This window comes from Sphingomonas sp. PSPC2-2, assembly GCF_049897725.1.
In the GTDB taxonomy this organism is placed as follows: domain Bacteria; phylum Pseudomonadota; class Alphaproteobacteria; order Sphingomonadales; family Sphingomonadaceae; genus Sphingomonas.
Genome location: NZ_JAFCWU010000007.1, coordinates 111492 through 166869, shown reverse-complemented (window position 1 = coordinate 166869; position 55378 = coordinate 111492). Strand labels below are relative to the sequence as shown.

At 65.4% G+C, this 55378-nt stretch carries 58 protein-coding genes and 1 tRNA gene (2 of these 59 only partly in view); 30 read left to right on the top strand and 29 right to left on the bottom strand.

Annotated elements, in window-relative coordinates:
- From gyrB to ACP7BY_RS14080, 5 genes are all read left to right on the top strand, one after another.
- A protein-coding gene (gyrB, locus tag ACP7BY_RS14100; RefSeq protein ID WP_033967304.1) for a DNA topoisomerase (ATP-hydrolyzing) subunit B crosses the window boundary here: on the top strand, positions 1-1026 show its end. It extends 1482 nt beyond the left edge of the window; 1026 of the gene's 2508 nt are visible here — the last part of the coding sequence; its start codon lies off the left edge, out of view; its stop codon occupies positions 1024-1026.
- A 66-nt stretch (positions 1027-1092) separates the two neighbouring features.
- Positions 1093-2754: an MFS transporter gene (locus tag ACP7BY_RS14095; protein ID WP_171010457.1), complete on the top strand. Its 1662-nt coding sequence runs from the start codon at positions 1093-1095 to the stop codon at positions 2752-2754.
- A 4-nt stretch (positions 2755-2758) separates the two neighbouring features.
- Complete coding sequence (locus tag ACP7BY_RS14090) at positions 2759-3880, top strand: HlyD family secretion protein (protein ID WP_137902462.1); 1122 nt, start codon at positions 2759-2761, stop codon at positions 3878-3880.
- The gene (locus ACP7BY_RS14085) at positions 3877-5265 is read left to right on the top strand and encodes an efflux transporter outer membrane subunit (RefSeq protein WP_137902461.1); all 1389 of its coding nucleotides are present in this window, start codon (positions 3877-3879) and stop codon (positions 5263-5265) included. Before ACP7BY_RS14090 ends, ACP7BY_RS14085 begins: the two co-directional genes overlap by 4 nt.
- A 75-nt stretch (positions 5266-5340) precedes the next feature.
- Positions 5341-6105, top strand: a complete 765-nt coding sequence (locus ACP7BY_RS14080) for a class I SAM-dependent methyltransferase (RefSeq protein WP_033966452.1) — start codon at positions 5341-5343, stop codon at positions 6103-6105.
- A gap of 6 nt (positions 6106-6111) precedes the next feature.
- Here the strand turns inward: ACP7BY_RS14080 and ACP7BY_RS14075 are convergent, their stop codons facing one another.
- From ACP7BY_RS14075 to ACP7BY_RS14045, 7 genes are all read right to left on the bottom strand, one after another.
- Positions 6112-7155: a sensor histidine kinase gene (locus ACP7BY_RS14075; RefSeq protein WP_126845939.1), complete on the bottom strand. Its 1044-nt coding sequence runs from the start codon at positions 7153-7155 to the stop codon at positions 6112-6114.
- Positions 7152-7595 (bottom strand): response regulator, encoded by a 444-nt coding sequence (locus ACP7BY_RS14070; protein ID WP_033966453.1) that lies wholly within the window; start codon positions 7593-7595, stop codon positions 7152-7154. The genes ACP7BY_RS14075 and ACP7BY_RS14070 overlap by 4 nt, the downstream gene beginning before the upstream one ends.
- Before the next feature lie 2 nt (positions 7596-7597).
- Positions 7598-9118 (bottom strand): sensor histidine kinase, encoded by a 1521-nt coding sequence (locus ACP7BY_RS14065; RefSeq protein ID WP_033966454.1) that lies wholly within the window; start codon positions 9116-9118, stop codon positions 7598-7600.
- Positions 9119-9184: 66 nt separating this feature from the next.
- Positions 9185-9907 carry a 3'-5' exonuclease gene (locus ACP7BY_RS14060; RefSeq protein ID WP_033966455.1) on the bottom strand — a complete coding sequence of 241 codons (723 nt, stop codon included), beginning with the start codon at positions 9905-9907 and terminating at the stop codon, positions 9185-9187.
- Between the two features lie 245 nt (positions 9908-10152).
- A complete protein-coding gene (pgmG, locus tag ACP7BY_RS14055; protein ID WP_033966456.1) occupies positions 10153-11550 on the bottom strand; it encodes a phosphoglucomutase/phosphomannomutase PgmG in 1398 nt (465 codons plus the stop codon).
- Positions 11551-11608: 58 nt separating this feature from the next.
- Complete coding sequence (locus tag ACP7BY_RS14050; RefSeq protein WP_033966457.1) at positions 11609-11860, bottom strand: molecular chaperone DnaJ; 252 nt, start codon at positions 11858-11860, stop codon at positions 11609-11611.
- Complete coding sequence (locus ACP7BY_RS14045; protein ID WP_033966458.1) at positions 11860-12654, bottom strand: division plane positioning ATPase MipZ; 795 nt, start codon at positions 12652-12654, stop codon at positions 11860-11862. Before ACP7BY_RS14045 ends, ACP7BY_RS14050 begins: the two co-directional genes overlap by 1 nt.
- 78 nt (positions 12655-12732) lie before the next feature.
- Here ACP7BY_RS14045 and panC point away from each other — a divergent pair, with 78 nt between their 5' ends.
- The gene (gene panC / locus ACP7BY_RS14040) at positions 12733-13584 is read left to right on the top strand and encodes a pantoate--beta-alanine ligase (RefSeq protein ID WP_137902460.1); all 852 of its coding nucleotides are present in this window, start codon (positions 12733-12735) and stop codon (positions 13582-13584) included.
- A 73-nt stretch (positions 13585-13657) separates the two neighbouring features.
- Positions 13658-13954, top strand: a complete 297-nt coding sequence (locus tag ACP7BY_RS14035) for an SEL1-like repeat protein (RefSeq protein ID WP_010406124.1) — start codon at positions 13658-13660, stop codon at positions 13952-13954.
- 4 nt (positions 13955-13958) lie between these two features.
- Here the strand turns inward: ACP7BY_RS14035 and topA are convergent, their stop codons facing one another.
- Positions 13959-16535 carry a type I DNA topoisomerase gene (gene topA / locus ACP7BY_RS14030; protein WP_033964691.1) on the bottom strand — a complete coding sequence of 859 codons (2577 nt, stop codon included), beginning with the start codon at positions 16533-16535 and terminating at the stop codon, positions 13959-13961.
- Positions 16536-16622: 87 nt separating this feature from the next.
- Positions 16623-16880: a SemiSWEET family transporter gene (locus ACP7BY_RS14025; protein WP_126845953.1), complete on the bottom strand. Its 258-nt coding sequence runs from the start codon at positions 16878-16880 to the stop codon at positions 16623-16625.
- Positions 16881-17038: 158 nt separating this feature from the next.
- Here ACP7BY_RS14025 and ACP7BY_RS14020 point away from each other — a divergent pair, with 158 nt between their 5' ends.
- Positions 17039-17566 (top strand): hypothetical protein, encoded by a 528-nt coding sequence (locus ACP7BY_RS14020; protein WP_052192314.1) that lies wholly within the window; start codon positions 17039-17041, stop codon positions 17564-17566.
- A gap of 2 nt (positions 17567-17568) precedes the next feature.
- Here the strand turns inward: ACP7BY_RS14020 and dprA are convergent, their stop codons facing one another.
- A complete protein-coding gene (dprA, locus tag ACP7BY_RS14015; RefSeq protein WP_137902538.1) occupies positions 17569-18654 on the bottom strand; it encodes a DNA-processing protein DprA in 1086 nt (361 codons plus the stop codon).
- Between the two features lie 4 nt (positions 18655-18658).
- Positions 18659-19264 (bottom strand): glycerol-3-phosphate 1-O-acyltransferase PlsY, encoded by a 606-nt coding sequence (plsY, locus tag ACP7BY_RS14010; protein ID WP_137902459.1) that lies wholly within the window; start codon positions 19262-19264, stop codon positions 18659-18661.
- A 106-nt stretch (positions 19265-19370) separates the two neighbouring features.
- On the opposite strand from plsY, the gene murI reads away from it, so the two are divergent.
- Complete coding sequence (gene murI / locus ACP7BY_RS14005) at positions 19371-20165, top strand: glutamate racemase (RefSeq protein WP_033964423.1); 795 nt, start codon at positions 19371-19373, stop codon at positions 20163-20165.
- Between the two features lie 71 nt (positions 20166-20236).
- A complete protein-coding gene (gene hemA / locus ACP7BY_RS14000; protein ID WP_033964424.1) occupies positions 20237-21478 on the top strand; it encodes a 5-aminolevulinate synthase in 1242 nt (413 codons plus the stop codon).
- Between the two features lie 151 nt (positions 21479-21629).
- Here the strand turns inward: hemA and ACP7BY_RS13995 are convergent, their stop codons facing one another.
- The 5 genes from ACP7BY_RS13995 to ACP7BY_RS13975 form a co-directional block, all read right to left on the bottom strand.
- Positions 21630-22301 (bottom strand): class I SAM-dependent methyltransferase, encoded by a 672-nt coding sequence (locus tag ACP7BY_RS13995; protein WP_033964425.1) that lies wholly within the window; start codon positions 22299-22301, stop codon positions 21630-21632.
- A complete protein-coding gene (locus tag ACP7BY_RS13990) occupies positions 22298-23551 on the bottom strand; it encodes a DUF3419 family protein (RefSeq protein ID WP_033964426.1) in 1254 nt (417 codons plus the stop codon). The genes ACP7BY_RS13995 and ACP7BY_RS13990 overlap by 4 nt, the downstream gene beginning before the upstream one ends.
- A gap of 262 nt (positions 23552-23813) precedes the next feature.
- Positions 23814-24368 carry a fasciclin domain-containing protein gene (locus ACP7BY_RS13985; RefSeq protein WP_126845968.1) on the bottom strand — a complete coding sequence of 185 codons (555 nt, stop codon included), beginning with the start codon at positions 24366-24368 and terminating at the stop codon, positions 23814-23816.
- A 72-nt stretch (positions 24369-24440) separates the two neighbouring features.
- Positions 24441-25208, bottom strand: a complete 768-nt coding sequence (locus ACP7BY_RS13980) for an anti-sigma factor (RefSeq protein WP_126845970.1) — start codon at positions 25206-25208, stop codon at positions 24441-24443.
- Positions 25205-25804 (bottom strand): sigma-70 family RNA polymerase sigma factor, encoded by a 600-nt coding sequence (locus ACP7BY_RS13975; protein ID WP_033964427.1) that lies wholly within the window; start codon positions 25802-25804, stop codon positions 25205-25207. Before ACP7BY_RS13975 ends, ACP7BY_RS13980 begins: the two co-directional genes overlap by 4 nt.
- 145 nt (positions 25805-25949) lie before the next feature.
- Here ACP7BY_RS13975 and rpiB point away from each other — a divergent pair, with 145 nt between their 5' ends.
- Genes rpiB through ACP7BY_RS13955 form a run of 4 tightly spaced genes read left to right on the top strand, consistent with a single transcriptional unit; the run spans position 25950 to position 28939 of the window.
- Positions 25950-26414, top strand: a complete 465-nt coding sequence (gene rpiB, locus ACP7BY_RS13970; protein ID WP_033964428.1) for a ribose 5-phosphate isomerase B — start codon at positions 25950-25952, stop codon at positions 26412-26414.
- Positions 26411-27727 (top strand): serine hydroxymethyltransferase, encoded by a 1317-nt coding sequence (gene glyA / locus ACP7BY_RS13965; RefSeq protein ID WP_033964430.1) that lies wholly within the window; start codon positions 26411-26413, stop codon positions 27725-27727. Before rpiB ends, glyA begins: the two co-directional genes overlap by 4 nt.
- 1 nt (position 27728) lies before the next feature.
- Positions 27729-28205 carry a transcriptional regulator NrdR gene (nrdR, locus tag ACP7BY_RS13960; RefSeq protein WP_033964431.1) on the top strand — a complete coding sequence of 159 codons (477 nt, stop codon included), beginning with the start codon at positions 27729-27731 and terminating at the stop codon, positions 28203-28205.
- Entirely contained in the window at positions 28202-28939 is a 738-nt protein-coding gene (locus tag ACP7BY_RS13955; protein ID WP_033964432.1) for an RNA methyltransferase, read from the top strand. The genes nrdR and ACP7BY_RS13955 overlap by 4 nt, the downstream gene beginning before the upstream one ends.
- A gap of 46 nt (positions 28940-28985) precedes the next feature.
- On the opposite strand, the gene ACP7BY_RS13950 is transcribed toward ACP7BY_RS13955, so the two are convergent.
- The gene (locus ACP7BY_RS13950) at positions 28986-29204 is read right to left on the bottom strand and encodes a hypothetical protein (protein WP_033964433.1); all 219 of its coding nucleotides are present in this window, start codon (positions 29202-29204) and stop codon (positions 28986-28988) included.
- 217 nt (positions 29205-29421) lie between these two features.
- On the opposite strand from ACP7BY_RS13950, the gene ACP7BY_RS13945 reads away from it, so the two are divergent.
- On the top strand, positions 29422-29673 hold the full coding sequence (locus tag ACP7BY_RS13945; RefSeq protein ID WP_033964434.1) for a hypothetical protein: 252 nt from the start codon (positions 29422-29424) through the stop codon (positions 29671-29673).
- Positions 29674-29690: 17 nt separating this feature from the next.
- Here the strand turns inward: ACP7BY_RS13945 and ACP7BY_RS13940 are convergent, their stop codons facing one another.
- Positions 29691-29996 carry a chorismate mutase gene (locus ACP7BY_RS13940; protein WP_033964435.1) on the bottom strand — a complete coding sequence of 102 codons (306 nt, stop codon included), beginning with the start codon at positions 29994-29996 and terminating at the stop codon, positions 29691-29693.
- A 210-nt stretch (positions 29997-30206) separates the two neighbouring features.
- Here ACP7BY_RS13940 and rpsD point away from each other — a divergent pair, with 210 nt between their 5' ends.
- Positions 30207-30821, top strand: a complete 615-nt coding sequence (gene rpsD / locus ACP7BY_RS13935) for a 30S ribosomal protein S4 (protein WP_010406153.1) — start codon at positions 30207-30209, stop codon at positions 30819-30821.
- A gap of 56 nt (positions 30822-30877) precedes the next feature.
- Here the strand turns inward: rpsD and ACP7BY_RS13930 are convergent, their stop codons facing one another.
- A complete protein-coding gene (locus tag ACP7BY_RS13930) occupies positions 30878-32890 on the bottom strand; it encodes an alpha/beta hydrolase family protein (protein ID WP_137902458.1) in 2013 nt (670 codons plus the stop codon).
- A 124-nt stretch (positions 32891-33014) separates the two neighbouring features.
- On the opposite strand from ACP7BY_RS13930, the gene ACP7BY_RS13925 reads away from it, so the two are divergent.
- Positions 33015-34673 carry a M28 family metallopeptidase gene (locus ACP7BY_RS13925; protein WP_033964436.1) on the top strand — a complete coding sequence of 553 codons (1659 nt, stop codon included), beginning with the start codon at positions 33015-33017 and terminating at the stop codon, positions 34671-34673.
- Between the two features lie 3 nt (positions 34674-34676).
- Positions 34677-35651, top strand: coding sequence for an agmatine deiminase family protein (locus ACP7BY_RS13920; protein WP_137902457.1), 975 nt, complete (start codon positions 34677-34679; stop codon positions 35649-35651).
- Positions 35652-35791: 140 nt separating this feature from the next.
- On the opposite strand, the gene ACP7BY_RS13915 is transcribed toward ACP7BY_RS13920, so the two are convergent.
- Positions 35792-37021 (bottom strand): NRAMP family divalent metal transporter, encoded by a 1230-nt coding sequence (locus ACP7BY_RS13915; RefSeq protein ID WP_310065973.1) that lies wholly within the window; start codon positions 37019-37021, stop codon positions 35792-35794.
- 143 nt (positions 37022-37164) lie between these two features.
- Between ACP7BY_RS13915 and aguB the strand changes: the two genes are divergently transcribed.
- Positions 37165-38016, top strand: coding sequence for an N-carbamoylputrescine amidase (gene aguB / locus ACP7BY_RS13910; protein ID WP_033966798.1), 852 nt, complete (start codon positions 37165-37167; stop codon positions 38014-38016).
- Positions 38017-38046: 30 nt separating this feature from the next.
- Positions 38047-38613 (top strand): DUF4337 domain-containing protein, encoded by a 567-nt coding sequence (locus ACP7BY_RS13905; protein ID WP_033966796.1) that lies wholly within the window; start codon positions 38047-38049, stop codon positions 38611-38613.
- A 6-nt stretch (positions 38614-38619) separates the two neighbouring features.
- On the opposite strand, the gene ACP7BY_RS13900 is transcribed toward ACP7BY_RS13905, so the two are convergent.
- Both ACP7BY_RS13900 and ACP7BY_RS13895 read right to left on the bottom strand, forming a co-directional pair.
- Positions 38620-38871 carry a hypothetical protein gene (locus ACP7BY_RS13900; RefSeq protein WP_137902456.1) on the bottom strand — a complete coding sequence of 84 codons (252 nt, stop codon included), beginning with the start codon at positions 38869-38871 and terminating at the stop codon, positions 38620-38622.
- Between the two features lie 45 nt (positions 38872-38916).
- Positions 38917-39579, bottom strand: coding sequence for a uracil-DNA glycosylase (locus ACP7BY_RS13895; protein ID WP_033966803.1), 663 nt, complete (start codon positions 39577-39579; stop codon positions 38917-38919).
- A 23-nt stretch (positions 39580-39602) separates the two neighbouring features.
- Here ACP7BY_RS13895 and folK point away from each other — a divergent pair, with 23 nt between their 5' ends.
- Together folK and ACP7BY_RS13885 are read left to right on the top strand one after the other, a co-directional pair.
- Positions 39603-40079, top strand: a complete 477-nt coding sequence (gene folK / locus ACP7BY_RS13890; protein WP_137902455.1) for a 2-amino-4-hydroxy-6-hydroxymethyldihydropteridine diphosphokinase — start codon at positions 39603-39605, stop codon at positions 40077-40079.
- 36 nt (positions 40080-40115) lie between these two features.
- Positions 40116-40191: transfer RNA gene (locus tag ACP7BY_RS13885), tRNA-Lys, on the top strand.
- Between the two features lie 78 nt (positions 40192-40269).
- Here the strand turns inward: ACP7BY_RS13885 and ACP7BY_RS13880 are convergent.
- Positions 40270-41055: an SDR family NAD(P)-dependent oxidoreductase gene (locus ACP7BY_RS13880; RefSeq protein WP_033966802.1), complete on the bottom strand. Its 786-nt coding sequence runs from the start codon at positions 41053-41055 to the stop codon at positions 40270-40272.
- A 107-nt stretch (positions 41056-41162) separates the two neighbouring features.
- On the opposite strand from ACP7BY_RS13880, the gene ACP7BY_RS13875 reads away from it, so the two are divergent.
- The 3 genes from ACP7BY_RS13875 to ACP7BY_RS13865 all read left to right on the top strand — a co-directional run bounded on the left by ACP7BY_RS13875 (position 41163) and on the right by ACP7BY_RS13865 (position 44964).
- Positions 41163-42059, top strand: coding sequence for a LysR substrate-binding domain-containing protein (locus ACP7BY_RS13875; protein WP_033966793.1), 897 nt, complete (start codon positions 41163-41165; stop codon positions 42057-42059).
- Between the two features lie 92 nt (positions 42060-42151).
- The gene (locus ACP7BY_RS13870; protein ID WP_033966791.1) at positions 42152-42649 is read left to right on the top strand and encodes a phosphatase PAP2 family protein; all 498 of its coding nucleotides are present in this window, start codon (positions 42152-42154) and stop codon (positions 42647-42649) included.
- 152 nt (positions 42650-42801) lie between these two features.
- Positions 42802-44964: a TonB-dependent receptor gene (locus ACP7BY_RS13865; RefSeq protein WP_137902454.1), complete on the top strand. Its 2163-nt coding sequence runs from the start codon at positions 42802-42804 to the stop codon at positions 44962-44964.
- Between the two features lie 41 nt (positions 44965-45005).
- On the opposite strand, the gene ACP7BY_RS13860 is transcribed toward ACP7BY_RS13865, so the two are convergent.
- On the bottom strand, positions 45006-45773 hold the full coding sequence (locus ACP7BY_RS13860; RefSeq protein WP_137902453.1) for a helix-turn-helix domain-containing protein: 768 nt from the start codon (positions 45771-45773) through the stop codon (positions 45006-45008).
- Between the two features lie 71 nt (positions 45774-45844).
- A complete protein-coding gene (galE, locus tag ACP7BY_RS13855) occupies positions 45845-46837 on the bottom strand; it encodes a UDP-glucose 4-epimerase GalE (protein ID WP_033966790.1) in 993 nt (330 codons plus the stop codon).
- A 66-nt stretch (positions 46838-46903) separates the two neighbouring features.
- Between galE and msrA the strand changes: the two genes are divergently transcribed.
- A complete protein-coding gene (gene msrA, locus ACP7BY_RS13850) occupies positions 46904-47449 on the top strand; it encodes a peptide-methionine (S)-S-oxide reductase MsrA (RefSeq protein WP_033966801.1) in 546 nt (181 codons plus the stop codon).
- Positions 47450-47520: 71 nt separating this feature from the next.
- Here msrA and ACP7BY_RS13845 read toward each other — a convergent pair whose 3' ends face one another.
- Complete coding sequence (locus tag ACP7BY_RS13845; RefSeq protein WP_171010456.1) at positions 47521-48579, bottom strand: L-threonylcarbamoyladenylate synthase; 1059 nt, start codon at positions 48577-48579, stop codon at positions 47521-47523.
- A gap of 48 nt (positions 48580-48627) precedes the next feature.
- Between ACP7BY_RS13845 and ACP7BY_RS13840 the strand changes: the two genes are divergently transcribed.
- Positions 48628-50349, top strand: coding sequence for an acyl-CoA dehydrogenase (locus ACP7BY_RS13840; RefSeq protein ID WP_137902451.1), 1722 nt, complete (start codon positions 48628-48630; stop codon positions 50347-50349).
- A complete protein-coding gene (locus tag ACP7BY_RS13835; RefSeq protein ID WP_137902450.1) occupies positions 50346-51182 on the top strand; it encodes an arylamine N-acetyltransferase family protein in 837 nt (278 codons plus the stop codon). Before ACP7BY_RS13840 ends, ACP7BY_RS13835 begins: the two co-directional genes overlap by 4 nt.
- A gap of 175 nt (positions 51183-51357) precedes the next feature.
- Here ACP7BY_RS13835 and ACP7BY_RS13830 read toward each other — a convergent pair whose 3' ends face one another.
- Positions 51358-51714 (bottom strand): GntR family transcriptional regulator, encoded by a 357-nt coding sequence (locus ACP7BY_RS13830; RefSeq protein WP_010406195.1) that lies wholly within the window; start codon positions 51712-51714, stop codon positions 51358-51360.
- A 39-nt stretch (positions 51715-51753) separates the two neighbouring features.
- A complete protein-coding gene (locus tag ACP7BY_RS13825; RefSeq protein ID WP_137902449.1) occupies positions 51754-52332 on the bottom strand; it encodes a nitroreductase family protein in 579 nt (192 codons plus the stop codon).
- Between the two features lie 116 nt (positions 52333-52448).
- On the opposite strand from ACP7BY_RS13825, the gene ACP7BY_RS13820 reads away from it, so the two are divergent.
- Together ACP7BY_RS13820 and ACP7BY_RS13815 are read left to right on the top strand one after the other, a co-directional pair.
- Positions 52449-54242, top strand: coding sequence for a peptide MFS transporter (locus ACP7BY_RS13820; protein WP_033966113.1), 1794 nt, complete (start codon positions 52449-52451; stop codon positions 54240-54242).
- 10 nt (positions 54243-54252) lie between these two features.
- Positions 54253-54948, top strand: coding sequence for an NnrU family protein (locus tag ACP7BY_RS13815; RefSeq protein ID WP_033966112.1), 696 nt, complete (start codon positions 54253-54255; stop codon positions 54946-54948).
- Here ACP7BY_RS13815 and ACP7BY_RS13810 read toward each other — a convergent pair.
- Positions 54945-55378, bottom strand: partial view of an aldo/keto reductase gene (locus ACP7BY_RS13810; protein ID WP_033966111.1) — the 3' portion only. The gene runs 562 nt beyond the window's last position; 434 of the gene's 996 nt are visible here — the last part of the coding sequence; its start codon lies beyond the right edge, outside the window; its stop codon occupies positions 54945-54947. The two genes, ACP7BY_RS13815 and ACP7BY_RS13810, sit on opposite strands and share 4 nt — an antisense overlap.

The window sequence follows — 55378 nt, the reverse complement described above, 5'->3', positions numbered from 1 at the left end:
AACGTCGAGAAATTGCGCTACCACAAGATCGTCATCATGACCGACGCAGACGTCGACGGCGCGCATATCCGCACGCTGTTGCTGACGTTCTTCTATCGGCAGATGCCCGACATCATCACCAACGGGCACCTCTATATCGCGCAGCCGCCGCTGTATAAGGCGACGCGCGGGCGCTCCGAGGTCTACCTCAAGGACGATAACGCGCTCGACGACTATCTGGTCGAGAATGGCGTGGCGAGCACGGTGCTGGAAGGTGCTGGCGGATCGCGCTCGGGTGCCGATCTGCGTTCGCTCGTCGACCATGCGCGGCGGATGCGCACGCTGATGCGCTATGTGCCGCGGCGCTATGAGCCGACGATCGTCGAGGCGCTGGCCATGGGCGGTGCGCTCGATCCGGCGCTCGACCCCGAGGCGCGGCGTGCGGTGGTGGTGCAAGTGGTGCGCGGGCTCGATGCCGGTGATCCCGAGGCGCGCTGGTCGGCGCGGCTGGCCGACGATAGCGGTTTCCATGTCGAACGCGTGTGGCGCGGCGTGACCGATCGTCACACGATCGAGGGCGCGTTCCTGGGCTCGGCCGAGGCGCGCAAGCTCCATGCGCTCGCGGTCGAGCAGCAAGAGGCCTATGTCCAGACGGCGCGGATCGTGTCGAGCAAGGCCGCAGCGGCGGTGCAGGCCGAAGCCGATGCGGCGGCCGATGCCGCCGATGAAGAACCCGCAGCGCCGGCAGCGGTCGCCCCGTCCAAGGGCAGCACGATGGTCGCGCGGCCCTCGCAATTGCTCGAGGCGATTCTGGCGGCGGGGCGCAAGGGTCTCGCGATCCAGCGCTATAAGGGCCTGGGCGAAATGAATGCCGAGCAATTGTGGGAAACCACGCTCGACCCGCAAAACCGCTCGATGCTGCGCGTCGAGATCGAACAGGCCGATGTCGCCGACGAGATCTTCACGCGGTTGATGGGCGATGTGGTCGAGCCGCGACGCGAGTTCATCCAGGAGAACGCGCTGAGCGTCGCCAATCTGGACGTTTGATAGGCGAATTCCACCCCATGCGGCGGGGTGTTTGGGCGAGCGGTCGGGCAGGGAGCAGTTAGAGACGTGGCGGAATACGTCTTCAAACCGAATGAGCGCCCGACGCTGCCCGGCTCGCCCGCCAATCCGGAACATCCGCTGTCGCGGCATATCGGCTATTTCGCGGTGGGATGCCTGGTGGGGATCACCGGCGCGCTCGGCAATGCGCTGGTGCAGGTGAACCTCAATTTCGCGCAAGGCACGCTCGGGCTCAACACCAATGAGAGCGCGTGGCTGACCGCCGCTTATTACATGACGAATGTCACCGCGAATTTGCTGCTGGTGAAATACCGTCAACAATTCGGGTTGCAGTCGTTCATCCGCTACATGTTGCTTGCTTATGCGGCGACGACGCTGATGCATCTCTTCGTCCACGGTTTCTGGACCTCGGTGGCGGTGCGCGCGATGAGCGGAATCGCGGCGAGCGGCCTGTCGACGCTGACGCTGCTCTATCTGATGCAGTCGATGCCTGCGCCGAAGCGGCTGATCGGGGTGATGATGGGTATCAGCATCCCGCAACTGGCGACGCCGCTGGCGCGTGCTTTGTCGCCGCGGTTGCTCGAGTCGGGTGATTGGCATCATCTCTATTGGTTTGAACTGGCGCTGGCACTGGCCACACTCGCAGCGGTGATGGCGCTGCCCTTGCCGCCGAGCGAGCGCAGCAAGGCGTTCGAACCGCTCGACTTCCTCACCTTTGCGCTGCTCGCTCCGGGGTTGTGGCTGCTGATCGCTGTGCTGTCCGAAGGACGGATCGAATGGTGGACCGAGCGCGCCTGGATGGGATGGGCACTGGCGGGCAGCGTCGCGCTGGTCGCGGCGGCGCTGATCGTGGAGCATCACCGCGCCAGCCCGTTGATCAACACGCGCTGGCTCGGCACGCGCGAAATGCTGCGGCTGATGGCGATTGCCGCGTCGGTGCGCATTTTGCTGTCGGAACAGGCATTTGGCTCGATCGGCCTGTTGAATGCGGTCGGTCTGATCAACGACCAAATGGTCACGCTCAACCTGATCGTCGTGGCGGCCTCGATTGCGGGGCTGGTGGTGGCGATCTTCACGTTCGATCCACACAACGTAACGCGGCCGATCACAATCGCGATCATCCTGGTCGCCATCGCCGCGTTCATGGATTCAGATGCGACCAACCTGACACGCCCGAGCAACCTGTATTTGAGCCAGGCGATGATCGGCTTTGCGTCGCTGCTGTTCCTTGGCCAGGCGATGGTGATCGGCATCGCGCGCACGCTGCTGGCGGGCGGGCGCAATTTCGTGAGCTTCGTCGTGCTGTTCAGCCTCAGCCAGAGCGTTGGCGGGCTGGTCGGTACGGCGTTGCTGTCGACCTTTCAGGTGGTGCGCGAGAAATTTCATTCGAACATGTTGGTGCAGCATATCGTGGCGACGGATCCGTTGGTGGCGGCGCGGTTGCGCGCCGGGGCGGGGCGGGTTGCCGGGGTCGTCGGCGACCCGGCGTTGCGCAGTGCGGAAGGGGCCGCGCTGCTGGCGCAACAGGTGGCGCGCGAAGCCAATATCCTGGCGTTTAACGACGTCTTCCTGCTGGTCGGCGTGCTGGCTGCGCTGACGGCTGTGTGGGGCTATGCGATCCGCTGGTCGATCCGGCGGCGCGGCGAGATATCGCCGATTCTGCTCTTGCAACAAAAACAAACCCAGGCAGCCCAGGGTCACCAGGGATAATGAAATGAGCGACGCTTCCCCATCGACACCGACGGCCACCGCCCCCGATCCGCAGGTTGCGGCCCCGCGCGGCTGGGCCCCGCCCGTCAAATCGCGTCCGGCGACGATCACCATCGTCGCGCTGGCGGTCGTTGCGATCGTCATCATCCTCTATGCATGGCAATTGCCGCCGTTCGCGGGCTGGGCCGAGGAAACCGACAACGCGTATGTGCGCGGCCGCGTGACGATCATCAGCCCGCAAGTCAGCGGCTATGTCACCAGCGTGCCGGTGCAGGATTTCGCCGAGGTGAAGACGGGTCAGGTACTGGCCACGATCGACGACCGCATCTATCGCGCGCGGGTGGCGCAAGCGCAGGCCAATGTCGCGGCGCAGGAGGCGGCGCTGGCCAATTCCGCCCAGGCGCGACGTTCGCGCGAAGTCGCGATCCTGAGTCAGGAGGCCGGGATCGAGAATGCCAAGGCGCAATTGACGCGCGCCGAAGCCGACATGAAGCGCGCGCAGGCGCTGGTCGCCGACGGATCGATCTCGACGCGCGAATTCGACCAGACTCGTGCGACCCTGCTGGCAGCGCGTGCGGCGGTGCAGCAGGCGCAGGCCAGCCGCGCGATCGGTACGCAGGACGTGCGCACGGTCGCGGTCGGGCGCGGCGGGCTGGAAGCAGCGGTCGATGCCGCCAAGGCGCAATTGCGCCTCGCGCAGATCGATCTCGACAACACCATCATCCGTGCACCGACCGACGGACAAGTGTCGGAAATCGGCGTCCGACAGGGTGCCTATGTGACGGCGGGCACGCAATTGCTGTTCCTCGTACCCCACACCGTGTGGGTGGTGGCCAATTTCAAGGAAGCGCAGACGCATCGCATGGCCCCTGGGCAAAGCGCCCGATTCCGCGTCGATGCGCTGGGCAATGCCAGCTTGACCGGCCATGTGCAGAGCCTGTCGCCCGCTGCAGGATCGGAATTTTCGGTGTTGAAGCCCGACAATGCCACCGGCAATTTCGTCAAGGTGGCGCAGCGTATTGCGGTGCGCGTGGCGATCGATCCGGGGCAGGCGCTGGCGGCGCGGCTGCGACCGGGCATGTCGGTGGTGGTCAGCATCGATACCGACGGAAACCCCCGCCGATGAGCCGCCGCGCGACTGTGCTGCTGGCCATGGCGGTCTCCGCCTGTGCCGGGCCGACGGTGAAGACGGCGACGGTGGCACCGCTTGCTCCGGCACCGGCGTGGCGCACCGATCCCGGTCCGGTTGCCCCACTAGACCGGACATGGTGGCAGGGCTTTGGCGATCCGGTCCTCACCGAGCTGGTCGAGCGGGCGCTGGCCAACAATACCGATATCGGCGTCGCGGTCGCGCGGGTTCGCGAGGCGCGCGCCAATGTTGCAGTGGCGCGGTCGCAATTGCTGCCGACGCTTGACGCCAGTCTCAGCGGCGCGCGCTCGCGCGAAGTCGACGCGTTCGGTCAGCCGGAGAAGCAGACCGCAGGTGAACCGAAGCTGCAAGTCGCCTATGAGGTCGATCTGTTCGGGCGTCTGGCCGATCAGCGCTCGGCGGCGCGCGACGCCTATCTGGCGAGCGCGGCGGCGCGCGATGCGGTGCGGTTGTCGGTCGCGGGCGCAACGGCCAGCGGATACCTCACGCTGCGCGGGCTCGACGCGCGCCTTGAGGTCGCGCGATCGACGCTGGCGGCGCGCGCTGAATCGCTGCGGATCGCGCGCTCGCGGGTGGAGCACGGCTATTCGCCCAAGCTCGAGCTCGAACAGGCGCAGGCCGAATATGAAGCGACCGCGCAGATCGTGCCGCAAATCGCGCTTGCGATCGCGCGCGCCGAGGATGCGCTCAGCGTGCTGACCGGCGCGCTTCCGGTCGCGACGGCGCGCGGCACGACGCTGGATCGACTGGTCGCCCCACCGGTGCCGGAGGGCCTTCCCTCGGAGTTACTGCGCCGCCGCCCCGATGTCGCACAAGCCGAATATCAACTGGCTGCGAGCGACAGTTCGCTGGCCGCGGCGCGCAAGCGCTTCCTACCGCAATTGCGGCTCGGCGCGGCGGGGGGCGCGGCGTTTTCGACGCTGCTCACCAATCCGATCACGGTATGGTCGCTCGGTGGGAGTGTGCTCGCCCCATTGTTCCAGGGCGGCCGGTTGACCGCGCAAGCCGATGCCGCGGGCGCACAACGCGACCAGGCGGCGTTCGCTTATCGCCGCGTCGCTTTGGGTGCCTTTCGCGATGTCGAGGATGGGCTGGCGGCAGTGCACCGATTGGACGAGCAAGTCGCCTCGGGGGAACGGCAGCGTGCTGCGCTCGCCGAAGGGTTGCGATTGGCGACCAACCGTTATCGCGAAGGCTATTCCCCCTATCTCGAGCAACTGGATGCGCAGCGCGGCTTGCTCGGCGCACAATTGGCGCTGATCCAGACGCGGAGCGATGCGTTGGCCGCGCGCGTGCAATTGTATCAGGCGATGGGGGGTGGTTGGTCCGGTGTCGTCACCGACCGGGACGGTCCGGAGTAAGCGCGTGGCCTCTCTTTCGCGTGACTCGGGGCGGCCTGTTGGCGTAGATTTGCGCAAACGGTGAGGGGAAACAGCATGCGCGGTGTTTTGACGGGGTTGGCGGTGACGGCGCTGGTCGCAACGGCGGCAGTGGCAGCGGTTGAGCCCGCCTCCAAACATTCGCCGAAGGAAACGCAACGTGCCGTTGCCGCCGGGCTGGCCAATCCGGCGCGGGCCGATCAAGCGGGCGATGACGCGCGGCGCAAGGCGGCAGAGGTGCTGGCCTTTTCTGGTGTGGGGCCCGGTGACGAGGTGCTCGATTGGATCCCGGGCGGTGGCTATTGGACGCGGATCTTCTCGGGCACGGTCGGCAAGGCGGGGCACGTTTATGCGATCTGGCCGGCCGCTTCGGCCCAATCCGCCGCCAAGGGCGAAGCCGCGCTCGACGCGCTGCATTTGTACAATGTGACCACCAAGGTGCTGGGCTCGGGCATCGTGGCGGCATCTGAACCGGTCGATCTGGTGTGGACCGTCCAGAATTATCACGACGTCGCCAATAACGGGGGCGAAGCCGCGCTCGATCAGTTGAATGCCGAAGTGCTGAGGGCGCTGAAGCCCGGTGGTAGCTATGTCGTGATCGACCATGCCGACGCCGCGGGCACCGGCCTTAGCGGCACCTCGACCAAGCACCGGATCGATCCGGCGGCGGTCAAGGCGGAGGTGGTGAAAGCGGGGTTCGAGTTCGTCGGCGAAAGCGATGTCCTGCGCAATCCGGCGGACGACCACAGTGCCAACGTCTTCGACCCCTCCATTCGGGGGCACACCGACCAGTTCGTCTACAAATTCCGCAAGCCGCGCTGAGCGGACTTAGTCGAGCGCCGCGCGCAGCGTCGCGCGGACGCCGCTCTGCGCGCCGGTGTCATATTCGACGATGGTTTGCAGACTTTGCGCCATCGCACGGATGAGCTTTGTGCCCACGCCCGTGCCGGTGGGGGCAGCGTCTGCCTTCATGCCGATGCCATCGTCCTCCACCGCGAGCCGGAAGTGTGCGTCGCCATCGCCGTGCAGCGAGACGCGCACTTCGCCGCCATTGGTGGGATAGGCATATTTGCAGGCGTTGCTGACCAGCTCGGTGACGATCACGCCGAGCGACACCGCGCGATCGGTCGATAGCCGAATCGGTTCGGCGGCAAGACGAAGCGTGCGCGGTGCCGCCGGGGTGGACCAGGTCTCGCCCAGTTCATCGACCAAGGCACCGAGATACTCGCGCATGTCGACCTGTTCGACATCGTTGCTGGTGTAGAGCCGCCGGTGGACTTGCGCGATCGCGGTAATGCGGCGCTGCGTGTCTTCCAGCGCGAGCCGGGCATTGTCGTCATCGAGCGCGGTCGCCTGCATGCGCACCATCGCCGAAACGAGTTGCAGGCTGTTGGCGACGCGGTGGTTGACCTCGCGCAGCAGCGCTTCAAGCCGGGCGTTGCTGGCGCGCAATTGGTCTTCGGCGGCGGCCTTGCCACGCTCGAGCGCCGCGCGTTCGAGCACCTGCGCGAAGGCGCTGGCGAGCAGATCGAAGAAATCGACGCCGACGGTCTTCACGACATAGTCGGCGGCCCCGGCCTTCAACGCGGCGACGGCGATGCGGCCTTCCTCGGAGCCGGTGACATAAACGACCGGCGGCATCACCGGCAGCGTGTGGAGCTGCTCGAGCGTTTCCAGCCCGTCCATGCCGGGCATATAGTGATCGACCGCGATCAGGTCGAAGGGTTGGCTGCGCGCGAGTGCGACGCCCTCGGCACCGCCTTCGGCAACCGTCACCGCATAGCCATGGCGCGCGAGCGTGCGCGCGGCGAGCCGCCGCAACCCCGCATCGTCATCGATATACAGGACCGCAGGTGGGGCGGTTCGGTTCACCCCTCGGTCTCGGGGACCTGGATCACCGACAGGAACAGCCCGAGCTGGCGGATCGCCTGGGCGAAGCTTTCGTAATTGACCGGTTTGGTGATGTAGACATTGCAGCCGAGATCGTAGCAGCGCTGAATCTCGATCTTGTCGTCGGTGGTCGTCAGCATCACCACGGGGGTGCGGCGCAGCGGGCCGTCGGCGGCCTTGATCTTGGCAAGAATGTCGGTCCCGCTCATGTCGGGCAGGTTGAGATCGAGCAGCACCAGCGCCGGGCCGTTGCGCTGCGGGCCGGCGGCGTTGTTGAACAGATAGTCGAGTGCGGTGGTACCGTCGGTGAAATGGGTGATGTGATTGAGGATACCCGCGCGGCGGATGTTCTTTTCGATCAGGCGGGCGTGGCCTTCATCATCCTCGATCATGATGATGCTGACGCTTTGGTGGTCGTTCATATTCAGCTTTCCCGAGAATCGCCGTTGGTCATGTCGAGCTTGGCCGGCAGGTTCAGCCGGAAGGTGGTACCCCGACCCAGTTCCGACGCCATTTCGATCACGCCGCCCAAGCGATACGCCAAGGCACGGACATGGGCCAGACCGATTCCTTCGCCCGGCTGATCCTGGTTGCCCGAGCGGCGGAACAGGTCGAACACGCGTTGATGGTCGCTGGCGGCGATGCCGCGACCATTGTCCTCAACCTCGATCATAACCCGCTGCCCGTCGCGCTGGCCGCGGACCACGATCTGCCCCGCACGATCGGGGCTGAGGTATTTCACGGCGTTTTCGATGAGGTTGGACAGGATCTGCTCGATCGCAAGCCGGTCGCTGACGATCGCCGGGAGCGGGTGCTCGATCGCGAGCGTCGCGCCGCGATGGTCGAGTTGCTGCGTCAGGCTTGCGCCGATCGTATCGACCATCGAGCCGAGGTCGAGCGGCTCGGGGACGATGACGCGCCGCCCCTCGCGCGACAGCTTCAGGATGGCGTTGATCAGCCGGTCCATCTTCTGCGTCGAGGTACGGATGAATTTGATCGCCTCGGGCAAATCCTCGCGCGCCGCCAGCCGGGCGTCCTCGGTGACGATGTCGGGCGCGCGCTGCTCGGCCCGATCGATCAGGTCGCCAATCGTGGCGGTCGCGCTTTCCAGCTCGGCGGTGAAGCCCATCACATTGACCAGCGGGCTGCGCAGGTCGTGGCTCACGATGTAGGCGAAACGCTGGATCTCGTCATTGGCACGGGTCAGGTCGGCGGTGCGCTCCTTGACCAGATCCTCCAATGTATCGGCGAAATCGCGCAGTGCATCGTGCGAGGCGGCGAGGTCGCGGGTGTAACGCTGCACGGTCAGCAACGAGATCAGGGCAACCAGAACGAGCAACAGCCCGGCAAGCGCGAGCGTGGCATAAAAGATGCGGACGCTCGCCTGTTGTTCGGCGTCGCGGATGGCGAGCAGGCGTTGCTCCTCGGCGACCATCGCATCGGCCACACGGCGGACGGCGCGCATCCGGCGTGCGCTGGTTTCATCGCGAAACAGCGTTAGCGCACCGAGCCGGTCCCCGCGCACGATCGCCGCAATCGTGCGTTCGCGCTGTGCGGTCAGATCGGCGATGAGCACGCGCAGGTTGGCGATATTGCGTTGCTGGCGGGGATTGTCGCGCGTCAGAGCGGCGATCCGCGCCAGCGTCATTGGCAATGTCGCCATCCCGGCGCGGTAGGTGTCGAGATAGACTTGCTCGCCAGTCAAGACGAAGCCGCGACGCGACGTTTCGCTTTGTTCCACCAGGATACGCGCGCGGTCGATCGCGAGTTCGACCTCATAGGTGTGGTTGACGTCGCGCGTATGGCCTTCGTTGCGCGCGGTCGACCAGCCGGCCGCCACGCCCACCGCGATCAGCGCGGCAAAGCCCAGCCCCATGCAGGTAAGCAGGAAGCGCTGCATGCGCCCTTCGCCAATGCCAAATCCCTGAACGATGCGTTCGAACATATGCGCCGCCCTTACGCAGGCCTTGCGCGAAACGCCAGCCAGCGGTTGTTGACCTGGATCAAGTGGTTAGGCAGCGCGGCGGCGCGCGCGCTCGGTCTCGGCGGTGAAGCGGACGTCCTCGTCGCGATCCTCCAGCATGGTGGCGATGGTCTCGTCGCTTGCCTCGCTCCACTCCTTGCCGCGATCGGGCCCCTGGCGCACGCGCGGCAGCAAGCCGGGCACGCTCGACCAGGCGAGCAATTGGTCGATGCCGACCGCGTTCAGCATGTCGCGCAAGTGGAAGGCAGTGACATAGGCGTCGGGAAAGGCGCGGTGCGCGGGCAGGCCGCGTTCGTGGATCAGCCCCTCGGGCTTGCGCCAATAGCGCAGCATCTGGTTGGAGAAGGTCGGGCTGTCCGGCCACAGCCGCAGCGCGCATTTCCAGGTGCAGATCCACGGTGCATTGCGGGTGAGCGCCGGGCTGCAGAATTTCTCTTCATAGATCGAGCGGTGCGCGGCGAGCGCGACGCGCTTGGGATAGGGATCGAGCACCGCGCGCGCGACATCGTGCCAGAACGGCGCATCGGCGACCTGTTCGTCGAGAATATGGTGGATGGTCTGGGTGAGCGGCGGGATCGGGCGACCGGGATTGACCAGCCGCGCGCCGCCTTCGCCATGGATTTCCCACCGACCATCGGTGCCTAATGCCACGTCCTGCCAGCCGATTTCGCACACGCCGTGGACGGGCGGGGCTTCCCCGGTGGTTTCAAGGTCGATGACGCGGATGATCTGGGGTGGGGGCGGGGGCATTGGGACTAGGTGGCGTGTTCTGCTGCGGATTGCGAGCGGAGAAGAAGGGTTTGTTCGCGCGGAGGACGCGGAGAAGGAGAAGGATTTTTCACGCGAAGGCGCGGAGGCGCGAAGGAGTCCTTGTCCGGCGGTCCGCCGGACAAGTGAGTGGATAAACCGCCTCGCGGAAAATCCATCTTAGTGGCTTCGCGCCTTCGCGTGAAAACCCTTCTGCGTCCTCCGCGCCTCTGCGCGAACCAATCTCCTCAGTGCGCCGCTTGCTCACCCCGGACGAGGCCGCTGAGTGCGAGCTGGTCGTCGATCATGCCGAGCAAGCGATCCAGCCCGGCCTGATCCTTCGCCTCGGCGCGCGCGACGAGCACGTCTTGGGTGTTGGAGGCACGCAGCAGCCACCAGCCGTCGGCGGTGTTGACTCGCGCACCATCGGTGCGGTTGACGTCGGCCCCTGCCGCCTCGAGCCGGTCGAGCACTTCCTCGACCACCGCGAACTTGCGGCTTTCATCGACCTGGAAGCGCATTTCGGGGGTGTTGACCAAGGCCGGCATCGCGCCGCGCAAATCGGTGATCGACTTGCCGATCATGTGCGCTGCGCGGATCAGGCGGACGGCGGCATAATGCGCGTCGTCGAAACCGTAAAATTCGTGCGCGAAGAAGATGTGGCCGCTCATCTCGCCCGCCAGCGGGCTGTCGGTTTCCTTCATCTTCATCTTGATCAGGCTGTGGCCGGTCTTCCACATCAGCGGCTTGCCGCCGAGCTCGCTAACGCGGTCGAACAGCATTTGCGATGCCTTCACATCGGCGATGATCACAGCACCAGGCAGTTCCTTCAGCACAGGTTCGGCCAAAATGGACAGAATCTGATCGCCCCAGATGACGCGGCCCTGCCCGTCGATCGCGCCGATGCGGTCGCCATCGCCATCGAAAGCCAGTCCGAAATCGAGCTGCTTCTCGGCGACGAGGCGCTTCAGGTCGGTCAGGTTCTTTTCATCAGTGGGATCTGGGTGATGGTTGGGAAAATTGCCGTCGACATCGGTGAACAGCAAGTGATGCTCACCCGGCAGGAGCTTGACGAGCTTCTCGATGATCGGGCCCGACACGCCATTGCCGGCGTCCCAGCCGATCTTGTAGCTGCCCCCGGCATAGCCCGCGACCAGACGACCGACATAATCGTCCTCAATGTCGGCGGTGGAGACGGTGCCGCGGTCGGCCTCATCGGCGACGACATCCCAGTCGCCTTCCGTCGCCATGCGGCCAAGGTCCTGAATGTCCGCGCCGAAAAACGGCTTGTGCTGCAAGACCATCTTGAAGCCGTTATACTCGGCGGGATTATGGCTGCCGGTTATCTCGATGCCGCCATCCACTTCTAGCGTGGCCTCGGCATAATAGAGCATCGGCGTCGGCCCCATGCCGATCCGCACGACATCGACACCGACGGCGGTGAGGCCGCCCACCAAAGCCGCTTCCAGCTCGGGCGAGGACAAGCGGCCATCATAGCCGACCGCGACGCGCGTGCCGCCCGCGCGGCGCACGCGCGTGCCGAAACCGCGACCGATCGCGTCGGCGTCGGCGGTGCCGAGCGTCTTTCCCACGATCCCGCGAATGTCATATTCGCGCAAGGACGTCGGGTCGAAACGGTGCGTCATGATAGCTCCTGTTGGTTGGATGCGTGCCTAATCGGTGAAACCCGGTAAAGTTCAATGGCTAGTGTCGGAGCAGCAGATCGCGCGCGGCGTTGATCCGCCGGGTGAGATCGGCCGAGCCCCCTCGGTCGGGATGGACCGCGCCGACCAAGCGCCGATGCGCCGCGCGAATCGCCGCCGCATCGGCATCGGCCGCCACCCCGAGCACGGCGCGCGCTTCGGCTTCGTCGAGCCGCAGCGTCGGCTTCGGTCGCGCGCGCAGCAGCCACCAGCCACCGAGCAGGACCGCCGCAAAGAAAAGAATCTTGCCCATTATGCGAACAGCGGCGGGACCGGTTCCGGCAGCGCGAGCGCGCCCATCATCTCGCGCAATTCCTGGCGCGCGGCGACGTGCGCCAGGCCCATGGCACCGAACTCGCCCGAATCGAGCATGGTCAGGCCGTTGGGGAAGAGCTCGCGGTAGATGACGCGTTCGCCCAGGCCCGGCACGATGCGAAAGCCGACACGCTTGGCGAGCTGATCGAGCGCTTCGGACACGCGGCGCATGTTGCGCGCCTCGATATGCTGGACGCGGTTGCGCAGCACCACCCAGTCGATCGTCGAGCCGTCGGCCTTGGCGCGGGCCTTGCGCGCTTCCCAGATCATTTCGGCGTAAAAGCTCGGGCGGGTGACCTTGTAGCTTTCGGGATCGACCTGGCCGATCAGATCGAAATCGACGAAGCTGTCGTTCATCGGCGTTACCAGCGTATCGGCGCGGGCGGAGGCCATGCGCGCGAAACGGTCGTCGCGACCCGGCGTATCGATCACCAGAAAGTCCGCACCCTCGGCCAGCGCATCGAAGCTTTCGGTGAAGCGCGCCAGGCTTTCGCCGTCATGGGTGGTGTGGCGCGGAGTCGGCAAGTCGCGGCCGGTGCGTTTGATCGTCGCGGTACGATTGTCGAAATAGCGGCCCATCGTGCGTTGCCGATGGTCGAGATCCAGCGCCGACACCCGCGCACCGCGCGCCGCCAGCGCGATGGCGACATGGACCGCCGTCGTCGATTTGCCCGTGCCGCCCTTTTCGTTGGCAAAGACGATGATGTGTGGCTTTCGCGCAGCAGTCGCCAACGTGTTTGCTTCCCGTCTTGTCCGGTTGGATCACGCCTCATAGAAGGCGCGCCCGTCCTTACCGAAGGCCACTCATCCGTGCAAACCATCCGTTCCCTTGAAGCGCTCCGTTCTGGGATCGCCGATTTCCGTAGCGAAGGCGCGAGCATTGCGCTCGTGCCGACGATGGGCGCGCTCCATTCCGGCCACCTCGCGCTGATCGAGGCGGCGAAGCGGCCGGGCCGGAAGGTGGTGGCGTCGATCTTCGTCAACCCGCGCCAGTTCGGGCCGAACGAGGACCTGTCGCGCTATCCCCGGCGCGAGATGGCGGATGCGCGACTGTTGACGGAGGCGGGGTGCGACCTGTTGTGGATGCCGCCGGTGGAGGCGATGTATCCTGAAGGGTTTGCCACCACCATTTCAGTGTCCGGGGTCAGCGAGGGGCTCGACGGGGCCGCGCGGCCCGGCCATTTCGATGGCGTGGCGACGGTGGTGGCGAAGCTGTTCAATCAGGTCCGCCCCGACATCGCCTTGTTCGGCGAAAAGGATTTCCAGCAACTCGCGGTGATTCGCCGGATGGTTGCCGATCTGGATTTCGGGATCGAGATCCAGGGCGTGCCAACGCAGCGCGACGATGACGGGCTCGCGCTCTCGTCGCGCAACATCTATCTGGATGAGGCGCAGCGTGCGGCAGCCGTTGCCTTGCCGCGTGCGCTCGGCGTGGCGGCCAAGGCGATTGCGCGCGGCGGCGACGCCGAGGGCGCGCTGGCGGCTGCGCGCGAAGCGCTGAATACCGCCGGTTTCGAGGTCGATTATGTCGAACTGGTCGATGCCGCCACGCTGACTGCGGGGGTCGACCCCAGCCGCGAGCGGCGTTTGCTGGCAGCGGCGCGGATCGGCACGACCCGGCTGATCGACAACCTCGCGATTCCGCCCGCCGATCATGCCTAATGGCCGTTAACCTTTTGTTGACCCCAATCCGGCAAGGTGTTGCCGGTAGGGATGGTTAACGGGGGTTAAGAGCATGGGCAGCAGCCTGAAGAATGCGCAGTTCCTGATCGACAGCCGAATCGCCGATGCGGCGCGCGGCGACGCAGACGCATGTTTCGATCTTGGCATGGTCTATTCGAGTGGTTCGGCCGGAATCGGCGTCGACCTGATCGAGGCGCACAAATGGTTCAACCTGGCCGCCGTTGCGGGCAGCGAGATCGCCAAGGATTGCCGCCGCGACATTGCCGAGGACATGACCGCGCGCGAAATCGCCACCGCCCAAGCGGCGGCGCGGGCGTTCCTGGTGTCCACCCAGCGCCGCGCCGCCTGATCCTTTACTCTGCGGCGACCGCTTTTTTGGGCGCTGCCTTTTTCGCGGCCGGTTTCTTGGCCGCAGGCTTCTTTGCAACCGTCTTTGCGGCGGGCTTTTTGGCCGCTGCCTTCTTCTTGCCCTTTGCGGGCGGTGCTGCGGCGGCGCGCGCGTCGATCAATTGCGCCGCTTCTTCGAGCGTCAGCGCGTCCTTTTCGATCGATTTGGGCAAGGTCGCATTGGTCGTGCCGTCGGTGACATAGGCCCCGTAGCGGCCCTCCATCAGCTTGATCTCGGCCTCGGTGCGCGGATGCAGCCCCAGCACTTTCAGCGGGGCCTGGGCCCCCCGTTGCGGCCGCCCGCCGCCTGCCGCAGCCTCAGCGAGCTTCACCACAGCCGCGTTCATGCCCGTCTCGAACACGTCCGCCGTCGAGGACAGGCGGGCATATTTGCCAGCATGCGCCAGATACGGCCCATAACGCCCAATCGAGGCGGTGATCGGCTCGCCGCTTTCGGGGTGGGTGCCGATCGTGCGCGGCAAGCTCAAGAGTTTCAGCGCCCATTCCAGATCGAGTTCGGGAATGTCCTTGGGGATCGAGGCGCGCTTGGCCTCCTTGCCCTCGCCCAATTGAATATAGGGGCCGAAGCGCCCCGTCTTACGCTCTACCGGCAGACCGGTGACCGGATCGTTGCCGAGCGTTTCGGGCGTGGCATCGGCCTCGCCTTCACCGCCGGGCTGGCCGAAGCGGCGGGTATATTTGCATTCGGGATAGTTGGAGCAGGCCACGAACGCGCCGAACTTGCCGCCGCGCAAAGCAAGCTGGCCCTTGTGGCAGAGCGGGCATAGCCGCGGATCGCTGCCATCGGCCTTGGCCGGGAAGAGATAGGGTTCGAGGAATTTGTCGAGCGCGGCGGTCACTTCGGACGGCTTTTGCTCCATCACCTCGGTCGTGCGCGGCTTGAAGTCCTTCCAAAAGGCTTCGAGCACGGCTTGCCACTGCGCGCGGCCGCCCGACACTTCGTCAAGCTCGTCCTCGAGCCCGGCGGTGAAATCATAGCCGACATATTTCTCGAAAAAGCGTTCGAGGAACGCCGTCACCAACCGGCCCGATTCCTCGGCGAAGAAGCGGTTCTTCTCGACGCGGACGTAGGCGCGGTCCTTCAGCGTCTTGATGATCGAGGCATAGGTCGAAGGGCGACCGATGCCGAGTTCTTCGAGGCGCTTGACCAGCGACGCTTCCGAGAAGCGCGGCGGCGGCTGGGTGAAATGCTGTTCGGCGGTGACGCCCAATTTGGCCGGGGCATCGCCCTCGCGCAGGCGCGGCAGGCGCTTGGCGTCTTCATCCTGCGTGTCGTCCGAGCCTTCTTCGTACAAAGCGAGATAGCCGGGGAAGAGCATCACCTGACCGGTTGCGCGGAGGGCCGTGTCGCCCGTGCCGTCAGCCAGTTCGACCGTGGTGCGCTCCAGCCGGGCCGAGGCCATCTGGCTCGCCAGAGCGCGCTTCCAGATCAAATCGTACAACCGCGCATGATCGCCGCCGCCAGCCTTGTCCTTGCTGAAGTCGGTCGGGCGGATCGCCTCATGCGCTTCCTGCGCGTTCTTGGCCTTGGTCTGGTAGACGCGCGGCTTGTCGGGGACGTAGCTCGCGTCATAGCGATCGGCGACGGCATGGCGCGCGGCAGAGATCGCGCTCGAATCCATCTGCACGCCGTCGGTACGCATATAGGTGATCGCGCCGTCCTCGTAGAGGCCTTGCGCGATCCGCATCGTATGGTCGGCGGAGAAGCCGAGCTTGCGCGAAGCTTCCTGCTGCAACGTCGAGGTGGTGAAGGGCGGCGGCGGGTTGCGCGTCGCAGGCTTCACCTCGACCGATTGCACCGTGAACAGTCCGCTTTCGACCGCGGCCTTGGCGCGCTTGGCGGTGCCTTCCTCGCCGATCGACAGGCGATCGAGCTTCTTGCCCTCGAACTGCACGAGCCGCGCCTGGAACGGCGTGCCGTCATGCTCCATGTCGGCGATGACCGACCAATATTCCTGCGGGCGGAAGGCCTCGATCTCGCGCTCGCGGCTGACGATCAGGCGCAGCGCGACCGATTGCACGCGCCCTGCCGACTTGGCGCCGGGCAGCTTGCGCCACAGCACTGGGGAGAGCGTGAAGCCGACGAGATAATCGAGCGCACGGCGCGCCCGATAGGCGTCGATCAAATCGGTATCGAGCTCGCGCGGATGCTGCATCGCCTCGGTCACCGTCGCCTTGGTGATGGCGTTGAAGGTAACGCGCTGCACGTCCTTGGGCAGTGCCTTGCGGCCGCGCAGCACCTCCTGCACGTGCCAGCTGATCGCTTCGCCCTCGCGGTCAGGGTCGGTCGCGAGGATCAGGCGGTCGGCGGTCTTGGCGAGATCGGTGATCGCCTTCAACTGCTTGGCCTTGTCGGCGTAATTTTCCCATTCCATCGAAAACCCGTCCTCGGGATCGACCGAGCCATCCTTGGGCGGCAAGTCGCGGACATGGCCGTAGGAAGCGAGGACGCGGTAATCCGAACCGAGATATTTCTCGATGGTCTTCGCCTTGGCGGGCGATTCGACGATGACAAGCTGCATGGGGTGATCGAGGTCCTTACGTGTACGCGCGAGGATGGAGATGTGGCGGGCGCTGCGTCAAGCGGGGCATCACGTCAACCATCGACATCACAATGCAGTCGCCAGCGTCAGCGCGCCCAGCACTATGCCGGGGCTGTTGGCGCAGACGATCGGCCAGTCGCGCTTGGGCTTCGCAAGACCGTACAGTGCCCATAAGGCGCAATTCACCACCGTTGCGATCGGTTGAACGATCGAGCCTTTGTGCCCGTCCAAATTGAGGCGGATCTGGTCGACGTAAGACGCGTACATCGCGATCGCGGTGCAGGTGGCCACCCAGCCGAGGATAGAGAGCATACGGTCGGTCATGGGGAGGCTCCGGATTGAGGCGGCAGTCTCCGCCAAACGGAGCGACCGTCTGCGGGACGTTTAAACCTCCCGGCAAGTTCCCGTTTGCGTCAAAAGGTCTGCACGGTGGCGAGCGCGCGACTGGGCTGGCATAGCGGTCGGGAGCAGGGGAGAGCAGCATGATTCGGGCAATTGCGGCGATGATGGCGGTGCAGGCGGCGACAGTGGTGCTGCCCGAGCGATTGGAAGCGCCGACCCCGCCGGGGTTCGTGACCGGCTATGACGCGCACAATACGCAGATCGCGATAACCGAGCGAATCCCGCGCGGCGAAACCGTCGAGCAATGGTCCCGGATGATCACGGTGCAGCGTTTTACCGGGATTGCCCGAGTGGGCGGGCACGGCTTTCTGGACAGGCTGGCCAATGGCGTGAAACGCAGCTGTCAGGGCGCATCGACGACGCCGATCGTCGATAGCGTCGCCGACGGACGCGCGGTTGCGTCGATGCGCGCGGACTGTCCGCTCAACAGCGCGACGGGCAAAGCTGAGGTCTTTTTCGTCAAAGTATTCACCGGTGCGGCGGACATCCATTCCGTCCAATATGCATTCCGGTCGGTGCCGACGGCCAAGGATGCGGCGGTGGCGGAGGCCTATCTCGATTCGATCGCTCTCTGCCCCGGTAGCGCGAAGGCCTGCGCGGCGTCCTGAGTTCAGACCAGCGCCACCCGACCTCCGGCATGACGTTCCAACCGCCCGGCCAGTTCCAGTTCGAGCAGCACCGTCTGCACAATCGCGGGGCTATGTCCCGATTGCCGGATCAGTTCGTCGATCGCCACGGGTACGGGGCCGAGCAGATCGCGCACGTCGCGGCGTTCGGCGTCGCTCGCATCTTCGGGCGGGGGCGCGCGGAAGCCGTCGCGGCTGGTGCGGACCATACGCTGGTCGATCGGGCGCACCGTTTCCAGCACGTCGGCGGCGGATTGCACCAGCGTCGCGCCGTCGCGGATCAGCCCGTTGCACCCCTGCGCGCGCGGATCGAGCGGGCTGCCGGGCACCGCCATCACCTCGCGGCCCAGTTCGGCGGCAAGGCGCGCGGTGATGAGCGAGCCCGATTTGGGCGCGGCCTCGACCACGACGGTGCCGAGCGACAGACCGGCGATGATGCGGTTGCGATAGGGAAAGTGGCGCGCGCGCGGTTCGGTGCCGGGCGGTTGTTCGGCGATCAGCAAGCCGTCCTGCGCGATGCGTTCCTGCAGCGCGGCGTTTTCCGGCGGATAGACCACGTCGATCCCACCGGCGATGACCGCGATCGTTCCCGTCTCGATCGATCCGACATGTGCGGCGGTGTCGATCCCGCGCGCCAGGCCCGAGACGACGCTCACCTCCTCGCGCCCAAGCTCGGCGGCAAGCTGTCGCGCGAAGCGGCACGCTGCTGCTGACGCATTGCGCGCGCCAACCATCGCGATGGAGAGCTGCGCGAGCAGATCGATCCGCCCGCGCACGATCAAGGCGGGTGGGGCATCGTCGAGTTCGGCGAGCAGCGGGGGATAGTCGGGGTCGTCAAGGAACAGGTGGCGCGCGCCCAGCCGGGCCACCGTTGCCAGCTCGCGCTCGGCCAGCGCGACCGGGGCCAGCGCGGGCGGCTTGCCACCGCCACGCGCGGCGAGGTGCGGAACGGCATCGAGCGCGGCGTGCGCGCTGCCGAAGCGTGCGATCAATTGGGCGTAGGTGACGGGCCCGATCTGCGCCGAACGGATCAGGCGCAATCGGGGGATCGCCCGTTGCGCTTGATCCATCGCCTCAGCCACGCTTGCGGCCGACGCGCGGTTCGGTGCCGCTGATGAGGCGATCGACATTGGCGCGATGCTTCCACAGCACCAGCAAAGCGAGCGCAAGCAGCAGCAGGACAAGGTCGAACCGACCGAAAAAAGCGGCGCTGAGCGGGGCGGTTACCGCAGCCGTCATGCCCGCAAGCGAGGAAATGCGCAGCAGCGCCAGCATGGCGATCCACACCACCGCGTAAACGAGTGCAATCGGCCAATGCAAAGCCAGCACCACGCCGAGCAGCGTCGCCACGCCCTTGCCGCCGCGGAAGCGCAGCCAGACCGGATAGAGATGGCCAAGGAACACCGCCGCCGCCGCGACCACGCCGGTGCCGCCAAGATAGCGCTCGGCAATCCACACCGCGACAAACCCCTTCGCCGCGTCGAGCAGCAACGTTGCCGCCGCCAGCCCCTTGCGCCCGGTGCGCAGCACGTTGGTGGCACCGATATTGCCCGACCCGATCTGGCGCAAATCCCCCGCGCCCGCCAGGCGGGTGAGCAGGACGCCGAATGGAATCGACCCGAGCAGATAGCCGAGCACCAGCGCCGCCGCCGGGGCCTGCCAGAGATAGTCGGTCGGCACGTAAGATCCCCCTATGGTCGGTGTGAACATAGCGTGCACACGGCCCGGTGCCACAATCTCCATCAAGCCGGTTTTGTCAAATGCGCCGATCGCGTTATGGAGCGCCATGGATCAGCGCCCCGTGTTGTTTTTTGATTCCGGGGTCGGCGGATTGTCGGTGCTCGGTGCGGCGCGGGTGCTGCTGCCCAACATGCCGGTGGTCTATGTCGCGGACTCGGCGGGTTTCCCATACGGCACCAAGACCGAGCGCGAGATCGCCGCGCGCGTGCCCGCCTTGCTGGGTCGGCTCGCCGAACGCTATCAACCGCGCCTGATCGTGATCGCGTGCAACACGGCATCGACGATTGCGCTGGCAACGGTCCGCGAGGCGCTCGATCTGCCCGTGGTCGGCACCGTCCCCGCGATCAAGCCCGCCGCGATCGCCAGCGCGACGCGCGTGATCGGCGTGCTCGGCACCGAAGCCACGGTGCGCCAGCCTTATGTCGATGATCTGGCGGCGCGCTTTGCCGGGGATTGTACGGTGTTGCGCCACGGATCGGCCGAGCTGGTCGCGCTCGCCGAAGCCAAATTGCACGGGGAGCCGACCGATCCGGCGCGCTATGCCGCCATCCTGCATGGCCTGTTCGGGCAAGCTGGTGGCGATCGGATCGATACGATCGTCAATGCCTGCACGCATTTCCCGCTGGTGGCGGACGAATTGGCGGCGGCGGCCCCGCACCCGGTGCGCTTCGTCGATGGCAGCGCGGGGATCGCCCGGCGGATCGCGCATTTGACCGAGGGGCAGGGCTGGCCGGATACGCCGCGCGAGGGGCGTGCGGTGTTTACCGCGCACAGTGCCGACACGGATCGGCTGGTACCAGCACTCGCCCGGTTTGGACTCACGCGGCTGGATATTCTATAACCGATAGGTATGATCACGTAGATCGGGGAAAGCCGCTGGAAATCGGCGCTTGGCGGGGGTAGTGGGCGGACATGGACGTAGACTCACCGCATCCCGGGGTCGATTACTCCCGGATTTTCGCGCAGGCGATCGATCGCCTGCATGTCGAAGGGCGTTATCGCGTCTTTATCGACATCCTGCGCAACAAAGGGGCCTTCCCCAATGCGCGGTGTTTTGCCGGCCATAACGGCCCCAAGCCGATCACGGTGTGGTGTTCGAACGATTATCTGGCGATGGGCCAGCACCCGGATGTGATCGCGGCGATGGAACATGCGCTGCATGACGTCGGCGCGGGTTCGGGCGGCACGCGCAATATCGGTGGCAACACGCATTATCATGTCGATCTGGAAGGCGAACTCGCCGATCTGCACGGCAAGGAAGGCGCATTGCTGTTCACCAGCGGCTATGTCTCGAACGAGGCGACGCTGGCGACGCTGGCCAAGGTGCTGCCGGGCTGCATCATCTTCTCGGACGAACTCAACCATGCCTCGATGATCGCGGGCATCCGCAATTCGGGCTGCGAAAAGCATGTGTTCCGTCACAATGACCTGGCGCATCTCGAGGAACTGCTCGCGGCGGCCGATCCGGCGGTTCCGAAGCTGATCGCCTTCGAAAGCGTCTATTCGATGGATGGCGACGTCGCGCCGATCGCCGCGATCTGCGACCTGGCCGACAAATATCATGCGCTGACCTATCTCGACGAAGTCCATGCGGTCGGCATGTACGGCCCGCGCGGCGGCGGCATTTCGGACCGCGATGGCGTCGCCGATCGGCTGACCATCATCGAGGGGACGCTGGGCAAGGCGATCGGGGTGATGGGCGGCTATATCAGCGCCGATCAGACGATCATCGACGTGATCCGTTCCTATGCGCCGGGTTTCATCTTCACTACCTCGCTGTCGCCGGTGCTGGTGGCGGGTGCGCTGGCCAGTGTGCGACACCTGAAGGCGTCGAGTGTCGAGCGTGAGGGGCAACAGGCCGCCGCCGCACTGTTGAAGACGCTGTTCGCAGAAGCCGGTCTGCCGGTGATGAACTCGACCACGCACATCGTGCCGCTGATGGTCGGCGATCCGGTCAAGGCCAAGAAGATCAGCGACATCCTGCTCGCCGAATATGGCGTGTACGTGCAGCCGATCAATTATCCAACCGTACCGCGCGGCACCGAACGGCTGCGCTTCACCCCGGGTCCCGCGCATGACGAAGCGATGATGCGCGAACTGACCGGGGCGCTGGTCGAAATCTGGGGTCGGCTGGAATTGCGCAAGGCGGCCTGAACCGAGCGGGAACCGCGACGCCTGTAACCCGTTACGCCTCTCACATCAGCGAGAGGTTATCATGGGCAAGGGTTGTATTTTGTGGCTGCTGGGGGTTCCGATCCCGGTCATTCTGCTGTTGTGGCTGGTTTTCCACCACTAATTGACCCCGTCAGCGATTGGCGTTGCGCTCGATGCGGCCCGACCAGGCATAACCGCGATAGAGCGGGGCGAAGCGCGGCATGCCGCCCACCTCGCTGGCAATTTCGATCAGGGCAGGCTGCAATGCTGCGCGCGGTGCCACGTCGAATTTGGCGAGCCAGGCGAACAACAACGCACGAAAGGCTTTGGGCAACCCTTCCTGCTGACCGAAGTCGACAATGTCGAGCCGCCCACCCGGCGCGAGCTTGGTGGCGGCCTCCCGGATGGCATCGTGCCAGCCGGGAATCATCGACAGCGTATAGCTTTGGAAGATACGATCGAAGGTCGCGATGCCGAACAGCGCCTCGGCATCGAAAGCGGTGGCGTCGCCTTGCGCCAGCACGATCCGATCGGAAAGGCCTGCCTTGGCGACCTTCGCACGCGCCGTCTGCAGCATCGCTTCCGAAATATCGATGCCGTAGAAGCGCGCATCGGGCCAACGCCTAGCCGCCGCGATCAGGTTGCGCCCGGTGCCGCAGCCGATTTCCAGCACGCTGCCGCCGGGCGGCGGCGCGATGCCGTCGATCAGCGCATCGCGCCCGAGCAGATAATATTTGCGTGTCAGATCATAGATATGGCGCTGCGAGCGATAGATCGCATCCATGTGTCCGGCATGGCCAGTATCGATCGAGGCTGCGTTCATCCGAGCACGTAGAGATGGACGCCGCCGTAAATCGAGGAGCGGTCGCGCTTGGTGTAATCGAGCGATTCCTCGGCGCGGTACGTCCATTTGCCCAGGATCGCATCGGGCACGCGGCCGGGCAGGATGCTGGGCTCGCCGGCCGTGCGGAACAGCACGCGCGCGCCGGGCTTGGCGGTGCGGGTGATCTCGCTCCACAGATCGGTGAGCTGCTCGTCGGTCATCCAATCCTGCGCGTCGAGCAGGATGTAACGATCGAGCGAGGCATCGCCGTGGGTGCGCAGATAATCGGTAAAGTTGGTGTGGCGCACCTCGATCCGGCTCGCGCGCTCGACAATCTCGTCATAATGGTCGCGCTGGAGATAGGGCGGCAGCGGTGCCGATGGTCCCTGGCCATAGCCGCGGCCAAAGGCCTGCCATGCGAAATAATTGTCCTTGATGTCGAAATCGCACGCGAGCTTTTCGAGCCGTTCGCGCAGCACCACCGCCATCTTCTCGTCGCCAGCCAGCGCCTCATATTGCGCTGGCGGAATGCCGAGGCCGAACAGCGAGGCAGGCTGATCGGTGATCCATTTGACGAAGCCCTTGTCGAAAAAGGGCGCGAATTCGCGGTCGAAGATTTCGCGCTGTTCCTCGATCGATTGCGCCTTGAGCAGGATCTTCGGGTTCACGCCGTTCAGCCGCGCGAGCAGATGCGCCACGCCGATGAAATTGCCGAGCAGGCCGCGCTTGTAGACGTTCTTGGCGAAACCGCCGATCCGCCGCCGGCCGATGATGTCACGGCCTTCCCAATAGGCCAGCGTCGTCTCGTCGAGATGCGGGCGGATATAGGTGCGATAGGCGCGCACGTTGTCGCGGCTGTTGGCCTGGGCGAAGAAGCGGTGGAAGGCGTCGTAATCCGGCAGATGCCGCGCGGCGACGACCTTCAGCTTGTTGAGCGCGATGTGCGCGGTGTTGAGGTCGACCGCGGTGATCGCACGCGGATTGGCGGTGAGATAGCTCAGCACATTGCAGCCGCCCGAGGCGATCGTGACGACATGCGAGTCGGGCGTGATCGCCAGCGCTTCCATGTCGACGGCCGGATCCTCCCAGATCTGGGCATAGACGAGGCCACGAAAGGCGAAGGTGAAGGCGCGTTCGAGCAGCCCCTGCTTCGAGAGATGTTTGTGCTGATGCACTGCACTGCGAACCGCGCGATTCTTTGCGGCGGTTTTGCGGGGGCGATCCTGAGGCGGTCGAATGGCAAGGGCCATGGCAAGCTTCTCCGGCCGGACATCGCGTTGAGGAAAAGACGCAGGCGGCAGCCGTGCGTTACGACGATCCGGTGACGCTTCCATGACGCGCTTGTGGCGAAATGAAAAGGACCTGCCGACGCGGGGGACGCCGACAGGTCCGTTTTTACAACCGCTCGCCGCAAAGGAGGGGACCCGGCGAACGGTCAGTTTGTCCCCTGCGGAACGGGGACAGTTCATTATACGCGCGAATGCCCCGCCCGGATGCGGCGGCGCGGTATTTTTACGGCAGCATCACGGTGTCGATGACATGGATCACGCCGTTGGACTGCATCACATTGGCGATGGTGATCCGCCCGGTATGGCCCTTGGCATCGGTGACGCTCCAGCCGCGACCTGCCTTGGCGAAGGTCAGCGTGCCGCCCTGGACGGTGGTGTAGGTGGCCTTGCCGCCATGCGCTTGCGCGGCGGCGGCGATGTCGGCGGCGGTGACACGACCGGGAACGACATGGTAGGTCAGCACGGCGGCGAGCGTCGCCTTGTTTTCGGGCTTCAGCAGCGTCGTCACGGTGCCCTTGGGCAGTTTGGCGAAGGCGGCGTTGGTCGGCGCGAACACCGTGAACGGCCCCGGGCCGGACAGCGTCTCGACCAGGTCAGCGGCCTTGACTGCGGCGACCAGCGTGGTGTGGTCCTTCGAATTGACGGCGTTTTCGACGATATTCTTGGTGGGATACATGGCGGCACCGCCGACCATTGGGTTGGTCTGGGCGGATGCGAGCGATCCTGCGCTCATCGCGACGGCGGCGGCGGCGATTGCGGTGCGAAAAATGCGGGTCATAGGGGGTTCTCCTGCGGGTGCGCCCGGGGTGGACGCGGCGGAGATACGGGGCAGCCCCCGCCGTGGATGCACTCAGACCGGCGAAAGAACGCCTTTGGCGACCACGGGGCCGGTTGGCAGCCCGCTGGGTGACCCGCCGACCGGTTCGACCGTAACGGCAAGCACCGCGCCCGCCGCAATACGCTGCCGGTTCTCCGGCCGCAGCGTCAGCGCGGTCGCCCCTTGGGTGCGCAAGACCCCCAGCGAATGCGGCGTGCCGTCGGCCGGGATCACCCACAATTCCGCGCTATGGTCGGCACTGGTCAGGCTCGCCTCGGTCAAGCGGATCGTCCCGGCATTCTTGTCATAGATTGCCGTGACCGGGGTGCCTTTGCCCTCCGGCGTGATCGAAGCGACCAGCGTCGGGGCGAGCGGCGCGGCGACTGACGGTGCGGGCTGCGGCGGCGACATGGGCGCGAGCGGGCGCGTGACCAGCACGACCAGCAGCGCCGCTGCCGCAATGCTCGACAGCGCGGCCACGCCGGGCCAGATCGCGCTGCGTGGCCGGGGTCGCGTCACCAGACTTGCAACCGGTGCTGCCGGTGCCTGATCGAGCGAGCGCTCGACGCGCGCGAGAATATCGGGGGCCGCGATCGCGGGCCATTGGTCGAACCACGGTGCCAAATGCCCGCGCCACCGCTCGACCTCGCGCGCGAAATCGGGGTCAGCGAGGACGCGGCGGAGCGCGACGGCCCTTTCCTCGCCATCCAGCACGCCGAGCGCGAGTTCGGCCGCGGTCATGTCGGGCGCGTCCTCGAGGCCTTCGGGGCCGACGCCTGCAGGAGGGGGCATGTCGCTCATCCCTCAAGGCACTCCTTCAATTTGGCGAGGCCGCGCCGCACCCAGCTCTTCATCGTGCCAAGCGGGATCGACTGGCGTTCGGCCAGTTCGGCATAGGTTACGCCGTCGAAAAAGGCAGTGCGGATCGCATCGCGCTGGCGTGCCTCAAGGCCTTGCAGGCAGCCGTGCAACAGGTCGCTGGCTTCGTCCTGCAGCATCGACTCGCTGGCGAGCGGGGCCGTGTCGATCACCGGCGGCGCATCCTCGATCGGGGTGGCGCGGCGGATTTTCTGCGCGCGCTGCCAGTCGATCGCGCGGTTGCGCGCAATCGTGGCGAGCCACGTGATCGGGCTGGCGCGGAGCGGGTCATAGGCACCGGCGCGCCGCCAAATCGTCAGATACACATCGTGCAACACGTCTTCCGCTGCCTGCCTTTCGCCGCAGATACGGTAGCAGACGCCAAATAGTTTCGCCGAAGTGAGCGCATAGAGATCGCGAAAAGCGGCGCGGTCCTCCTCGCCGGTGCGCACCAGCGCGTCCACCAGCCGCGCACGCGCCGCCGCCTCTGGCGAGGGCGTGCCGGATGGAGCCGGAGCGTCGAGCGGGTGATCGGTCACGGGGGCAGTGCCTAGCTTGGCGCGGGGGCCACGGCAATATCGGCGTGCGATTGCGGTGTCGGTGCGTGCGCTTGGGTGTGGCAATCGTGCGCGGGCTTGGCTAAGGGCACGCCATTCCGCTTCACTCTTTGGGAGCGCGCCCGCTTTGCGCATCGCCATCGCCTCCGATCACGCCGCCTTTGCGTTAAAGGCCACGCTTGCCGCATGGCTCGCCGCCGAGGGGCATGAAGTCCTCGATCTTGGCCCGGACAGCGATGCGCGCGTCGATTATCCCGATTTCGGCTTCAAACTGGCCGAGGCCGTGGCCTCTGGCTCCGCCGAGCGCGGCGTTGCCCTGTGCGGATCGGGCATCGGCATCTCGATCGCGGTCAACCGCCATCTCGCGATGCGCTGTGCGCTCGTCTCCGAACCGCTTTCCGCCGCCCTTGCGCGCGAGCATAACGATGCCAATGTCGTGGCGCTCGGCGCGCGGCTGACCGGCGAGGACATGGCTAAGGCCTGTATCACCGCTTTCCTGACCACCGATTTCGCCGGTGGCCGCCATCAATCGCGCGTCGAAAAGCTCGGCGCACCGTCCTTTGCGCCAGTTACGAGTGGGAACCCGGCATGAGCACCAATCCATCAGAGCTTCACGACGTCCAGCCCGACGGCTTCTTCACGCGCGGCCTGGCCGAGGCGGATCCGGCGGTGTTCGGCGGGATTGCCCATGAGCTGACGCGCGAGCAGACGCAGATCGAATTGATCGCGAGCGAAAACATCGTGTCGAAGGCGGTGCTGCAGGCGCAGGGTAGCGTCTTCACCAACAAATATGCCGAAGGCTATCCCGGCAAGCGTTATTATCAGGGCTGCCACCCGTCGGACGAAGTCGAGACGCTGGCGATCGAGCGCGCCAAGCAATTGTTCGGCTGTTGCTATGCCAATGTCCAGCCGCACTCGGGCGCGCAGGCCAATGGTGCCGTGCTGCTGGCGCTGGTCAAGCCGGGCGAGACGATCCTCGGCATGAGCCTCGATGCCGGTGGTCACCTGACACACGGTGCCAAGGCGGCGATGTCGGGCAAGTGGTTCAACGCGGTCCAGTATGGCGTGGATCCGGTCACGCATCTGATCGATTTCGATGAAGTGGCAAAGCTGGCACGCGAGCATAGCCCCAAGCTGATCATCGCGGGCGGCTCGGCCTATCCGCGTACAATCGATTTCGCCAAATTCCGTGCGATTGCCGATGAAGTCGGGGCCTATTTCATGGTCGACATGGCGCATTTCGCCGGGCTGGTTGCGGCGGGCCTGCATCCGTCGCCCTTCCCGCACGCGCACATCGCCACCACCACCACGCACAAGACGCTGCGCGGGCCGCGCGGGGGCATGATCCTCGCCAATGACGAAGCGCTGGGCAAGAAGCTCAATTCGGCGGTGTTCCCGGGGTTGCAGGGTGGTCCGCTGATGCACGTGATCGCGGCGAAGGCGGTCGCTTTCGGCGAGGCGCTGCAGCCGGGCTATAAGAGCTACATCGCCGCCGTGATCGAGAATGCCAAGGTGCTCGCCGCCACGCTCAAGGAGCGCGGCGCGGAAGTCGTTTCGGGCGGCACCGACACGCATCTCGCCTTGATCGACCTTACCCCGCTCGGCGTGACCGGCAAGGATGCCGATGAAGCGCTCGAACGCGCCGGCATCACGTGCAACAAGAACGGCATTCCCAACGATCCATTGCCGCCGACCAAGACCAGCGGCATCCGCGTCGGTTCGCCAGCGGGCACGACGCGCGGCTTTGGCCCGGCCGAATTCCGGGAGATCGGCAACATGGTCGCCGATGTGCTCGATGGCTTGCGCAAGAATGGCGAGCACGGCGACGCGCAGGTCGAGGCCAATGTCCGCGAGCGCGTTCTGGCGCTGTGCGCGCGCTTCCCAATCTATCCGGAAGGGGTGTGATTTGCGCTGTCCGTTCTGCGGCCATGAAGACAGTCAGGTAAAGGACTCGCGCCCGACCGAGGATGCAGGCGCGATCCGGCGGCGGCGGCAATGCGAGGGGTGCGGTGCGCGCTTCACCACCTTCGAGCGGATTCAGCTCCGCGAGTTGACCGTGGTCAAGAGCGAAGGCGCGGGCGGCGGCTTCAAGCGCGAGCCGTTCGATCGCGAGAAGCTGTTGCGCTCGGTCTCGATCGCGGCCCGCAAGCGCCCGATCGAGGCGGCGCAGCTTGAGAAGCTGGTGTCGGGCATTCAACGCCAGCTCGAGACGCTGGGCGAGAATGAAGTGCGCTCGGGCAAGATCGGCGAGATGGTGATGGAGGGGCTGAAGGGCCTCGATTCGGTCGCCTATATCCGTTTTGCCAGCGTTTATAAGGATTTCCGCGAAGCGCGCGATTTCGAGGAATTTGCCGGCACGGTGAGCGAGGTCGGCAAGGGGTGAGCACACCTTCTATCATCCCACCGCCCGTGCTCGTTCTCGTTCGTCCGCAGCTTGGTGAAAATATCGGCAAGGCCGCGCGCGCAATGCTCAATTTCGGGCTGGTCGAGATGCGCCTCGTCAGCCCGCGCGACGGCTGGCCCAACCCCAGCGCAGGCCCCGCCGCGAGCGGTGCCGATGTCGTGTTGGAAGAGGCGCGGGTGTTCGAAACCGTGTCCGACGCCGTGGCCGATTGCGCGAATGTCTATGCGACCACCGTGCGCAAACGCGGCGTGACCAAGCCGGTGGTGACGCCCGAGGGGGCGGCGCGCGCGATCCATGCCGGGCCGGGGCGATCGGCGATTTTGTTCGGGCCGGAACGCTCGGGGCTCGAAACCGACGATATCGCGCTGGCGCGGACCATCATCACCGTGCCGATCAACCCGGAATTCGGATCGCTCAATCTGGCGCAAGCGGTCATCCTCATCGCCTATGAATGGTCGAAGGCGGAGCGCCTGGCGAGCCCACCCCAGGTCGATCTGCCGCCGCCGGCACCGCAGGAAGAGCTGGACGGGATGATCGCACAGCTTGACGCGATGCTGGGCGAGACCGATTTCTTCTTCCCGCCCGAACGCACGCCGGTGACGCGACGGACCTTGCGGACCTTGCTGACCAAGCCTGGCTGGTCGGCGCAGGAGGTTCGCACCGTGCGCGGCGTGCTGAGCGCGCTGGCAGGAAAGCGGCCGCGGGACCGCTAAGCGCGCGGCACAGATTATTCTGCTTTGACGGCATCTTGCGGGCTGGTTACACCGGCGCATCGCATAAGTCGGAGATCTTCATGCTGGTCCGTTCTGCCTCGATGATGGCTGCCATCGCGCTTGCGGCATCGCCGGTGATTGCGCAAACATCCGCTGAGGGAACGTCGTCGGGTCCCACCCCGACGGCAAAGCCCAGCAAACCCGCCAAGCCGCGCAAAATTTGTCGTTCGGAAGCGACGACCAGCTCGCGGGTGCGGGCCAGCATCTGCAAAACTGCGGAGGAATGGGAGCGCGAGGCAGCGGGCAGCGAGCATATGGCTGGGGTTCTCGGCCGTTAAGGCTCGGGAATGGAGGCCGGTTGGCGTTCCGCTCACGGGTTCTCCGGCCCTACGAAGCGTCGCGGTGCCTTGATGGCGGCGATTGCCCATTATATCGCGCAGACCGTTCACTGTCGGCGCACTGGATCTCGATCGGGAGGGTATATGAAGACGTTACTCGCTGCGACTCTATTATGCCTTCCAATGGCCGCGCAGGCCATGGACACAGCCGGTTCCACAGCGGACGCGGCTAAAGAAAAGAAGATTTGTCGCTCCGAGGAAGTGACCGGCTCGATATTTACCAAGCGCGTCTGCCACACCAAGGCCGAATGGGTCGCGCTTGAAGCCGAACGGGAGCGTGGTGCCGCGGCGCTGCGCAATCGGCGCGACGGGAACGGCTCGGATATTCCCCGCTAACCGAAAGGGATGCGCGGTCAGCGCCGGTCGAACGCCACGAGCTCATAGGCGATCGATGCTTCGACCAGCCGTTCCCACAAATCGACGATGACGCTTTCGGGAATGCCGACGGCGCGCGCTTCCGCGCAGGCATTGGCGATCACTTGCGCCTTGCGCCCCTCGTCGCGCACCGCGCCGCGTTCGGGTTTGATCCGTGCCGCTGCGTCCATATAGGCAAAGCGCTGGGCGAGCAGCGCGATCAGCGCGCGGTCGACATGGTCGACGCCGGCGCGGACCTCCGCCATATTGCTGCAATCGGGGCCGGGGAGGATCGCGTTCGTCATGCGCTCCCCCTTGGCGAGCCGCGGCGCGCCTGTCCAGCTTGACTCATGCGACCGGTGCCGCTAACCGCCCGCCTTCGCATTTGGCCCCACACCCCGGTGAAGTGGTGGCCCTGCCCGCATCCCTTACAGGTTCGGATAGAGCGATACCGGGTATCGATCGTTTGCGCAGGCAGGCGGTCTTGTCACGAAGCATTTGCCAAGGAATATCTCATGTCGAAGCGTTCATCCGCAAAGTACAAGCTCGATCGCCGCATGGGCGAGAACATTTGGGGCCGCCCCAAATCGCCCGTCAACAAGCGTGAATATGGCCCCGGCCAGCACGGCCAGCGCCGCAAGGGCAAGGTCAGCGATTTCGGCATCCAGCTGCGCGCCAAGCAGAAGCTCAAGGGCTATTATGGCGACGTGACCGAGAAGCAGTTCCGCGCTTGCTACACCGAAGCCGCGCGTATGAAGGGCGACACCGGCCAGAACCTGATCGGCCTGCTCGAGCAGCGTCTCGACATGATCGTCTATCGCGCCAAGTTCGCGCCGACCGTCTGGGCTGCACGCCAGCTGGTTTCGCATGGCCACGTCCGCGTCAACGGCGTGAAGTGCAACATCGCATCGCGTCGCTGCTTCGTCGGTGACGAGATCACGCTCGGCACCAAGGCCAAGGAAATGGCGCTGGTGCTCGAAGCGCAGCAGCTCGCCGAGCGCGAAATCCCCGATTATGTCGCACCGGACGGCGCGGCCAAGGTCACCTTCACGCGCGTTCCGACGCTCGACGAAGTGCCCTATCCGGTGAAGATGGAACCGAACCTGGTCGTCGAATTCTATTCGCGCTGATCGTTCGATCCCGATCGAGACTGCAAGAGGGCGGCCCGGCAACGGGCCGCCCTTTTTTATTTGGCGGGTGAGAGCGCCAGCGTGGTGCGCAGAAAGCCATCGGCCTTGTCGAGCATCGTGGCGCGCACGTTGCTGTCGTCGAGCTGATGGTCGAGCGCGTGGAACTCGACCAGTTCGACCGACTTGCCCGCTGCTTTCAGGCGACCCGCCATCAGCCGTGATTCGCCGATGCCGACATTCTGGTCGCGGTCCCCGTGGAACAGCAGCACGGGTGCGGTGATCCGCGCGGCATTCTGCGCCGGGGAGCCTTCGCGAACATGCGGGCCCTTGCCGATCCGCGCATCCTGTTCCGTAAAGTCGGTGAAGTCATGCCGTTCCTGCCGCAGCGTCTCCAGATCGGTAACGGGCGCGACCGCGATGATCGCCTTGAACAGGCTTGGATCGAGCACCGCCGATTGTAGCGCGGCATAGCCGCCATAGGACCAGCCGACGATCGCCAGCTTGGCAGGATCGGCAATGCCCTGCTTGATCAGCCAGCGACCGCTATCGTTGACGTCGCCGATCGCGGTGCGCCACGATTTGAAGCCATTTTCCTTGAACCAGGCGATGCCGTAGCCGGTTGATCCGCGATAATTGGGCTGGAGCACGGCATAGCCGCGATTGGCGAAGAATTGCGACAGCCAGTCGAAGTTCCATTCGTCGCGCGCTTCGGGGCCGCCATGCGGCATCACGATTGTCGGCAGGTTTTTGCCCGTGCTGCCGGGCGGCAGCGTGAGATAGGCCGGAATCTGCGTGCCATCGGCGGCAGTGAAGGTGATCGGCGTGCGAGCTGCAAGGGTCGTCTTGGCGAGCGCAGCGCGCGCCGGAAAGGCTTCGGCGAGGTGGCGCGTCGTCTTGTCGTAGAGATAATAATGGCCCGGATCGACATCGCTGCCCGCGAACAGCAGCAGCTTGCTCTCGTCGGCGCTGGCATCGACGAACGTGACCAGTGGCAGGCCGGGCAAGGCGCGCGACAGCGAGGCGGCGAGCTTTTTCAGATCGGGGTCGAAGAAAATGCTTTGCCGCTTGTCGGTGACAAAGCTTGCGCCGACCACGCGGTTCTGGCGTCCGATGCGGATCACGTCATCGATATCGACATCGGGGCGGTCGAGCACCAACGTGCGCGTCAGGCTGCCGTCGAGCGCGATCGTGTACAGCGCCCTGCGCCCATCCTTGGTGTCGAAACCGTAGACAAGGTTGTGGTCGCGATCGACTGCATAGGGATTGAAGCCCGACAGCACGCCGCCCGTCGTCTTGAGCGTGCCGAGCGGCAGCCAGGTGCGGTCGCCGGACTTGCGATACGAATAGAGGATCGTATCGCTGTTATAGCCTGTGTTGAGCTTGGGGCGCTTGCCCATGATGCGGACGCTACCGTAACCGTCGCTGATATAATCGACAGCATCGTTATTGGGCGGCTCGACGTTTGCGCGGCGCAGCGAAACGGTGTCGATCCGGTCGACGCCCACACCTTCGCGACTCTCTGCGATCAGCGATCCGGTGGTTGCCTCCGGCACATAGCTACGCGTGACCAGCACCGTGCCGGGCGCACCGCCATTCCAGTCGATCACGTCGCCCCCGCCAAAGGAGGCCCCGAGCGACCGTTCGTTGGTCCGCGCGCTGAGCACCTTCAAATTCTTGCCGTCGCTGTCGACCGCGACGAGGCGGGTATAGCCATTGAAGCCGCCATGGGTCAGCCCGGTGTCGAGGATCATGTAGATCCCGCAGATCAGCCGCGTGTCGGTCGACCATTTGCACGCGGTCAGCCGGTCGGGGTTGCCGCTGGACGCGAGTATGGGCTTTGGCACTCCGTCGGCGACCGACACCACGAACAAGCCGGCACCGTGCCCTTCAATGGCCGCGATATAGGCGATTGCCGTGCCGCTGGGCGAAAGGCTGACCTGCTGAATGTCTTCGCGCGCGCCGAAGCGCGTCGCCGCATCGCTGACGGGGGAGGGGGCGGCGGCGACGGCGGGCAGCAACGGTGTGGCGAGGCAAACGGCCAGCGCGGTCCCCAGCAGATATCGGTTCATGCTTTTCCCCTTTTTGCAGAGTGATACGCACTTTTAGGGGCGATGCAACGCGGCACCGCGCTTGGTTGCGCACGCGCACTGCGCCTGCCAAAAGGTGGCCACCCTAGCGACAGGATGATGGCCGATGCGCGCGATACCGACCCTTGCCCTCACTCTCGGTTTGCTGACAGCGGCAAACCCCGTGCTGGCCCAGAATGGGCCGCTGCCCACGATCAGCGTCGAGACGCTGAAGGACGTCACCAAGACGCTCTCCTCCGATGCGTTCGAGGGGCGCAAGCCGACCACGGCGGGCGAGGCCAAGGCGACAGACTATATCGTCGAGCGCTTCAAGGCCGCCGGGTTGAAGCCGGGGAATGACGGCAAATGGTTTCAGGACGTGCCGCTGGTCGAACTGACCGCGAAGAACGTGACGCCGCTCAGCTTCACCGGCGGCAAGGCCCCGGTGAGCCTCGCCTATCGCAGCGATGTCGTGATCGCCACTTATCGCGTGACGCCCAGGATCGACATTCGGAACAGCCCGGTGGTGTTCGTCGGCTATGGCATCACCGCGCCCGAGCGCGGGTGGGACGATTATGCGGGCGTCGATGTGAAGGGCAAGACCGTCGTCATCCTGGTCAACGATCCCGACTGGCAGACGCCAACCAACCAAGGCCTCTTCGAGGGGCGCGCGATGACCTATTATGGCCGCTGGACCTACAAGTTCGAGGAAGCCGCGCGCCACGGGGCGGCTGCCGCGATCATCGTGCACGAAACCGCGCCTGCCGCTTATGGCTGGGGCGTGGTGCAATCGAGCTGGACCGGCCCGCAATTGGAGCTGGACGAAGCGGGCGACCATGCCGACCAGAGCCAGGCGATCGGCTGGATGCAATTGGCCAAGGCGCGCGAACTGTTCGCGAGCGCCGGACAGGATTTCGATGCGCTGAACGCGGCGGCGAAGGTGAAGGGCTTCAAGGCGGTTCCGCTGGGCGTCACCGCATCGGTATCGTTCGACAACACGATCAAGCGGCAGGCCTCGAAGAATGTGATCGGCATCCTTCCGGGTACGACGGCGCCGAACGACTATGTCTATTACACCGCGCATTGGGACCATCTTGGGCATTGCGATGCGGTGAAGGGCGACGACATCTGCAATGGCGCGCTTGACAATGCGAGCGGGGTCGCCGGGCTGGTGGCACTCGCCGAGGCCAATGTGAAGGCAGGCCCGGCGCGGCGCACGCTCGTATTCCTGTCGGTCACCTGCGAGGAATGCGGGCTGCTGGGGTCGCGTTATTATGCGCAGCACCCGATCTACCCGATCGCGCAGACCGTCGGCGGCGTGAACATGGACGGGCTCAACACCGTTGGCCGCGCGAAGGATTTCGTGGTGACCGGCGCGGGCAAATCCGAGCTGGAAGACCGCATGAAGCTGCTGGTCGAAGCGCAGGGGCGGGTGGTGAAGCCCGAACCCAATCCCGAGCGCGGCAGCTATTTCCGCTCCGACCATTTCAGCTTCGCCAAGCTCGGCGTGCCGATGTTCTATGGCGAATCGGGTGAGGATCTGCGCGTTGGCGGCGAGGCGGCGGGCCATGCCGCGACGCTCGATTATATCGAGCATCGCTATCACAAGCCGCAGGACGAATATAATCCGGCGTGGGACTGGGCGGGCGCGGTCGAGGATGTGCAGCTTTATTATGCGCTCGGCCGGTCGCTGGCGGATGGTTCGGACTGGCCGAACTGGTACAAGACCGCCGAATTCCGCGCGATTCGCGATCAAAGCCGCGCCAGCGCCACCGCAGGAAAGTAAAGCATGACTCGTCCCTTGCCGCCCGCCGAATGGGCCCCGCACAAAGCCGTCTGGATCGGCTTCCCGAGCCATCCCGAATTGTGGGAAGCCGATCTCGAACCCGCGCAGGAAGAAGTCGCGGCGTTCGCGCGCGCGGTGCATGCCGGGGGGCGCGGCGAGCGCGTGCTGCTCGTCGCCGCCAACGATGCGGCGGCAGCGGCCGCCGAGCGGCTGGCGGGCGATGTCGCGAGCGTCGTGGTCGAGCCGTTCGGCGACATCTGGTTGCGCGACACCGGGCCGATCGTGCTGTCCGACGGCAGCGCACGTGACTTTGGCTTCAACGGCTGGGGCGGCAAATATGATTTGCCGGGCGACGACGATATCGGGCGGCGGCTGGCCGCGCGCAAGAAACTGCCGGTCGAAAGCTGCGACTGGGTGCTGGAGGGCGGCGCGATCGACGGCGATGGCACCGGGCTGGTGGTGACGACCGAGCAATGCCTGCTCAACCCCAATCGCAACCCGTCCTTGACCAGGAGCGAGATCGAGCAGCGCCTGCGCGACGATCTCGGGCTGGTCGACGTGCTATGGCTGGGCGACGGGTTGATGCACGACCATACCGACGGGCATGTCGACAATCTGGCGCGTTTCGTTGCGCCGGGGGTGTTGGTGATCCCGGAGGCGGCGGAGAATGACCCCAATTGGCTGGTCTATCAGCGCGCCGCGCAAGCCGCATCCGCCAAGGACGGCATCGAGCTGGTGCGGATCCCGTCGCCCGGTCGCGTGCTTCGCGACGACGAGATCGTGCCCGCCAGCTATATGAACTTCTACATTGGCAATGCCGCCGTCGTGGTGCCGCTCTACGGTGCGCCCAACGACGATGCTGCGGTGGCGGCGGTGCAGGCGCTGTTTCCGGATCGCGCGGCGGTGGGCTTGCGGGCGGACGCAATCCTGACCGGGGGCGGGAGCTTCCACTGCATTTCGCAGCAACTGCCGGCGTAACGGGGGGCATTGGGCTCCGCGCGCCGCCACTCTACCCGTTCGTTTCGAGCGTAGTCGAGAAACCTGCGCGACCTGTGACAGGTTTCTCGACTACGCTCGAAACGAACGGACAGGGGTACGATGGTCGTGGGGCCTCCCTCTTATTGCAAAACGAAAAACGCCAGCGACGCCACTGCCATCACGGCGGTGGCGATCCAGCCGATGACGATCATCGGCCAGGGCAGCGTCAGCCGGCCCATGATGCGGCGGTTGGTGGCGATCAGCATCATCACCGCCATCAGCGGCGCGGCCAGCACGCCGTTGACCACCGCGCTCCAGTAAAGCGCCTTGATCGGGTCGATCGCGGTGAAGTTGAGCGCGACCCCGCCCAACGTGGCAGCGGCGATGGTCGCGTAAAAGGCACGCGCCTCGCGCGGTTTGCGGCGCAGGCCCGAGGTCCAGCCCAGCATCTCGGACACGCCGTACGCAGCCGACCCAGCCAGCACCGGCACGGCCAGCATCCCCGTCGCGATGATCCCAACGGCGAACAGCGCGAAGGTAAACACCCCGGCGATCGGGCGCAGCGCTTCGGCGGCCTGCGACGAGGTCTTGATATCGGTCACCCCGTGCGCGTTGAGCGTGGCGGCGGTGGCGAAGATAATGAAGATTGCGATCAGGTTGGAAAAGCCCATCCCGATTACCGTGTCGTTGCGCACGCGCGCGAGCTCCGGGCCGGCCGCGCGGGGGGTGATGCACAAGGGCTTGGCATTGCGGCGGTGCATTTCCTCCACCTCCTGCCCGCTTTGCCAGAAGAAGAGGTACGGCGAAATCGTGGTGCCGAGGATCGCGACCAGCGCCATCGCATGGTCGGCGTCCCACGTCATGCCTGGCAGTACGGTGCTTTTCAGCGCGATCGACCACGGCACCTGCGCTGCAAACACCACCGCGACATAGGCGAAAAGCGACAGCGTCGCCCATTTCAGGATTGCGGCATAGCGTGGGTAACTGACGAAGGTTTCCAGGACGATACACACGACGCCGAAGGCGATCGTATAAACCAGCTCCGGTCCGCCAAGCAGCAGACGCAACGCCGCCCCCATCGCGCCGAGATCGGCACCGAGATTGATGACATTGGCGACCAGCAGCAGCAGCACGACCGCGCGCAGCAGATAGGGAGAATAATGCCGCCGCAGATTCTGCGCGATGCCGCAGCCGGTGACGAGGCCGATGCGCGCCGCGATCTCCTGCGTCACCACCATCAGCGGGTAGCTGAACAGCATCGTCCAGGCGAGGCCATAGCCAAATTGCGCACCGATCTGGCTGTAGGTGGCAATGCCGCTGGGATCGTCATCGGCGGCACCCGTAACGAGGCCGGGGCCAAGGGCGGCCAATATGTTTGCGGGGGGCGCGTCGTCGGGGCGATCGTGAGAAGGGCTTGGCATAACAGAGGGCTAACAGGTCGTGCGCGCGGAAGCGAGATGGCGGTGCGTTTGAACAGTGGCAGCCCCGCACCCACTCCCCTATATGGCGCGGCATGACCGAAATCACCGTCGCCGCGCTGCAGCTCGCCTTCACGTCCGATCTGGACGCCAACATCGCCCATGTCTCCGAACTCGTGCGCGAGGCGGCGGGCAAGGGCGCGCAAGTGATCCTGCCGCCCGAACTGTTCGAGGGCGAATATTTCTGCCGGATCGAGGATGAAGGACTGTTCGCGAACGCCAAGCCGGTAAGCGAGCACAAAGCGGTGCTGGCGATGCAGCGCCTGGCGCGCGAGCTGGGCGTGACGATCCCGACCAGCTTCTTCGAGGCCGATGGCCCGCACCATTACAATTCGCTGGCGATGATCGGGCCCGATGGCGCGGTGCAGGGCGTGTATCGCAAGAGCCATATCCCGGACGGCCCGGGCTATGAGGAGAAATTCTATTTCCGGCCGGGCAATACCGGCTTCAAGGTGTGGCCGGGGCCAGATGCCACGACGCTAGGCGTCGGCATCTGCTGGGACCAATGGTATCCCGAAACCGCGCGCGCGCTGATGCTGATGGGGTCGCAAGTGCTGTTCTTCCCGACCGCGATCGGCAGCGAGCCGCATGACACCTCACTCGACACCGCGCGGCTGTGGCGCCGCGCGATGGTGGGGCATGCGGTGTCCAACGTCGTGCCCGTGGTTGCCGCCAACCGCATTGGCGTGGAGCATGGCCAGACCTTCTACGGCACCAGCTTCATCACCGACGAGCGCGGCGACATTCTGGCCGAACTGGGCCGCGAGGAGACCGGGGTGATCGTGGCCACGCTCGACCTCGACCGCATCAAGCGCCACCGCGCCGCCTTCGGCTTCTTCCGCGACCGGCGGCCCGAGCTTTACGGGCGGTTGGTGCAGGACATCTGAGCTTCCACCGTCATGCGCTAGGATCTGTCCATGGAAATCGAAGTCAGCGCCGAAGCCAAGGACAAGCGGCTCAACCGCTGGGTGGCGATGACCGTCGTCATCCTGTCGGTGTTCATGGGGCTGGGCAACATCAAGGACGGCAACATCGTCCAGAACATGGCGCAGGCCAAAGCCGATTCGGTCGATCACTGGGCGCAGTATCAAGCGACCAAGACCAAGATCCACATCAACGAAACCGCGCGCGCCGAGTTGGTGGTGCTCTCGACCACACCCGCCGCGCGGGCGGCAGCGGCCAGCGCGATCGCCGGGCTTGACCGCGACATCACCAAATATCGCGCCGAAGTGCCGGTGCTGGCCAAGCAGGCGCAGGGCTTGGCTGACCGCTATGACGCGCTGAACGTCCATGACGACCAGTTCGACGCGAGCGAGGCGCTGATCGCCACCGCCATTTCGATGGCGGCGGTGGCGGCGCTGGCCGAGAGTTTCTGGTTGCTCGTGGCCGGGTGGGTGTTCGGCAGCTTCGGTCTGTTTATGGGGGTGTGCGGCTTTGCCGGCTGGGCGTTCCACCCCGATGTGCTGAGCAATTTCCTCGGCTGAAACGCGTCAGCGGCGCGGCGTCCCCACTTCGGCGCGCACCACCAGCGGTTTCTGGCAGCCATCGACCGTGCGCAGCACCGCCGCGATTTGCTGCGCGGGCGGTTCTTGCCCAAGCGGGCGAATGCTGGCGGTGGGGAGCGTGTCACTAGCCACGATGGCACCGTAATGTTGACACATCGGCTTGACCGCAGCCGTTCGGGCCTCGGGCGCGGCCGCGATCATCATGGGTGCCAACACCATCAAAGGGACAATCCGCATTGAAAGCCTCCGTTCAGAAGGCCGGATCATAACCGCAAAACGCCGTTACTGCGAGTCCCGCAGTTCCAGCGCCCGCGCGAACACTGCTTCGAACATCTCGGTCGTCAGCCGCCCGGTATTCTGATTGTAGCTGGAACAGTGATAGCTATCGATCAGGATACGGCCATCGGGCATGCGGTGTTCGGCAAGGTGGCCGAAGCGGCATTTGGGCAGCTTGCCGCCGAGCATCTTGACCGCTGACTGGTGCGCGGTCTGGCCCAGCGCCACTAAGATGCGCGCGTGCGGGAGTGCCGCCGCCTGCCCCTCCAGGAAGGGGCGGCAGGTGCGGATTTCCTCGGGCGTCGGCTTGTTCTCGGGCGGCAGGCATTTGACCGCGTCGAGGATCATCGCGCCGTCGAGCGCCAGCGTATCGTCGGGCTTGCCTTCATACTCGCCGGTGGCGAGGCCGAATTTGGCGAGCGTGCCGAACAGCAAGGGCGCGGAGCGATCCCCGGTGAACGGGCGGCCAGTGCGATTCGCGCCATATTGCGCGGGCGCGAGGCCGATGATGCCGAGCCAGGCGGCAGGGTCGCCAAAGGCGGTGACGGGGCCGTTCCACCAATCGGGATGCTCGGCCTGCAGGCTTTCGCGCAGGGCGACGAGGCGCGGGCAGCGCGGGCAATCGCGTGGGGGTTCGGTTTCGGGGATTGGGCTGGGTGCGAAGTTCATCAAGGTGCGATAGGCGTGTTTCGGTGCAAAGCTCAACCTATGCCATCGCCCTCGGGTCCAACCGGTGTGGCCGCCACGGCGGCCCGGTCGCCGAAGTGCGCGCGGCGATCGCCGCGCTGGACGGCGTAGTCGCAACGTCCCCGATTATCGGTAGCGCGCCGCTCGGGCCGTCGATCCGGCGCTTCGCCAATGCGGCGGTGCTGCTGGAGAGTGCGCTGACGCCGCCGCAGATGCTCGCTCGATTGAAAGCGATCGAACGCGCGTTCGGGCGGCGGCGTGGCGCGCGTTGGGGCGCGCGGGTGATCGACCTCGACATCGTGCTGTGGTCGGGGGGAATGTGGTCGACGGCAGGGCTGACCGTGCCGCATATCGCCTTTCGCGAGCGCGGCTTTGTGCTTGATCCATTACGCACGATCGCCCCCAATTGGCGCGATCCGGTAGCGGGCCGGACCGTCCGGCAGCTTCATGCGCGGCTGAACAAGCCGCAACCCCTGGGTTGACCGCGCCCGAACGCGCTCCTAACGCAAGCGCCGAGTGGGCCCGTAGCTCAGTTGGTAGAGCAACGGACTTTTAATCTGTAGGTCTCGGGTTCGAGTCCCGACGGGCCCACCATTCCCAAAGATCGGTCGCAGTTCCTTGCATCGCTGCCCCGCTGTCGGCGGCAAACGCCACCGGCAGCGGGGCTGGACGTTATGCGATCGTCGGAATGATCCCGCCTTCGGCGCGGATCGCCGCACCGTTGGTAACGGCGGCGAGCGGGCTGGCCAGATAGGTCACGATCGAGCCGATTTCGTCGGCGTCGATCAGGCGGCGGATCAACGAGAGCGGACGCAGCTTCTCGAAGAATTCGACCTCCTGCTCGGCCGCTGAGGCGTCCTTATTCTCGACCACCGACTGGATGAAATCGACGATCCCTTCGGAGCGGGTCGGCCCTGGCAACACCGAATTCACGGTCACCCCGGTTCCGCGCGTTTGTTCGGCCAGGCCGCGCGCAATCGACAATTGCGCGGTCTTGGTCATGCCGTAATGGATCATCTCGGCGGGGGGCAGCAGGCCGCTCTCGCTGGCGATGAAGATCACGCGGCCCCAATCGCGCGCCAGCATGCGCGGGAAATAATGCCGGGCGAGGCGGATGCCGCTGACCACGTTGACTTCGAAAAAGCGATGCCATTCCGCATCGCTGACCTCGACGAACGGTTTCGCTTCGTAAATGCCGAGATTGTTGACCAGAATATCGACCTCGGGCGCGGCGGCAATCAATGTTGCGGCACCCTCGGCCGTGGCGACGTCGGCGAGCACGCCGCGCACCGTGCCGAGCGCGGCGACTTCCGCGACTGCCGCGTCGAGCTTGGCCTGGTCGCGCCCGCTGACAATCACGGCGACCCCTTCCGCCGCGAGCCGCTTGGCGATCGCAAGACCGATCCCGGCGGTCGACCCTGTCACGATCGCCGTCTTGCCGTTGAGTTGCAGGTCCATCGTCATTTCCTTGCGTTGTTGTGGATGCTGCAAACGTAAGGCGACCGTACATTCGTGATTAGAATGTGGGATTACATTTCAGAAGTGATTCGATATCATGAAAACCGATGGACAACCGGCTTGGCGATATCGAGGTTTTCCTGGCGGCGGCGCGCGCGGGCCGTTTTGCCGCCGCTGCCAAAGAGCTACGGCTGACTCCGTCGGCGGTCAGCCGCAGCGTCGCCCGGCTCGAGGCGCGGCTGGGCGTCGTGCTGCTGCGCCGGACGACGCGCTCGCTTGCCTTGACCGTCGAAGGCGAAACCTATCGCGAGCGCATGGCGCGGCTGGTCGCGGACATGGCCGAGGTGGAAAGCGGCCTGGGGCGCGAGACGCAGACCCCGCGCGGGACGCTGCGAGTCAATGCGTCGGTGCCGTTCGGTACGCAGTGCCTGCTGCCGCTGCTGCCCGCCTTCACGGCGCGCTATCCCCATGTCCTGGTCGATCTCGCTTTGTCGGATGCACTCGTCGATCTGGTGGAGGAACGCGCCGACATTGCGATCCGGATCGGGCCGCTGCGCGACACCCGCTTGCGCGCGAAGAAGCTTGGGCACAGCAAGATGCTGCTGGTCGCCAGCCCGTCCTATCTCGCGCATTATGGCATGCCGCAAACGCCAGACGATCTCGATACGCATCGCTGCCTGCAGTTCAGCTTTCGGCGATCGGTCGATGGCTGGCCATTTCGGCTTGGCCAGCGTGTCGTGCACCGCGTGGTTGAAAGTTGTTTTCTCGGCAATTCGGGCGATGTCGTCCGCCTGATGGCGGTGGCCGGTGGCGGGATCGCGCGCCTCTCCCGCTTTCACGTCGCGGAGGATTTACGCGGCGGGCGGTTGGTCGAAGTGTTGGCCGCCTATAATCCGGGCGATGGCGAGGATATCCATGCCCTCTATTCGGCGCAGGACCGTCTTGCCCCGCGCGTGCGGGCGTTGCTCGACTATCTGGACGAAGCGCTGATCCTGCCCGGCTGATTCGTCGCGAGTCGCAGAATGGAGCGCAAATGGGTCGTGTTTGCGGTATCCAAAACGGTGCTACGGCGTTCCACCCGCAGGGAGCGACAGTGATGACCCAGATAATGGTGGACGTAACGGCATTGGGCGGCGGCACTGTGCTGTTGCTGGCGGTGGTGCTGGCGGGCGGCTTTCTTGCGGTGCAGCGGCGCTGGTTGACGCTGGTGCTGGTGGTGGTCGGGACGACGTCGGGGTCGATCGCGGTGACGCTGATCAAGGGGCTGGTCGCGCGGGTGCGACCGCCGCTCGACGAACGGCTCGTTGCGGTGTCCTCGGCCAGCTTCCCGAGCGGCCATGCCGCCAACAGCGCGATCGTCTACCTCACCTTGGCGTTGCTGCTGGTGCAGACGGTGCATGGACACGCGGCGCGTGTCTATATTCTCGCGGCAACGGCGGTGCTGGTGGTGCTGATCGGGGTCAGCCGTCTCTATCTGCACGTGCATTGGCCGAGCGACGTCGTTGGCGGCTGGGTGTTCGGTACGATTTGGGCGCTCGGCTGGTGGGCGCTTGGCCGCAAATTGGGGGCGGACACCCGCGCTCAGCGGCCGTAAGTTCCGCCGCTTCATTCATCGCGCAGCAATCTTGTACGGCGCACCCGCCCACACGGTCGAATCGTTTCCGGGAGACGACGAATTGACCTTGATATAGTATTACATAACATCTATCGCACTGCAGCATCGTTCTCTGAAAGGCCGTCCCCCGCATGTTTCGAGCCACCTTGTTGTCCAGCGCCGCTCTGTTGTTTTTCGTGCCTGCCACTGCTTATGCCGATACGGTAGCCGCTCCGGCTGCGACGGCGGATGCGCCGGGTGCCGCGACCGACAAGACCAACGGCGGACCGGATATCGTCGTGACCGGGCGGCTTGATGCCGCGCGCGCCTCGATCCAGCCTAGCCTCGGTGCGACGACCTACACCATCACCAGCGAGACGATTCGCGCCTTGCCCGGCGGTGACAATCAGCAGCTCAACCAGATCCTGCTGCAATTGCCGGGCGTGGTGCAGGATGGCGGCGGCCAGTTCCATGTGCGCGATGACCATAACAACCTGCAATATCGTATCAACGGCACGATCCTGCCCGAAGGCGTCGCCGTGTTCGGGCAGACGCTGAGCCCGCGCCTGGTCGAGCGGTTCGATCTGCGCACCGGCGCGCTGCCCGCGCAATATGGGCTGCGCACGGCGGGCATCATCGACATCACCACCAAGAATGGCTTCAAAAATGGTGGCGAAGTGTCGCTTTATGGCGGCACCAACGACACCATCCAGCCGAGCTTCGACTATGGCGGCTCGACGGGCAAAACCAATTATTTCGTTACCGGCAGCTACAAGCACAGCAATATCGGGATCGAGGCGGTCGATGGCGGCCGCACCCCGCTGCACGACGACACCGACCAATATCAGGGCTTCGTCTATGTCGACCACACGCTGAACGAGAACAATCGCGTGTCGTTCATGGGCGGCTATTCCGACCAGAGCTTCCAGATTCCCAATCCGCGCGGCCTCACCCCCAGCCACGGCTATAACGTTGGCGGCGTTACCAATTTTCTCAGCGACACTCTCGATGAGCGGCAGCACGAGCGCACTGCCTTTGGCCTTGCCAGCCTGTTGCACGATGCCGGCCCGGTCACGCTGCAGGCATCGCTGTTCGCGCGCTATTCCAGCTTGCGCTACACACCCGATACGCTCGGCGAATTGCTGTTCAACGGCATCGCGCAAAAGGCGTTCAAGCAGGACTTCACCTTTGGCGGTCAGGTCGAGGGTGTGTACCGCGCCAGCGATGCGCATACCCTGCGCGGCGGCGTGATCGTGTCGCGCGACCGCAGCAACAGCCAGACCTCGAGCCAGGTGTTCCCGGTGGATGGCACAGGCGCGCAAATCGGCCAGCCGATCACGGTCGTCGACAATGGTGCCAAGACCGAAATGACCTACAGCGTCTATCTGCAGGACGAATGGAAGATCGCCGCGCCGTTGATCGTCAATTTCGGTGGGCGCTTCGACCATTATGACGGCTATCGTTCCGAATCGCAGTTCTCGCCGCGCATTAATGCCGTGCTCACACCGTCCAAGGGGCTGACGCTCCATGCCGGCTACGCGCGCTATTTCTCGCCTGCGCCCTTCTCCAATGTCGCCACCAACAGCGTGTTGAAGTATCGCGGCACCAGTGCGCAGGCACCGGGCGATGACGGCGTCAACCCGCCGCTCGCCACCGTGCCCTTTGCCGAGCGGCAGGACTATTTCGATATCGGTGCCGAACAGAAGATCGGGCGGGTCACGCTCGGGATCGACGCGTACCACCGGCGCTCGAAAAATCTGGTCGACGAAGGCCAGTTCGGTGCGCCGATCATCCTGACGCCGTTCAATTATGCGCGCGGGCGGATCGACGGGATCGAAGGCAATATTTCCTATCAGCACGGCCCGTTGTTGGCTTATGCCAATTTTTCCTACGCCAAGGCCAAAGGGTTTTCGATCGCGTCGGGCCAGTTCAATTTTTCGCCCGATGACCTGGCCTATATTGCGAAGAACTACATCTATCTCGACCACGACCAGACCTATACCGGGTCGGCGGGCGTGTCGTACCGGTTCGATCAGGGCTTTCTGCGCGACAGCCGCGTGGGCGGCAGCATGATTTACGGGTCTGGCCTGCGCAAGGATGGCGACGTGCCCAATGGCGGCAAGCTGACGCCCTATGCGGTGTTCAACCTGACCGCGAGCCATGAGTTCAAGGGGCCGGGCGTGACGATCCGTGCCGACATCATCAACGTGGCCGACCGCGTCTATGAAATCCGCGATGGGTCGGGCGTGGGCGTGGGCGCACCGCAATTCGGTGCGCGCCGCGGCTTCCTGTTCGGGATCAGCAAGACGATCTGATGCCGTGTCCCCCTCCCGCGTGCGGGAGGGGGAGCGCACCATCAGCCGATGGTTACCCCGACGATCTGCCAGCGGCCATCGACGCGATCGAGCGTGACCGTTTCGATCGCGTCGGCCTTGTTGGCGAAGCTGGTGCGGAATTTGACCATCGTATAGCCGGCCGGCGGTGCCGGGACGTCCTCCTCGCTGACGAATCCCCGCGAGATCACCGCGCCAAGCGGCACGCGAACCTGCTGCGAGGTCCGCGACCAGACCTGCAACGTGTTCTGCTTGCGGAACGCCGGGCCGGTGCCGCGATAGCTCGCGTCCCAGTCATAATGGTCGACAAGGTCGAGCCAGTTGAGCGCCGCCGCCACCGCCTCGGCATGTGCCGGTGCAATGGTCGCGGTTGGCGGCGCGGTCGTGGGGCTCTGCGGCAGCGCGACAAGCACCAGGAGGGACAGGACAAGCGTCATGAGAACGACTCCGATCAGACGGGAGGAGGGGCGGTAGGTGCGCCCCGCGCCGACGACCGGCGTGCCGTCCTGATCGTCGTGGGGGGCGGTTGCGTCGTCCCCGATTCGCACGTCCCCTAAGAAATCGGGGGGCAGAAACCCCGCGCCGCCCTCGGCGTCGAGCAACAGGCGTGCGGCCTCGCGGCTGCTCGAAACCGCCATCTTCCGCCGCGCATCGCGCAGGCGCTCGTTGATTGTATGGACCGACAGGCCAAGGTTGCGCGCGACCGACTTCGCATCGTGACCGCGCACGATCAGACGAAGCGTCTGCTTTTCCTTTTCGGTGAGCGCCCAAAAGGCGTCTTTCCCCGGCATCTCCATGCCTTGGCCTAGGTCGCGGACGGTAGTGCGACTACCCCCAAAAATTCGTGGGTGCGCGCGGCGGTCTAGCGATCGCCCAACTTGCGTTCCCACGCCAGCGCATCGCGCACGATGAGATCGAGATCGGCACGCTGGGGCGTCCAGTCGAGCGTCGCCAGGATCGCGCGATTGTCGGCGACCAGTTCTCCCGCATCGCCCGCGCGGCGGCCCTCGATGACGCGGTTGAGCTTGCGGTTGGTCACGCGGTCGACCGCATCGAGCACTTCGAGCACCGAGAAGCCCTTGCCATAGCCCGCGTTGAGCGTGTGGCTCTTGGCGGGTTCGGCGATCAGCAGGTCGAGCGCCGCGACATGCGCCGCCGCCAGATCGCTGACATGGATATAGTCGCGCACGCCCGTGCCATCGGGCGTGTCATAATCGGTGCCATAGACTCCGACCGTCTCGCGCTTGCCCAGCGCCGCCTCGACCGCGATCTTGATGAGGTGGGTGGCACCGATCGTCGACTGGCCGGCGCGCTGCTGCGGATCGGCACCCGCCACGTTGAAATAGCGCAAGGCGGCATAGTTCATCGGATGCGCGGCGGCGACGTCGCGCAGCATCGCCTCGGTCATCAGCTTGGAGGTGCCATAGGGGTTGATTGGCACGGTCGGGTCGCTCTCGGCGATCGGCACGCGCACCGGCGTGCCATAGGTCGCGGCGGTTGAGGAAAAGATGAAGTGCTTGACGCCCGAGACGACCGCGCTTTCGATCAGCGCGCGGCTGGCGACGGTGTTGTTGCGATAATATTTGAGCGGATTGCTGACCGATTCGGGCACGATGATCGATCCGGCGAAGTGCATCACCGCCTGCACCTGATGGTCGCGCAGCGTCGCGCGGACCAGCGCATCATCCTCGATCTCGCCGCGCACCAAAGTCGCGCGTGGATCGACCAGCCAGTCGAAGCCGGTGCTGAGATTGTCATACACCACCACGCGGTGTCCCGCGTCCAGCAGTGCGAGCACTGCATGGCTGCCGATATAGCCCGCTCCGCCCGTTACCAGCACCGATCCGTCCAGCATTCTACCCTCGCTCTTTTTGTCCGGGCCCCGCGTCCCTATCTTGCAGCCCTAAACGAGGAGCGAATGATGGCAAGCGAAGTCGCAACCCTGGCAGGCGGATGTTTCTGGTGCACCGAGGCGGTGTTCAAGGACGTGATCGGCGTGGAGCGCGTCGAAAGCGGTTATATCGGCGGCAGCGTTCCGCATCCGACCTACAAGCAGGTGTGCGGGGGCGATACCGGCCATGCCGAGGCGATCCGCGTGACTTTCGATACCGATCAGGTGTCCTATGGCGACATCCTCGACATGTTCTTTGCAACGCACGATCCGACGCAGCTCAACCGCCAGGGCAACGATGTCGGCACGCAATATCGCTCGGCGATCTTCCCGGCGGATGATGCGCAGCGCGCCGAGGCCGAGGCGGCCAAGGCGCGCGCGGCGGCGGACTGGCCGGCCCCGATCGTCACCACGATCGAGCCGATGGGCGAATGGTATCCGGCCGAGGATTACCACCAGCAATATTGGGAAGGCGAAGGCCAGCGGAACCCCTATTGCCTGGCGGTGATCCCGCCCAAGCTGGCCAAGCTGCGCAAGAGCTTCGCCGCGCGGTCGAAGGCGGCGGTGAGCGCTTAAGGGTTCTTCTCTGCGATCTCTGCGCGAACAGAAGGTTTGTTCGCGCAGAGGCGCGGAGGACGCGGAGGGTCTCAGGTGTCGCGGTGCGCCGCGCGCCGCAGACGGTCGTTAATGGCTTCGCCGATGCCGTCGTTCGGGATTGGCGCGATCGCTATGGTCGTGCTCGGTGATGCGTCGGCCTGGTAGAGCGCGTCGAACAGCTTGGCGGCGGCTTCGATGAGGTTGGCGGTGGGCGACAGGTTGGTGTCGCCCGCGATTGTGCCGAAGCCGATCAGATAGTCTCCGTCCGTCGCTTCGGTCGCGTTGAGGCGGAGCGCTTTGCGCGGCGCATAATGGCTGGCGAGTTGGCCGGGGGCGACGATTGTTGCCCCCTCCCTCCACCCCGGCGAAAGCCGGGGCCCAGGAGAGATGGCGGTTGTGGCGGGTGCTGCACGCAATGATTCCCCGCTCGCGACTGGGCCCCGGCGTTCGCCGGGGTGATCGTCCGGGGTTGGGAGGGTGCCAAGAACCCCAGCCAGCGCATCCGCCGTAATCGGCCCCGGTCGCAGGATCTCGCGCCCCAGCACGATCGTCGATTCGAGCCCCGCCTCGGTCGCGCCGTCGTCCACCACCAGCGGAATGCGCCCGCCGAGGCTCGCAACGACATGCTCGGCGCGGGTCGGGCTGATCGCGCCGCTGGCATTGGCCGAGGGCGCGGCGAGCGGCTTGGCGGTGGCGGCGAGCAGCGCGCGCATCGCGCGGTGCGCGGGGACGCGCAGCGCGATCGTGGGCAGGCCCGCTGTCACCAAAGCGGCGATCCCGGCATCGGCGCGGAGCGGCAGCACCAGCGTCAGCGGCCCCGGCCAGAACGCCGTCGCCAGCGCCAGCGCGGTGTCGTCGAACGTGGCGATCGCCTGCGCGGCTGCCAGATCGAGCACATGCACGATCAGCGGGTTGAAGCTCGGGCGCCCTTTGGCCGCGTAGATCCGCGCGACGGCGTGCGAATCGGTGGCGTCGGCGGCGAGGCCATAGACCGTCTCGGTCGGTATCGCGACGGGCTGGCCCTTAGCGATCAGCGCGGCGGCGGCGGCGATGCCCGCCGCGCCGTAGGGTAAGGTCTGTGTCGCGCAAGGCGGGTTTGGCGTGGTCATTATCGCGGGCTATAGCCGTGCAAAGCCTGTTGCATAAGAGGATGCCCGATGTTCACCCCCGCCACCGCCGATCAGCGCTTCGTGCTCGATCATGTCGTCGGCATTGCCGATCTCGTCGCCACCGACCGCTTCGCCGCCGCGAGCGACGACGTCGTCGATGCCGTGCTCGAAGGCGTTGGGCAACTGGCGGCGGGCGAATGGGCACCGCTGCTGCGCACGGGCGACACGGTTGGCGCGAAATGGACGCCCGAAGGCGTGGTGATGCCCGCAGGCTTCGTGAAGGCCTATCACGATTATGTCGAAGGCGGCTGGGGCACGATCGGCGTGCCGGAGGAATTCGGTGGGCAGGGCCTGCCCTTTGCGATCCAGACCGCGGTGCTCGATACGCTCGGCAGCGCCAATATGGGCTTTGCGCTTGCCCCCACGCTGACGGTCGGCGCGATCGAGGCGCTGGCGCATCACGGCAGCCCCGAACAGCAGGCGCAGTATCTGCCGCACCTGGCGACCGGGGAATGGACCGGCACGATGAACTTGACCGAGCCGCAGGCGGGTTCGGACGTCGGCGCGCTGCGCACCACCGCGACCCCGCTTGGCGACGGGAAGTGGAGCATCAAGGGCACCAAGATCTACATCTCCTTCGGCGACCATGACATGGCCCCCAACATCGTCCACCTCGTGCTCGCGCGCACGCCGGGGGCACCCGCCGGGACCAAGGGGATTTCCTTGTTCCTGGTGCCGAAATATCGCCTCAACGCCGATGGCACGCCGGGTGCCTTTAACGATGTCCGCGTCGTGTCGATCGAGCATAAGATGGGGCTGCACGCTTCGCCGACCTGCGTGCTGAGCTTTGGCGACAACGATGATTGCATCGGCGAACTGATCGGCGGCGAGTTCGGCGGGATCCGCGCGATGTTCACGATGATGAACAATGCCCGGCTCAATGTCGGCTTGCAGGGCGTGCAGGTGGCCGAGGCCGCGACGCAGGCGGCGGTCGGCTATGCGCTGGAGCGCGTGCAATCGCCGCGCGCCGGATCGGGCAGCGCCGAGCCGGTCAAGATCGTCGAGCATCCCGATGTGCGGCGCATGTTGCTGCGCATGAAGGCGCAGACTCAGGCGGCGCGCGCCTTGGTCTATTATGCCGCAAGCCAAGTCGACCGCGCGACGCTCGGCCAGGCGGGCGGGCAGGAGCGGCTCGATATCCTGACTCCGCTGGCCAAGGCGCATGGCACCGATATCGGCAATGAAGTCGCCAGCCTCGGCATTCAGGTGCATGGCGGGATGGGCTATATCGAGGAGACGGGCGCGGCGCAGTTCTTCCGCGATGCGCGTATCACTCCGATCTATGAAGGCACCAACGGCATTCAGGCGGCCGATCTGGTCGGGCGCAAGCTCGGGCTCGACAATGGCGGGGTGTTTGCGCGCCTGATCGCCGACATGCGCGCCGAGGCCGCGGATGCAGGGCTGCGCACGCTGATCGACGCCTGTGACGAGATCGGGCGCGGCATGGCGGGGCTGTCGGCCGATGACAAATTGGCCGCGAGCTATCCCTTCCTGACGATGCTGTCGGTCGCGGTGTGCGGCTGGCTGATGGAGCGGTCGGGCCGCATCGCCTCCACTGCCGAGGGCGACCGCGCGTTTCTCAGCATGAAGGTGGCGGCGGCGCGCTTCTATGTCGCGCAGATCGTGCCCGAGGCGCTGGGGCTGAAGGCGGCGGCAACCGCCACGGCGGACGTGCTCTATTCGGTAACGGCGGAGGCTTTCGCTGCATGAGCGAGACCGCCTTCGATCTCGACGCCTATCTCGCCCGCATCCGCCTGCCTGCCCGCCCGACCGTCGATTCCTACGGTCTGGCAGCGTTGCAGCGCGCGCACCGTCTGGCGATTCCGTTCGAGAATCTCGACGTCTTGCTCGGGCGCGGCATTGCGATCGACAGCGACTCCGTCTTCGCCAAATTGGTGACGGCCGGGCGCGGCGGTTATTGTTTCGAGCATAACCGGCTGTTCCTCGATGCGCTGGCGGCGTTGGGCTTCGTCGCCAGCCCGGTGCTCGCGCGGGTCTGGCTGGGGGCGACCGATGTGCCACCGCTGACGCACACCTTCAGCCTCGTCACGCTCGGCGAGGAGACATGGATCGCCGATGCCGGATTTGGCGGCAGCTACACTCCGCCAATGCCGCTGATCGCCGGGACCGAAGTGAGCGCGCCCGATGGTGCGACCTTCCGGCTTGAGCAGAACGATGCGCATGGCTGGATGCTGCTGCGCGACGGCGACCCCGCGACCACCGACGGGCGCGGGACCGGCAGCGGGTTTCAGCCGCAATATAGTTTCTCGCCCGTGCCGGTGCATCCCACCGATCTCGCGCTCAGCAACCATTGGACGTCGACCGCGCCCCAAAGTCGCTTCCGCCAGGTCGGCGTGGTCAGCATCGTCTTGCCCAACGGGCTCGCCTCACTGACCGACGCCCAATATCGCCGCCGTGCGGGGGGCGAGGAAACGCAAGCGATCATCACCGATCCGCGCGTCTACCGGATGCGCCTCAGCATGATGTTCGGCATTACGCTGAGCGCCGAGGACGTGGCGGCGCTGGGGGTGGTGGCGGCGTAGCGGAAGAGGCGGTGACCCCGATCCCGTTCGGACGAACGCACTGGTCCGTTCGGGGCACTCCCCCTCATCCGTTCGGGCTGAGCCTGTCGAAGCCCCGCTCTCCACAGGCGCAGCGTTCGCGCGGGGAGAGGTGCCCTTTTGACAGGCTCAGGGCGAACGGTGTGGGGGCGGGCGCTTAGGCCTTTTCGCGTTCCAGCAGATCCGCGGCATCGAGCCCGAGCAGATCGATATGCGCGGCGATGCGCGGCCAGCTGGTTTTGACGAAATGCTCGCGCTCGGCCGCGCGCAGCTTTTCGGCGGCACCGGGCAGCACGAACATGCCGACGCCGCGCCGCACCTCGACATAGCCATCGTCCTGAAAACTCTGATAGGCCTTGGCGACGGTCAGCGGGTTGGCGCCATGTTCGGCGGCAAGCGCGCGGACCGATGGGAGCTGGTCACCCGCGCGAAAGTCCCCGCGCAGGATCGCCGCGGAAATGGTGCCGCGCAGCTTGATATAGACCGGGCTGTCTTCGCTGTTCAACGCTGTCATGCTACCCTAATACAGCAATGGTCGTTTCTGTCCAGTACTTCAGCCATCCCACTTTGTGATGATCGCGCTCGGATCGGGACGGGGGCGCTCCTCCAGCGGGCGGCTGGGCGTGCCGAGAAAGAAGAATCCGGCGATGCGTTCCGGCGCCGCGCCGAACGCATCGCGCACCGCGTCCGAATAGCTCGGCCAGCCGGTCAGCCAGCCGCCGGCAAAACCCAGCGCATGCGTGGCGTGCAGCAGATTCATGCCGACCGCGCCGACCGACAGTTCCTGCTCCCACAAAGGAATATGGCTGGTGGTGCGCGGCGAGAAGAGCAGCACGACGAGCGTGGGGGCCTGGTGCGCGAATTGCTCGAGCGCGGCGATCTCGGTCGTGGCGGCCTGCGGGCGTTCGGCGCGATAGGCGGTGGTGATGACGTTGGCGAGCGCGTCGCGCTGTTCGGGGGCCACCACCACGAAGCGCCACGGGGCGATCTTGCCGTGGTCGGGCGTGCGCGCGGCAATGGTGAGGATCTGGTCAAGCTGCGCCGCATCGGGGCCGGGCGCGACCAAATCGCGCGGGCGGCCAGAGCGGCGGGTGGCGAGAAGCGAGAGCGGGGTGGTGCGGTCGTTGAGCATCGCGATCCCATAGCGGCCACGCAGGCATATTTACACACCCACGATTGGCGTTAGTCTCTGCGGTAACCAACGGTGTCGGCTTTACGGACACTGCGCCATTTCAGGGAGCTTCTTACATGGTGGACACCCCGACCGCGGACACCCCGCGCGAGCCGGATATTACGCACGTCAATCCGGCGACGGGCGCGATGTGGTTCGGCCATCCGCGCCAGCTCGCCCGGCTGTTCACCACCGAAATGTGGGAGCGCTTCGGCTATTACGGCATGCGCGCGCTGCTCACGCTGTACCTCACCAAGCATTTCGTGTTCGGCGATCGTGCCGCGACCGGTTTGTACGGAGGCTTCACCGCACTCGTTTATCTGACCCCATTGGTGGGCGGGTATCTCGCCGATCAGTATCTCGGCTCCAAGCGGTCGGTGAAGTTCGGCGCGATCATGATGGCGGTCGGCTATTTCACCTTGTGCTTCGGTGGGCAGACGGCAGTGCCGTTCGCGACAATCGACGGCCAGCGCTATGATGTGCAGGTCGAAGCCAAGGGCAGCACCGAACAGCGCTACATCGTCGACCACGGCAAAAGACTGCAAGTGAAGGGCAATGACGACGGCACCGTCTCCTTGCTCGCGCCCGACGGCAGCTCCGCGCGGACGATCGCCAAGGACGGCTTCAAATCGGATGCCGAGCGCAGCCCGCTGTTCGTGACGATCATGCTCCTCGCGCTTAGCCTGATTTCGGTCGGCAACGGCTTCTTCAAACCCAACATCTCGACGATGGTCGGCGAGCTTTACCCCCAAGGCGATCGTCGCCGCGATTCGGGTTTCACCATTTTCTATATGGGAATCAATCTCGGGTCGCTCGGATCGCAGATCCTGTGTCCGATCCTCGCCGACACCTTCGGTTGGTGGGCGGGCTTCGGCCTCGCAGCGGTCGGCATGCTGATTTCTTATGCGTTGATCCAGTTCGATGGTGGCAAGCTCAACGGTTATGGCGAGGCCCCGGTGCGCAGCGGGCCCGATCGCGCGCTGCCGATCTATATCGGTGCGCTGGTCGCGGTGCCGGTCCTGTATTTCCTGTTCACCAATTTGATGAATGCGGTGCCGCCGGTGCCGGGCTCGGGCTTTATCGGCTATCTTGCGTCGCTGTCGCTGATGGGCAAGTTGCTGTTCGGCACCTTCCTCATTTCGATCCCGGGCATCCTGATCTGGTCGTTCGTGGTGGGCGACCGCCGCGAATTCCAGATGATGCTGGCGGCGATGGTGTTGATCGTGTTCAACGTCGTGTTCTGGACGCTGTTCGAGCAGGCCGGTTCGTCGCTGACGCTGTTCGCCGATCGCAATACTGATTTGCGGCTGTTCGGCGATTTCGCGATCTCGGCACCGCAGACGCAGTTCTTCAACGCCTTCTTTATCGTCACGCTTGCGCCGGTGATGAGCGTTTTGTGGACGGCACTTGCCAAGCGCGGGCTGGAGCCATCGATTCCGGTCAAGTTCGGCATCGCGCTGATCGGGGTCGGTGCGGGTTTCCTGTTCCTGGTGCTGGGCGCGGGGTTTGCCGGCCCCAATTTCCAGGTCGGCATATGGTGGCTGGCCGGGCTCTACTTGATCCACTCGGTTGCGGAATTGTGCATTTCACCCGTCGGCCTGTCGATGATCACCAAGCTGTCGATCGCGCGGATCGTCGGATTGATGATGGGCGTGTGGTTCCTGTCGATCTCCTGCGCGCAATATGTCGCCGGGATCGTCGCGCAGTTCGCCAGCGTCGATACGGTCGGCGGCGAGGTAACCAACCTGAAGGTCAGCCTCGACACCTATACGGGCACCTTCACGACCATCGCCGAAGTTGCGATGGCGTTGGGCGTTCTTCTGCTATTGTTGGCCTGGCCGCTGAAGAAGTGGATGCACGGCGTCAAATAGGGGAAGCGCGATGGATGGCACGGAGATGGTGATCGCCGCGGCAGCGGCCTTCGTTGGAACGCATTTCCTGCTGTCGCATCCGCTGCGCAGCCCCCTCGTCAAGGCGGTTGGCGCGAACGGGTTCATGGGGGTCTACGCACTGGTCGCCTTCGCCACGCTCGGCTGGCTGGCGCATGCCTATCGTGCCGCCCCTGCCACCGCGCCTTTATGGGCGGTGGGAGAGGGGATTTGGGGCCCCGTCACGCTGGTGATGTTGCTGGCAAGCGTGCTGCTGATGGGATCGCTGCTCGGCAATCCCGCGCTGCCCGGGCCACCCGTCGCGGCCGCTCCGGCTGCGGCGCGCGGCATGTTCAGCGTCACGCGGCACCCGATGCTGTGGGCGTTCGCTTTGTGGGGGCTGTGCCACATCGCGGTCTATCCGATCGCCGCCAACATCGTCGTCGCGATCGCGATCATCGTGCTCTCGCTGGTCGGCGCGGCGCTGCAGGACCGCAAGAAGGAGGTGCTGCAACCCGATCTGTGGCGCGATTGGGAGCGCAAGACGAGCTATTGGCCGTTCCTCGCCATCGCGCAGGGCCGCGCGCGCTTCGGCGGCTTCCGCCCGCATGACCTGGCGGGCGGGGTAGTGATCTGGCTGGCCGCGACCTGGGCGCATATCCCTATCGCCGGTGTGGCGGTGGGGCTGTGGCACTGGGTTTACCGCTAGAGCCGCACCATCTTCATCATCGGGCCCCCATAACGCGGCCCCGCCGTGCCACCGCGCGGCGCTGCGCGGTCGAGCGCGGTCAGATCTTCGGCGGTCAAGCTCACCTCCACCGCCGCCATGCTGTCCTCCAGCGTCGCGCGGCGCTTGGAACCGGGGATCGGCACGATATCGTCGCCTTGTGCCAGCAACCAGGCGAGCGCGACTTGAGCGCCGCTGACGCCGTGGGCGGCGGCGATCTGCTTGACGACATCGACGATCTTGAGGTTTTCCGCGAAATTCTCTTCCGAATACCGCGGATCGTTGCGGCGATAATCGCCCTCGGGCAGATCGTCGCGCGACGTGATCTGGCCGGTCAGGAAACCGCGCCCGAGTGGGCTATAGGGCACGAAACCCGTGCCGAGTTCGCGGCAGGGGGGCAGGATCTCTTCCT

Coding starts and splice junctions, on each gene's coding strand:
- topA (WP_033964691.1), bottom strand. CDS start 16,535: ATGCAGCTTGTCATCGTCGAATCGCCCGCCAAGGCGAAGACCATCGAG.
- aguB (WP_033966798.1), top strand. CDS start 37,165: ATGACCGAAATCACCGTCGCCGCGCTGCAGCTCGCCTTCACGTCCGAT.
- ACP7BY_RS13945 (WP_033964434.1), top strand. CDS start 29,422: ATGAAGACGTTACTCGCTGCGACTCTATTATGCCTTCCAATGGCCGCG.
- ACP7BY_RS14085 (WP_137902461.1), top strand. CDS start 3,877: ATGAGCCGCCGCGCGACTGTGCTGCTGGCCATGGCGGTCTCCGCCTGT.
- ACP7BY_RS14060 (WP_033966455.1), bottom strand. CDS start 9,907: ATGCCCCCGCCCCCACCCCAGATCATCCGCGTCATCGACCTTGAAACC.
- murI (WP_033964423.1), top strand. CDS start 19,371: ATGGATCAGCGCCCCGTGTTGTTTTTTGATTCCGGGGTCGGCGGATTG.
- ACP7BY_RS13990 (WP_033964426.1), bottom strand. CDS start 23,551: ATGGCCCTTGCCATTCGACCGCCTCAGGATCGCCCCCGCAAAACCGCC.
- ACP7BY_RS13950 (WP_033964433.1), bottom strand. CDS start 29,204: ATGCTGGCCCGCACCCGCGAGCTGGTCGTCGCTTCCGAACGACAAATT.
- ACP7BY_RS13995 (WP_033964425.1), bottom strand. CDS start 22,301: ATGAACGCAGCCTCGATCGATACTGGCCATGCCGGACACATGGATGCG.
- ACP7BY_RS13820 (WP_033966113.1), top strand. CDS start 52,449: ATGGTGGACACCCCGACCGCGGACACCCCGCGCGAGCCGGATATTACG.
- ACP7BY_RS13900 (WP_137902456.1), bottom strand. CDS start 38,871: ATGCGGATTGTCCCTTTGATGGTGTTGGCACCCATGATGATCGCGGCC.
- ACP7BY_RS14090 (WP_137902462.1), top strand. CDS start 2,759: ATGAGCGACGCTTCCCCATCGACACCGACGGCCACCGCCCCCGATCCG.
- ACP7BY_RS13880 (WP_033966802.1), bottom strand. CDS start 41,055: ATGGACCTGCAACTCAACGGCAAGACGGCGATCGTGACAGGGTCGACC.
- ACP7BY_RS13940 (WP_033964435.1), bottom strand. CDS start 29,996: ATGACGAACGCGATCCTCCCCGGCCCCGATTGCAGCAATATGGCGGAG.
- msrA (WP_033966801.1), top strand. CDS start 46,904: ATGGCAAGCGAAGTCGCAACCCTGGCAGGCGGATGTTTCTGGTGCACC.
- ACP7BY_RS13835 (WP_137902450.1), top strand. CDS start 50,346: ATGAGCGAGACCGCCTTCGATCTCGACGCCTATCTCGCCCGCATCCGC.
- ACP7BY_RS14050 (WP_033966457.1), bottom strand. CDS start 11,860: ATGGGCAAGATTCTTTTCTTTGCGGCGGTCCTGCTCGGTGGCTGGTGG.
- ACP7BY_RS13870 (WP_033966791.1), top strand. CDS start 42,152: ATGACCCAGATAATGGTGGACGTAACGGCATTGGGCGGCGGCACTGTG.
- ACP7BY_RS13830 (WP_010406195.1), bottom strand. CDS start 51,714: ATGACAGCGTTGAACAGCGAAGACAGCCCGGTCTATATCAAGCTGCGC.
- ACP7BY_RS13905 (WP_033966796.1), top strand. CDS start 38,047: ATGGAAATCGAAGTCAGCGCCGAAGCCAAGGACAAGCGGCTCAACCGC.
- ACP7BY_RS13925 (WP_033964436.1), top strand. CDS start 33,015: ATGCGCGCGATACCGACCCTTGCCCTCACTCTCGGTTTGCTGACAGCG.
- dprA (WP_137902538.1), bottom strand. CDS start 18,654: ATGGATCAAGCGCAACGGGCGATCCCCCGATTGCGCCTGATCCGTTCG.
- galE (WP_033966790.1), bottom strand. CDS start 46,837: ATGCTGGACGGATCGGTGCTGGTAACGGGCGGAGCGGGCTATATCGGC.
- ACP7BY_RS13815 (WP_033966112.1), top strand. CDS start 54,253: ATGGATGGCACGGAGATGGTGATCGCCGCGGCAGCGGCCTTCGTTGGA.
- ACP7BY_RS14070 (WP_033966453.1), bottom strand. CDS start 7,595: ATGAACGACCACCAAAGCGTCAGCATCATCATGATCGAGGATGATGAA.
- glyA (WP_033964430.1), top strand. CDS start 26,411: ATGAGCACCAATCCATCAGAGCTTCACGACGTCCAGCCCGACGGCTTC.
- ACP7BY_RS14020 (WP_052192314.1), top strand. CDS start 17,039: ATGATTCGGGCAATTGCGGCGATGATGGCGGTGCAGGCGGCGACAGTG.
- pgmG (WP_033966456.1), bottom strand. CDS start 11,550: ATGACGCACCGTTTCGACCCGACGTCCTTGCGCGAATATGACATTCGC.
- ACP7BY_RS13930 (WP_137902458.1), bottom strand. CDS start 32,890: ATGAACCGATATCTGCTGGGGACCGCGCTGGCCGTTTGCCTCGCCACA.
- hemA (WP_033964424.1), top strand. CDS start 20,237: ATGGACGTAGACTCACCGCATCCCGGGGTCGATTACTCCCGGATTTTC.
- ACP7BY_RS14025 (WP_126845953.1), bottom strand. CDS start 16,880: ATGACCGACCGTATGCTCTCTATCCTCGGCTGGGTGGCCACCTGCACC.
- ACP7BY_RS13980 (WP_126845970.1), bottom strand. CDS start 25,208: ATGAGCGACATGCCCCCTCCTGCAGGCGTCGGCCCCGAAGGCCTCGAG.
- ACP7BY_RS14065 (WP_033966454.1), bottom strand. CDS start 9,118: ATGTTCGAACGCATCGTTCAGGGATTTGGCATTGGCGAAGGGCGCATG.
- ACP7BY_RS13860 (WP_137902453.1), bottom strand. CDS start 45,773: ATGCCGGGGAAAGACGCCTTTTGGGCGCTCACCGAAAAGGAAAAGCAG.
- ACP7BY_RS13920 (WP_137902457.1), top strand. CDS start 34,677: ATGACTCGTCCCTTGCCGCCCGCCGAATGGGCCCCGCACAAAGCCGTC.
- ACP7BY_RS13845 (WP_171010456.1), bottom strand. CDS start 48,579: ATGACCACGCCAAACCCGCCTTGCGCGACACAGACCTTACCCTACGGC.
- rpsD (WP_010406153.1), top strand. CDS start 30,207: ATGTCGAAGCGTTCATCCGCAAAGTACAAGCTCGATCGCCGCATGGGC.
- ACP7BY_RS13840 (WP_137902451.1), top strand. CDS start 48,628: ATGTTCACCCCCGCCACCGCCGATCAGCGCTTCGTGCTCGATCATGTC.
- ACP7BY_RS14080 (WP_033966452.1), top strand. CDS start 5,341: ATGCGCGGTGTTTTGACGGGGTTGGCGGTGACGGCGCTGGTCGCAACG.
- ACP7BY_RS14035 (WP_010406124.1), top strand. CDS start 13,658: ATGGGCAGCAGCCTGAAGAATGCGCAGTTCCTGATCGACAGCCGAATC.
- ACP7BY_RS13875 (WP_033966793.1), top strand. CDS start 41,163: ATGGACAACCGGCTTGGCGATATCGAGGTTTTCCTGGCGGCGGCGCGC.
- ACP7BY_RS13985 (WP_126845968.1), bottom strand. CDS start 24,368: ATGACCCGCATTTTTCGCACCGCAATCGCCGCCGCCGCCGTCGCGATG.
- ACP7BY_RS13825 (WP_137902449.1), bottom strand. CDS start 52,332: ATGCTCAACGACCGCACCACCCCGCTCTCGCTTCTCGCCACCCGCCGC.
- ACP7BY_RS13895 (WP_033966803.1), bottom strand. CDS start 39,579: ATGAACTTCGCACCCAGCCCAATCCCCGAAACCGAACCCCCACGCGAT.
- ACP7BY_RS13865 (WP_137902454.1), top strand. CDS start 42,802: ATGTTTCGAGCCACCTTGTTGTCCAGCGCCGCTCTGTTGTTTTTCGTG.